Annotated in this window: 56 protein-coding genes and 1 tRNA gene (1 of these 57 cut by a window edge); 30 read left to right on the plus strand and 27 right to left on the minus strand. The window is 70.0% G+C overall.

Going from position 1 to position 54,111, the window contains the following annotated elements:
* Positions 1-14: 14 nt before the first annotated feature.
* Positions 15-818 carry a lysophospholipid acyltransferase family protein gene (locus ACQPYZ_RS10835; protein ID WP_433167326.1) on the minus strand — a complete coding sequence of 268 codons (804 nt, stop codon included), beginning with the start codon at positions 816-818 and terminating at the stop codon, positions 15-17.
* 148 nt (positions 819-966) lie between these two features.
* Here ACQPYZ_RS10835 and ACQPYZ_RS10840 point away from each other — a divergent pair, with 148 nt between their 5' ends.
* The 9 genes from ACQPYZ_RS10840 (at position 967) to proB (ending at position 12,726) form a co-directional block, all read left to right on the plus strand.
* On the plus strand, positions 967-3,288 hold the full coding sequence (locus ACQPYZ_RS10840; RefSeq protein WP_433167327.1) for a M64 family metallopeptidase: 2,322 nt from the start codon (positions 967-969) through the stop codon (positions 3,286-3,288).
* A 99-nt stretch (positions 3,289-3,387) separates the two neighbouring features.
* The gene (locus ACQPYZ_RS10845) at positions 3,388-3,888 is read left to right on the plus strand and encodes a DUF1772 domain-containing protein (protein WP_433167328.1); all 501 of its coding nucleotides are present in this window, start codon (positions 3,388-3,390) and stop codon (positions 3,886-3,888) included.
* 1 nt (position 3,889) lies between these two features.
* Positions 3,890-4,567, plus strand: a complete 678-nt coding sequence (locus ACQPYZ_RS10850; protein WP_433167329.1) for a hypothetical protein — start codon at positions 3,890-3,892, stop codon at positions 4,565-4,567.
* A 12-nt stretch (positions 4,568-4,579) separates the two neighbouring features.
* A complete protein-coding gene (locus tag ACQPYZ_RS10855; RefSeq protein WP_433167330.1) occupies positions 4,580-5,407 on the plus strand; it encodes a TIGR03936 family radical SAM-associated protein in 828 nt (275 codons plus the stop codon).
* 142 nt (positions 5,408-5,549) lie between these two features.
* Positions 5,550-9,077, plus strand: a complete 3,528-nt coding sequence (locus tag ACQPYZ_RS10860; RefSeq protein ID WP_433167331.1) for an Rne/Rng family ribonuclease — start codon at positions 5,550-5,552, stop codon at positions 9,075-9,077.
* A 162-nt stretch (positions 9,078-9,239) separates the two neighbouring features.
* Entirely contained in the window at positions 9,240-9,557 is a 318-nt protein-coding gene (rplU, locus tag ACQPYZ_RS10865) for a 50S ribosomal protein L21 (RefSeq protein ID WP_132317692.1), read from the plus strand.
* A 12-nt stretch (positions 9,558-9,569) separates the two neighbouring features.
* A complete protein-coding gene (gene rpmA / locus ACQPYZ_RS10870; RefSeq protein WP_132152713.1) occupies positions 9,570-9,830 on the plus strand; it encodes a 50S ribosomal protein L27 in 261 nt (86 codons plus the stop codon).
* 198 nt (positions 9,831-10,028) lie between these two features.
* A complete protein-coding gene (gene obgE, locus ACQPYZ_RS10875; RefSeq protein WP_433167332.1) occupies positions 10,029-11,606 on the plus strand; it encodes a GTPase ObgE in 1,578 nt (525 codons plus the stop codon).
* 4 nt (positions 11,607-11,610) lie between these two features.
* Positions 11,611-12,726, plus strand: coding sequence for a glutamate 5-kinase (gene proB / locus ACQPYZ_RS10880; RefSeq protein WP_433167333.1), 1,116 nt, complete (start codon positions 11,611-11,613; stop codon positions 12,724-12,726).
* A gap of 102 nt (positions 12,727-12,828) precedes the next feature.
* On the opposite strand, the gene ACQPYZ_RS10885 is transcribed toward proB, so the two are convergent.
* From ACQPYZ_RS10885 to ACQPYZ_RS10900, 4 genes are read right to left on the minus strand one after another with little or no spacing between them, the layout of a single operon-like run.
* A complete protein-coding gene (locus tag ACQPYZ_RS10885) occupies positions 12,829-13,218 on the minus strand; it encodes a universal stress protein (protein ID WP_433167334.1) in 390 nt (129 codons plus the stop codon).
* Positions 13,219-13,220: 2 nt separating this feature from the next.
* Complete coding sequence (locus ACQPYZ_RS10890; protein WP_433167335.1) at positions 13,221-14,741, minus strand: tripartite tricarboxylate transporter permease; 1,521 nt, start codon at positions 14,739-14,741, stop codon at positions 13,221-13,223.
* The gene (locus tag ACQPYZ_RS10895; protein WP_433167336.1) at positions 14,741-15,247 is read right to left on the minus strand and encodes a tripartite tricarboxylate transporter TctB family protein; all 507 of its coding nucleotides are present in this window, start codon (positions 15,245-15,247) and stop codon (positions 14,741-14,743) included. Before ACQPYZ_RS10895 ends, ACQPYZ_RS10890 begins: the two co-directional genes overlap by 1 nt.
* Positions 15,247-16,251 carry a Bug family tripartite tricarboxylate transporter substrate binding protein gene (locus tag ACQPYZ_RS10900; RefSeq protein WP_433167337.1) on the minus strand — a complete coding sequence of 335 codons (1,005 nt, stop codon included), beginning with the start codon at positions 16,249-16,251 and terminating at the stop codon, positions 15,247-15,249. Before ACQPYZ_RS10900 ends, ACQPYZ_RS10895 begins: the two co-directional genes overlap by 1 nt.
* Before the next feature lie 160 nt (positions 16,252-16,411).
* Between ACQPYZ_RS10900 and ACQPYZ_RS10905 the strand changes: the two genes are divergently transcribed.
* Positions 16,412-18,031, plus strand: coding sequence for an ATP-binding protein (locus tag ACQPYZ_RS10905; RefSeq protein WP_433167338.1), 1,620 nt, complete (start codon positions 16,412-16,414; stop codon positions 18,029-18,031).
* Positions 18,028-18,711, plus strand: coding sequence for a response regulator (locus ACQPYZ_RS10910; protein ID WP_433167339.1), 684 nt, complete (start codon positions 18,028-18,030; stop codon positions 18,709-18,711). The genes ACQPYZ_RS10905 and ACQPYZ_RS10910 overlap by 4 nt, the downstream gene beginning before the upstream one ends.
* 224 nt (positions 18,712-18,935) lie before the next feature.
* Here ACQPYZ_RS10910 and ACQPYZ_RS10915 read toward each other — a convergent pair whose 3' ends face one another.
* On the minus strand, positions 18,936-19,592 hold the full coding sequence (locus tag ACQPYZ_RS10915; protein WP_433167340.1) for a GntR family transcriptional regulator: 657 nt from the start codon (positions 19,590-19,592) through the stop codon (positions 18,936-18,938).
* 79 nt (positions 19,593-19,671) lie between these two features.
* On the opposite strand from ACQPYZ_RS10915, the gene ACQPYZ_RS10920 reads away from it, so the two are divergent.
* The 5 genes from ACQPYZ_RS10920 to ACQPYZ_RS10940 are packed head-to-tail and all read left to right on the plus strand — an operon-like array spanning position 19,672 to position 24,122.
* Positions 19,672-20,739, plus strand: a complete 1,068-nt coding sequence (locus tag ACQPYZ_RS10920) for an Ldh family oxidoreductase (RefSeq protein ID WP_433167341.1) — start codon at positions 19,672-19,674, stop codon at positions 20,737-20,739.
* Positions 20,736-21,050, plus strand: a complete 315-nt coding sequence (locus tag ACQPYZ_RS10925; protein ID WP_433167342.1) for a putative quinol monooxygenase — start codon at positions 20,736-20,738, stop codon at positions 21,048-21,050. The genes ACQPYZ_RS10920 and ACQPYZ_RS10925 overlap by 4 nt, the downstream gene beginning before the upstream one ends.
* Positions 21,047-21,460, plus strand: a complete 414-nt coding sequence (locus ACQPYZ_RS10930; RefSeq protein ID WP_433167343.1) for a cupin domain-containing protein — start codon at positions 21,047-21,049, stop codon at positions 21,458-21,460. Before ACQPYZ_RS10925 ends, ACQPYZ_RS10930 begins: the two co-directional genes overlap by 4 nt.
* Positions 21,457-22,833, plus strand: coding sequence for an aldehyde dehydrogenase family protein (locus ACQPYZ_RS10935; RefSeq protein ID WP_433167344.1), 1,377 nt, complete (start codon positions 21,457-21,459; stop codon positions 22,831-22,833). Before ACQPYZ_RS10930 ends, ACQPYZ_RS10935 begins: the two co-directional genes overlap by 4 nt.
* A gap of 44 nt (positions 22,834-22,877) precedes the next feature.
* Positions 22,878-24,122 carry a glutamate-5-semialdehyde dehydrogenase gene (locus ACQPYZ_RS10940; protein ID WP_433167345.1) on the plus strand — a complete coding sequence of 415 codons (1,245 nt, stop codon included), beginning with the start codon at positions 22,878-22,880 and terminating at the stop codon, positions 24,120-24,122.
* Here the strand turns inward: ACQPYZ_RS10940 and ACQPYZ_RS10945 are convergent.
* Together ACQPYZ_RS10945 and ACQPYZ_RS10950 are read right to left on the minus strand one after the other, a co-directional pair.
* Complete coding sequence (locus tag ACQPYZ_RS10945; RefSeq protein WP_433167346.1) at positions 24,112-24,732, minus strand: 4'-phosphopantetheinyl transferase family protein; 621 nt, start codon at positions 24,730-24,732, stop codon at positions 24,112-24,114. The two genes, ACQPYZ_RS10940 and ACQPYZ_RS10945, sit on opposite strands and share 11 nt — an antisense overlap.
* Positions 24,729-25,589: a winged helix-turn-helix transcriptional regulator gene (locus tag ACQPYZ_RS10950; protein ID WP_433167347.1), complete on the minus strand. Its 861-nt coding sequence runs from the start codon at positions 25,587-25,589 to the stop codon at positions 24,729-24,731. Before ACQPYZ_RS10950 ends, ACQPYZ_RS10945 begins: the two co-directional genes overlap by 4 nt.
* An 89-nt stretch (positions 25,590-25,678) precedes the next feature.
* Between ACQPYZ_RS10950 and ACQPYZ_RS10955 the strand changes: the two genes are divergently transcribed.
* The gene (locus ACQPYZ_RS10955; RefSeq protein ID WP_433167348.1) at positions 25,679-26,920 is read left to right on the plus strand and encodes an MFS transporter; all 1,242 of its coding nucleotides are present in this window, start codon (positions 25,679-25,681) and stop codon (positions 26,918-26,920) included.
* Here ACQPYZ_RS10955 and ACQPYZ_RS10960 read toward each other — a convergent pair.
* On the minus strand, positions 26,822-27,277 hold the full coding sequence (locus tag ACQPYZ_RS10960; RefSeq protein ID WP_433167349.1) for an Lrp/AsnC family transcriptional regulator: 456 nt from the start codon (positions 27,275-27,277) through the stop codon (positions 26,822-26,824). The genes ACQPYZ_RS10955 and ACQPYZ_RS10960 overlap by 99 nt on opposite strands.
* Before the next feature lie 149 nt (positions 27,278-27,426).
* Between ACQPYZ_RS10960 and ACQPYZ_RS10965 the strand changes: the two genes are divergently transcribed.
* The 6 genes from ACQPYZ_RS10965 to ACQPYZ_RS10990 all read left to right on the plus strand — a co-directional run bounded on the left by ACQPYZ_RS10965 (position 27,427) and on the right by ACQPYZ_RS10990 (position 30,371).
* Entirely contained in the window at positions 27,427-27,555 is a 129-nt protein-coding gene (locus tag ACQPYZ_RS10965) for a hypothetical protein (RefSeq protein WP_433167350.1), read from the plus strand.
* Positions 27,556-27,634: 79 nt separating this feature from the next.
* Complete coding sequence (locus tag ACQPYZ_RS10970; protein ID WP_433167351.1) at positions 27,635-27,793, plus strand: hypothetical protein; 159 nt, start codon at positions 27,635-27,637, stop codon at positions 27,791-27,793.
* Between the two features lie 54 nt (positions 27,794-27,847).
* A complete protein-coding gene (nadD, locus tag ACQPYZ_RS10975) occupies positions 27,848-28,423 on the plus strand; it encodes a nicotinate-nucleotide adenylyltransferase (protein ID WP_433169656.1) in 576 nt (191 codons plus the stop codon).
* 7 nt (positions 28,424-28,430) lie between these two features.
* Positions 28,431-28,808 (plus strand): ribosome silencing factor, encoded by a 378-nt coding sequence (gene rsfS / locus ACQPYZ_RS10980; RefSeq protein WP_433167352.1) that lies wholly within the window; start codon positions 28,431-28,433, stop codon positions 28,806-28,808.
* The gene (locus tag ACQPYZ_RS10985) at positions 28,805-29,452 is read left to right on the plus strand and encodes a histidine phosphatase family protein (protein ID WP_433167353.1); all 648 of its coding nucleotides are present in this window, start codon (positions 28,805-28,807) and stop codon (positions 29,450-29,452) included. The genes rsfS and ACQPYZ_RS10985 overlap by 4 nt, the downstream gene beginning before the upstream one ends.
* 846 nt (positions 29,453-30,298) lie before the next feature.
* Positions 30,299-30,371 (plus strand) — tRNA-Ala (locus ACQPYZ_RS10990).
* 204 nt (positions 30,372-30,575) lie between these two features.
* Here the strand turns inward: ACQPYZ_RS10990 and ACQPYZ_RS10995 are convergent.
* Positions 30,576-31,145 carry a hypothetical protein gene (locus tag ACQPYZ_RS10995; protein WP_433167354.1) on the minus strand — a complete coding sequence of 190 codons (570 nt, stop codon included), beginning with the start codon at positions 31,143-31,145 and terminating at the stop codon, positions 30,576-30,578.
* Between the two features lie 66 nt (positions 31,146-31,211).
* A complete protein-coding gene (locus tag ACQPYZ_RS11000) occupies positions 31,212-31,850 on the minus strand; it encodes a chloramphenicol phosphotransferase CPT family protein (protein WP_433167355.1) in 639 nt (212 codons plus the stop codon).
* A 211-nt stretch (positions 31,851-32,061) separates the two neighbouring features.
* On the opposite strand from ACQPYZ_RS11000, the gene ACQPYZ_RS11005 reads away from it, so the two are divergent.
* Both ACQPYZ_RS11005 and ACQPYZ_RS11010 read left to right on the plus strand, forming a co-directional pair.
* A complete protein-coding gene (locus ACQPYZ_RS11005) occupies positions 32,062-32,361 on the plus strand; it encodes a helix-turn-helix domain-containing protein (protein WP_433167356.1) in 300 nt (99 codons plus the stop codon).
* A gap of 62 nt (positions 32,362-32,423) precedes the next feature.
* Complete coding sequence (locus ACQPYZ_RS11010) at positions 32,424-33,704, plus strand: type II toxin-antitoxin system HipA family toxin (RefSeq protein ID WP_433167357.1); 1,281 nt, start codon at positions 32,424-32,426, stop codon at positions 33,702-33,704.
* Positions 33,705-33,780: 76 nt separating this feature from the next.
* On the opposite strand, the gene ACQPYZ_RS11015 is transcribed toward ACQPYZ_RS11010, so the two are convergent.
* Together ACQPYZ_RS11015 and ACQPYZ_RS11020 are read right to left on the minus strand one after the other, a co-directional pair.
* A complete protein-coding gene (locus ACQPYZ_RS11015; protein WP_433167358.1) occupies positions 33,781-34,116 on the minus strand; it encodes a hypothetical protein in 336 nt (111 codons plus the stop codon).
* A gap of 276 nt (positions 34,117-34,392) precedes the next feature.
* Positions 34,393-35,052, minus strand: a complete 660-nt coding sequence (locus tag ACQPYZ_RS11020; RefSeq protein WP_433167359.1) for a DUF4097 family beta strand repeat-containing protein — start codon at positions 35,050-35,052, stop codon at positions 34,393-34,395.
* A gap of 150 nt (positions 35,053-35,202) precedes the next feature.
* On the opposite strand from ACQPYZ_RS11020, the gene ACQPYZ_RS11025 reads away from it, so the two are divergent.
* Together ACQPYZ_RS11025 and ACQPYZ_RS11030 are read left to right on the plus strand one after the other, a co-directional pair.
* Complete coding sequence (locus ACQPYZ_RS11025) at positions 35,203-36,144, plus strand: ATP-binding cassette domain-containing protein (protein WP_433167360.1); 942 nt, start codon at positions 35,203-35,205, stop codon at positions 36,142-36,144.
* Positions 36,141-36,884: an ABC transporter permease gene (locus tag ACQPYZ_RS11030; RefSeq protein ID WP_433167361.1), complete on the plus strand. Its 744-nt coding sequence runs from the start codon at positions 36,141-36,143 to the stop codon at positions 36,882-36,884. The genes ACQPYZ_RS11025 and ACQPYZ_RS11030 overlap by 4 nt, the downstream gene beginning before the upstream one ends.
* Here the strand turns inward: ACQPYZ_RS11030 and ACQPYZ_RS11035 are convergent.
* From ACQPYZ_RS11035 to dapA, 4 genes are read right to left on the minus strand one after another with little or no spacing between them, the layout of a single operon-like run.
* Positions 36,868-40,005 carry a BTAD domain-containing putative transcriptional regulator gene (locus tag ACQPYZ_RS11035; protein ID WP_433167362.1) on the minus strand — a complete coding sequence of 1,046 codons (3,138 nt, stop codon included), beginning with the start codon at positions 40,003-40,005 and terminating at the stop codon, positions 36,868-36,870. The genes ACQPYZ_RS11030 and ACQPYZ_RS11035 overlap by 17 nt on opposite strands.
* Before the next feature lie 46 nt (positions 40,006-40,051).
* The gene (locus ACQPYZ_RS11040; RefSeq protein ID WP_433167363.1) at positions 40,052-40,819 is read right to left on the minus strand and encodes a DinB family protein; all 768 of its coding nucleotides are present in this window, start codon (positions 40,817-40,819) and stop codon (positions 40,052-40,054) included.
* A 55-nt stretch (positions 40,820-40,874) separates the two neighbouring features.
* Positions 40,875-41,324: an iron chaperone gene (locus ACQPYZ_RS11045; RefSeq protein ID WP_433167364.1), complete on the minus strand. Its 450-nt coding sequence runs from the start codon at positions 41,322-41,324 to the stop codon at positions 40,875-40,877.
* 37 nt (positions 41,325-41,361) lie between these two features.
* Entirely contained in the window at positions 41,362-42,276 is a 915-nt protein-coding gene (gene dapA, locus ACQPYZ_RS11050) for a 4-hydroxy-tetrahydrodipicolinate synthase (RefSeq protein WP_433167365.1), read from the minus strand.
* 72 nt (positions 42,277-42,348) lie between these two features.
* On the opposite strand from dapA, the gene ACQPYZ_RS11055 reads away from it, so the two are divergent.
* A complete protein-coding gene (locus tag ACQPYZ_RS11055) occupies positions 42,349-43,452 on the plus strand; it encodes a LysR substrate-binding domain-containing protein (protein WP_433167366.1) in 1,104 nt (367 codons plus the stop codon).
* A 228-nt stretch (positions 43,453-43,680) separates the two neighbouring features.
* On the opposite strand, the gene ACQPYZ_RS11060 is transcribed toward ACQPYZ_RS11055, so the two are convergent.
* The 5 genes from ACQPYZ_RS11060 to ACQPYZ_RS11080 are packed head-to-tail and all read right to left on the minus strand — an operon-like array spanning position 43,681 to position 47,248.
* Positions 43,681-44,073: a VOC family protein gene (locus ACQPYZ_RS11060; RefSeq protein WP_433167367.1), complete on the minus strand. Its 393-nt coding sequence runs from the start codon at positions 44,071-44,073 to the stop codon at positions 43,681-43,683.
* On the minus strand, positions 44,073-44,729 hold the full coding sequence (locus ACQPYZ_RS11065; protein WP_433167368.1) for a metal-dependent transcriptional regulator: 657 nt from the start codon (positions 44,727-44,729) through the stop codon (positions 44,073-44,075). The genes ACQPYZ_RS11060 and ACQPYZ_RS11065 overlap by 1 nt, the downstream gene beginning before the upstream one ends.
* Before the next feature lie 13 nt (positions 44,730-44,742).
* A complete protein-coding gene (locus ACQPYZ_RS11070; protein WP_433167369.1) occupies positions 44,743-45,612 on the minus strand; it encodes a metal ABC transporter permease in 870 nt (289 codons plus the stop codon).
* Positions 45,609-46,346: a metal ABC transporter ATP-binding protein gene (locus ACQPYZ_RS11075; protein WP_433167370.1), complete on the minus strand. Its 738-nt coding sequence runs from the start codon at positions 46,344-46,346 to the stop codon at positions 45,609-45,611. The genes ACQPYZ_RS11070 and ACQPYZ_RS11075 overlap by 4 nt, the downstream gene beginning before the upstream one ends.
* A complete protein-coding gene (locus ACQPYZ_RS11080; protein WP_433167371.1) occupies positions 46,343-47,248 on the minus strand; it encodes a metal ABC transporter substrate-binding protein in 906 nt (301 codons plus the stop codon). Before ACQPYZ_RS11080 ends, ACQPYZ_RS11075 begins: the two co-directional genes overlap by 4 nt.
* Before the next feature lie 79 nt (positions 47,249-47,327).
* On the opposite strand from ACQPYZ_RS11080, the gene ACQPYZ_RS11085 reads away from it, so the two are divergent.
* Positions 47,328-47,849: an NUDIX domain-containing protein gene (locus tag ACQPYZ_RS11085; protein ID WP_433167372.1), complete on the plus strand. Its 522-nt coding sequence runs from the start codon at positions 47,328-47,330 to the stop codon at positions 47,847-47,849.
* A 40-nt stretch (positions 47,850-47,889) separates the two neighbouring features.
* Here ACQPYZ_RS11085 and ACQPYZ_RS11090 read toward each other — a convergent pair whose 3' ends face one another.
* The 4 genes from ACQPYZ_RS11090 to ACQPYZ_RS11105 all read right to left on the minus strand — a co-directional run bounded on the left by ACQPYZ_RS11090 (position 47,890) and on the right by ACQPYZ_RS11105 (position 51,978).
* On the minus strand, positions 47,890-49,935 hold the full coding sequence (locus tag ACQPYZ_RS11090) for a PQQ-dependent sugar dehydrogenase (RefSeq protein ID WP_433167373.1): 2,046 nt from the start codon (positions 49,933-49,935) through the stop codon (positions 47,890-47,892).
* 173 nt (positions 49,936-50,108) lie between these two features.
* A complete protein-coding gene (locus tag ACQPYZ_RS11095; RefSeq protein ID WP_433167374.1) occupies positions 50,109-50,933 on the minus strand; it encodes a MauE/DoxX family redox-associated membrane protein in 825 nt (274 codons plus the stop codon).
* A gap of 13 nt (positions 50,934-50,946) precedes the next feature.
* Positions 50,947-51,549 carry a cell wall protein gene (locus ACQPYZ_RS11100; RefSeq protein ID WP_433167375.1) on the minus strand — a complete coding sequence of 201 codons (603 nt, stop codon included), beginning with the start codon at positions 51,547-51,549 and terminating at the stop codon, positions 50,947-50,949.
* 15 nt (positions 51,550-51,564) lie between these two features.
* Complete coding sequence (locus ACQPYZ_RS11105) at positions 51,565-51,978, minus strand: hypothetical protein (RefSeq protein ID WP_433167376.1); 414 nt, start codon at positions 51,976-51,978, stop codon at positions 51,565-51,567.
* Positions 51,979-52,162: 184 nt separating this feature from the next.
* Here ACQPYZ_RS11105 and ctaD point away from each other — a divergent pair, with 184 nt between their 5' ends.
* Positions 52,163-53,902: an aa3-type cytochrome oxidase subunit I gene (gene ctaD / locus ACQPYZ_RS11110; RefSeq protein ID WP_433167377.1), complete on the plus strand. Its 1,740-nt coding sequence runs from the start codon at positions 52,163-52,165 to the stop codon at positions 53,900-53,902.
* Position 53,903: 1 nt separating this feature from the next.
* Here the strand turns inward: ctaD and ACQPYZ_RS11115 are convergent, their stop codons facing one another.
* On the minus strand, positions 53,904-54,111 hold the 3' portion of the coding sequence (locus ACQPYZ_RS11115; protein ID WP_433167378.1) for a hypothetical protein. Its footprint extends 110 nt past the window's final position; only the last 208 of its 318 coding nucleotides appear in the window; its start codon lies beyond the right edge, outside the window; the stop codon is at positions 53,904-53,906.

Raw genomic sequence — 54,111 nt, forward strand, 5'->3', positions numbered from 1 at the left:
TCTCACGACACGGATCAGGTGTCCGACTTGCGGACCTTCTTCGGGGCGCCGGTGACCGCGCGGCCCTCCAGCTGCTTGGCCTTGGTGGCGTACATGTCGATGTACTCCTGGCCGGACAGCTCCATGATCTTGTACATGATCTCGTCGGTGACGGCCCGCAGGATCAGCCGGTCGCCCTCCATCCCCTCGTACCGGGAGAAGTCCAGCGGCTCGCCGAACTTGATCGTCGGCGAGGCCATCGAGGCGACGATCTTGCCGGGCGGCGCGACCTTGTCGGTGCCGATCACGCCGCACGGGATCACCGGCACCTTCGCCTCCAGCGCGAGCCGGGCGACACCGGTCCGGCCCTTGTACAGCCGGCCGTCGTGCGAGCGGGTGCCCTCGGGGTAGATGCCGAACAGCTCGCCGCGCTCGAGCACCTTCATCCCGGCCCGCATCGCGCCCTCGGACGCCGAGCCGCCGGACCGGTCGATCGGCACCTGGCCGGTGCCCTTGAAGAACCCGCGCTGGAACCGGCCCTTGATCCCCTCGCCGGTGAAGTAGTCCGACTTGGCCACGAACGTGACCCGGCGGCGCAGCACCAGCGGCATGAAGATCCAGTCGGCGTAGGACAGGTGGTTGCTGGCGATGATCGCCGGCCCGTGCTGCGGGACGTTCTCGCCGCCGACCACGTTCGGCCGGAAGACGCGCTTGACCGGCGGACCGATCAGCACATGCTTCAGCACCCAGTAGATGCCCTTGCCATCGCCGTCGCCGGCGTCGTCCACGGGTGGTACCCGGTCCGGGTCGGGCCGCGGCGACTGTGCCGGTTCCGTCATCGATGTCCTTTCCTCACGTTCCCCGAGTGCTCATGATGCCGCACGGCGGCCGCATTTGCCGTGTGGTCCGGCACGCGTGAACTCCTGACACTTCCCGGTTCCCCTCCGTAAGCTGCTGACGCCAGTGTCGCCCGGCTGGGGAGGTCTCGTGAGGACAGCACAACTGACCGCGGTGCTCGGAGTGGTGGCGGCGGTCTTCGCCGGCCTGCCGGTCGCCGCCCAAGCCGGTACGGACGCCGGCACCGGAGCCGGAGGCCGAGCCGGAGCCGGAGCCGGCACCGGAGCCGGTACGGCGGACGCCGCGGCGACCGTGGTCCCGCTCCAGGTGACCGGGCCGGCGGAGTCCCGCTTCAACCTGGTCGTGATGGGCGACGGGTACACCGCGGCCGAGCTGCCGAAGTTCCGCGAGCAGGTGGACAAGCACCTGAACGTGCTCTGGAGCATCGAGCCGTTCAAGTCGTACCGGAACTACCTGAACGTCTACGCGGTCGAGATCCCGTCGCCGGCCAGCGGTGTCGACTGCGACCCCGACCTGACCTCGCCGACGGTCGACACCCCGCTGCAGATGGGGTTCTGGGGCGGCTGCAACCCGAACAGCGTCCAGCGCCTGCTGACGGTCAGCTCGACCGCGGCCACGCAGTACGCCGACCTGGTGGCCGGCACCACCGCCGCGAACCGCCAGATCCTTGCTATCGGCAACAGCGACACGTACGGCGGTGCCGGCGGGACGTACGCGACCGCCTCCGGTGGCAACGCGCTGTCCGCGCTGATCACCCCGCACGAGCTCGGCCACTCGCTCGGCGGCCTGCAGGACGAGTACGATTACTACGCCCGCGGCGACCGCGGAGCGCCGTACGAAGGACCCGAACCGTCCTCGATCCACCACACGTTGCTGACCGAGCAGCAGATGCTGGCGCAGCAGCGGAAGTGGTTCCGCTGGCTCGGCGAGCCGTCCGAGTCGGGCGGCACGATCGGCCGCTACGAGGGCGGCATGTACGCCGGCTCCGGGGTGTGGCGGCCGAGCCGGCACTCGATGATGAAGACCCTCGGCTACTACTTCGACCAGGTCTCCCGGGAGCGGATGACCCAGCGGATCTCGTCCCGGGCCTCGCTGTTCCAGGGGAGTACGCCGGCCGGCCCGGTGGCTCCCGACCAGGTCGTCTGGCTGCAGACCCTCCACCCGGTCAGCCATGAGCTGGACGTCACTTGGACGCTCGACGGGACGACGCTGCCGACCGCGGACGGCCGGGCCGTCGACCTGTCCACACTCGATCTCGCACCCGGTCCGCACACGTTGACGGCGACGATCGTCGACCCGACGCCGTTCATCCGCGATCCCGCCGTACGCCCGACCGCGTCCCGCTCGTGGACCGTCGACAGCACCCTCACGGCGACGCCGTCGGACGAGCCGGTCGAGTTCACCGGCTCGACGTCGACCGAGCACCCGGTCAGCGCCGACGAGGTGGTGTACGCCGAGACGACGCAGTCCGATACCGCGCAGCCGCCGATCACCTGGCAGCTGGACGGCAAGCCGGTCGCGAACCCGGGCAACGACCGGGACCTCGACCTCGAGCCGTTGAAGCTGACCGGACGGCACACGCTGACGGCGACCACGGGCAGCGAGACCCTCACCTGGTCGGTCGACGGGGTGGAGCCGGTGGTCACGTCGACGCTGTCGAAGCCCCTGCTGCGGATCGAGAAGCCGACCGGGCCGGAGTACATCTACAACGACGCGTTCACGATGGGCCTGGCCGCGACCGACGACAGCGCCGGGTACGTCGTCCCGGAGTTCCGGGTGAACGGCGACGGTTGGTTCAACTACTTCGGCTGGCCGACGGACGCGTCCGCGCCGTACCGGTTCACCGCCGAGGGGACCGAGATCGACCACCTCGTCTACGGCAAGCTCGGCGTCCCGCGGGTGGTGCCCTGGGACGACGTACCGCCCGGCTACGGCCGCCACCTGGTCGAGTACCGCGCCATCGATGCCTCCGGCAACCTCGGTACGCCGCGCCGGTTCGCGGTCACGTTGTTGCGGCCGGCCCCGGCTTGCACGACGACGATCACCGGAGTCCGGAACGGCCCGGTCTTCGTCCGAGCCGGGGTGACCTGCCTGGTCGGCGCGACGATCAAGGGTCCGGTCCTGGTCGGCGCGGGTGCGTCGGTGGTGGCGACGGACAGCCGGGTGACGGGTCCGGTCCGGGCGGAGGGTGCGGCCGAGCTGCACCTGCTACGGAGCCGCGTCGACGGGCCTGTCAGCGCCGACGGGGTGACCCGGAGCCTGGTCGCGGTCGGGACCACCGTCCACGGACCGGTCTCTGTGACCAGGTCGCGTACGGCGGATGCCGCCGTACTGGCCGGGAACACGGTCGGTGGCCCGCTGAGCTGCTCAGGGAACGCGCCGGCGCCGGTCAACCTGCAGGCGCCGAACCAGGTGTCCGGGCCCCGAACCGGTCAGTGCTCGCGGTTGTGAGTTTCGCGGACATGGTTGTGAGCCTCGGCGACATGTCCGTGCACTCCCCAGTGCCATAGCTTTTCCGTGCGGGACGGTCCCGCCGACTGGAGGGGTGAGATGAACGGACTGCGGGTGGCCTCGTTGCTGGCGGCCACGATGACGACGGGCCTGATGGCGGGGATCTACGCGATCTTCTCGAACGCCATCATGCCCGGGCTGGCCACCGTCGACGACAAGACCTTCGTGGGTGCGTTCCAGTCGATCGACCGGGCGATCCTGAACCCGTTGTTCACCGGCCTCGGGTTCCTCGGCGCGCTGGTGTTCACGCTGCTGGCCGGTCTGCTCAGCCTGAAGGAGAAGGCGCTGCCCTGGATCGCGGTGGCGTTCGTGCTGTACCTGATCACGGTGATCGTGACGATCGCGGTCAACGTCCCCCTGAACGACGCGCTCAAGGCGGCCGGCGACCCGGACACGATCGACGTCGCCGCCGCCCGGGCCGCGTTCGACGAGGCGCGGTGGCGGTCGTTCAACCTGGTCCGGACCGTGCTCAGCACGGTCGCCTTCGGCCTCCTCGCCTGGGCCCTCTACCTGACCGGCAAGTCGGCCACCCAGCCCTGACATGACCACCCGGGACGCCAGCGGTGCCGACGACTACCGGATGTTGCTCACGGTGATCGCCGGCATCGCGCTGGGCGTCGCCGCGACCGCGCTGCCGGCGCTGATCGAGGGCCCGTTCCTCGACTGGACGTACGCCGCCAAGGTGGTGCTGTGGTTCACCGGGATCGGCGCCAACGTGCTCGAGTACCTGGCGGTCTCGTTCGGCTCCCGGCTCTACCTGACCCGGGTCGAGGTGTTCGCGACCGCCAGCCTGGCCCTGGTGTTCCTGGCCCAGGCCGGGCTGTTCGTCGTCCTTAGCCGCGGTCGCGACGACCTGCTGGCGAGCCGGTGGTTCAGCGTGTTCGCGATCTTCTGCGTGCTCGCCGCGATCGAAGCGAACCACGGCCGCCGGATTGGACTCCGGTACGGCGGCAACCGCTTCCCGGCGGAGGTGGTCGACGTGTACACCCAGTCGCTGCGGCAGGTCGTCGTACTGCTGCTGTCGGCGGCCGCGGTGTCGGTGGGGTTCGCCGTACTCGGGCAGTGGGCGCCCGGCTGGCTGACGTTCCTGTTCGCGCTCGCCGCCCTGGCCGTGATCGTCGGCGCGAACGTCCACCAGGAGCGCACGCGGAACGCGCTCGCCGCGTACGGCGTACTGCCGGGCCGGTACCTGAGCGGCGAAGCGCCCGCCGGCGACTGAGACAATGACCTCGTGGCACCTGTTCAAGCACCGCCTTCCCAGCAACTGCCCGCCGTCCAGAAACTGCGGGTCCGGTTCGCCAAGCGGGGGCGGCTGCGATTCACCTCACACCGGGACTTCCAGCGGGCGTTCGAGCGCGCCGTCCGCCGGGCCGGCCTGCCGGTCGCGTTCTCGCACGGCTTCAGCCCGCACCCGAAGATCTCGTACGCCGGGGCCGCGCCGACCGGAGCCGCCTCGGAGGCGGAGTACCTGGAGATTTCGCTCACACACGAGCGGGACGCCGAGCAGGTCCGGGCCGCCCTGGACGAGGCCCTGCCGCCCGGCCTGGACGTGCTCGAGGTGGTCGTCGCCGGGCCCGGCTCGCTGGCCGACCGGCTGGAGGCGAGCGAGTGGCTGATCGCGCTGCCAGGCGTCGATCCGGAGGCGGCGGCCACGGCGGTGGAGGCGTTCCTGGCCCGGGAGGAAATCCTGGTCGAGCGCATGACCAAACGGGGACTTCGCTCGTTCGACTGTCGGGACGCCGTTCTGCGACTCACCGTCGCGCACGAACCGGCGCCGGTTGCGACGTGTGCGATACTGCAAGTGGTGTTACGGCACGGAACCCCGGCCGTGAGACCCGACGACGTTCTCGCCGGCGTGCTCGAAGTAGCGACGCTCCCGGTGACGGGCCCGGCTCTGCTGACCAGGCTCGCCCAGGGCCCGCTCATCGCGGCCTCCGGCACGGTGGACGACCCGCTCGCTCGTGACCGCGACGCCACCCAGGCGACCGCGACCGGCCAGGCGGACGACCACCAGACGCATCCAGCGGAGGGCGACGCCGCCGCTCCCTCCGAGCCCTGAGCACGGGCGGAGCGGATCCAGCAGGCTTCCGCCGCGCCGGCACCGACGCCGGGCGAGGCGAACCGTGACCGCCAGGTGGCAGCGTCCGGACCCGTGACAGGGGTCGCAGGATGCGCCGCAGGGCTTGAGGAGACCGCACCACATGCTCGACAACGAGCCGACCACCGAAGCAGCCGAATCGGCCGCACCCGCCCAGGAGCAGCCCGCCGCCCGCAGGACCGCGAAGAAGGCTGCCACCGCGAAGAAGACGACCACCACGCGCAAGCGGACCGCCAAGAAGGCCGTCCCCGCCGAGGAGGTCCCCACCCAGTCCGACGGCGAGACCGCCGACCCGGCCCCGGTGAAGAAGGCCGCCGCGAAGAAGGCGGCCGCCACGAAGACCGCGGCCAAGAAGACGGCCGCGACGAAGAAGAGCGCCGCGAAGAAGTCCGCGACCAAGCGGACCGCGAAGAAGGCCGCCGGCCAGGACACGTTCCCGGAGCTGACCGAAGCCGGCCCGGCGCCGGAAACCACTACTGCGGACGCCGGTCCGGTCGTCGAGAGCGCCCCGGCGCCGGCGAAGAAGACCACCCGCAAGCGCACCACCAAGAAGACCGCCGGCCAAGGCCTGGTCACCACCGACAGCCCGGTCTCCGACGGCCCGGTCACCGACGCCGAAACCCCGCAGACTCCGGTCGGCTCGCGCACGGCGTCCGGCTCGGACACCGCGAGCGGCACCGCTGGCGACTCCGGTTCCGCTGCTGTGGCCGCCGGAAGCGCCGAGGCTGACTCCGCTGAGTCCAACTCCGGCCCGCGCTCCCGGACCCGGCGGTCCCGTGGACGCGGTCGGGGTGGGGCGACCGAGGAGTCGGCGGCGTCGGCCGACCGCGCCGACGGCGTCATCCAGGCAGGCGAGGGCGCCGCACCGACCGCCGACGCAAGCACGCGATCCGGCGACGCGAGTGCGCGGGGCGGCGACTCGGCCGGGCGGCCCGGCGACTCGGCCGGGCAGACCGGTGAGGGGCAGGCCGACGAGGCTCCGCAGCGGCGGTCGCGGCGGCGGGCTCCGGCTGCGGCGGCGGTGCTGTTCCAGGCGCCGACCGACGTACCGGCGCAGGCGCCCGCGCAGGCCGCGGCGACCAGCCCGGTCGAGGCGACCCCGCAGGCCGACGAGGCGACCCCGTCGGCTGACGAGGTGACCGCCGAGCCGGGTGCCGACGAGCAGCCGACCACGACCCGTCGCCGGCGCAACCGCCGTACCAAGGACGCCGAGGCCAAGGACGCCGAGGAGGTCGCCGCCGAGCGCGCCGAGCCGGTCGTCGAGGCCGCCGAGGCGGTGACCGAAGCGACCGAGGAGGCCGCCGACACCGAGGACGGCGAGGAAGGTGGCGACGGGACCCGTCGCCGTCGCCGTCGCCGCGGTGGACGTCGCCGCCGCAAGTCCGGGGACGCCGAGGGTGCCGAGGACGGCGCCGACGAGCACGAGGACGACGACGAGCAGGACGGCGAGAGCGCCGCCGACGACGAGCAGGAGTCCGCCGGCGACACCGACGAGGACGGCGAGGGCTCGGGCAGCTCGTCCCGGCGCCGCCGCCGTCGCCGTCGCCGCAAGGGCGAGGATGGCGCCGCGTCGCCGGACGACCCGGACGAGACCGTCGTCCGCGTCCGCGAGCCGCGTAGCAAGAACACCGCCAGCGAGATCACCGCGGTCGAGGGCTCGACCCGGCTGGAGGCGAAGAAGCAGCGCCGCCGCGAGGGCCGCGCGGCCGGCCGCCGGCGCGCGCCGATCGTGACCGAGGCCGAGTTCCTGGCCCGCCGCGAGTCGGTCGAGCGGACCATGGTGATCCGGGCCCGCGAGGACCTGACCCAGATCGCGGTCTCCGAGGACAACGTCCTGGTCGAGCACTACGTCGCCCAGGCCGAGCAGACCTCGCTGATCGGCAACGTGTACCTCGGCCGCGTGCAGAACGTGCTGCCCAGCATGGAGGCCGCGTTCATCGACATCGGCAAGGGCCGCAACGCCGTGCTGTACGCCGGTGAGGTCGACTGGGCCACGCTCGGCGGGGCCAACGGCCCGCGCAAGATCGAGCAGGTGCTGAAGTCCGGCCAGTCCGTGCTGGTCCAGGTCACCAAGGACCCGATCGGCCACAAGGGCGCCCGGCTGACCAACCAGATCAGCCTGCCCGGCCGGTACGTCGTCTACGTCCCGCGCGGCGGGAACGGCGGCATCAGCCGCAAGCTCCCGGACACCGAGCGGAACCGGCTCAAGGGCATCCTCAAGGACATCGTCCCGGACGAGGCCGGCGTGATCGTCCGGACCGCCGCCGAGGGCGCGTCCGAGGAGGAGCTGACCGCCGACGTCAGCCGCCTGCAGAAGTACTGGACCGAGATCGACCGGAAGTCGAAGAACGGTCAGGCCCCGCAGCTGCTGCACGGCGAGCCGGACCTGCTCATCCGCGTGGTCCGCGACCTGTTCACCGAGGACTTCAGCAAGCTGGTGATCTCCGGTGACGACGCCTACGACCAGGTCCGCGAGTACGTCGCCGGCGTCGCGCCGCACCTGGCCGACCGGGTGGAGCAGTGGTCGAGCGACGGTGACGTGTTCGCGAACTACCGGATCGACGAGCAGATCAAGAAGGCGCTGGACCGCAAGGTCTGGCTGCCGTCGGGCGGTTCGCTGATCATCGACCGGACCGAGGCGATGACGGTCGTCGACGTGAACACCGGCAAGTTCACCGGCTCCGGCGGCAACCTCGAGGAGACCGTCACCAAGAACAACCTGGAGGCGGCCGAGGAGATCGTCCGGCAGCTCCGGCTCCGCGACATCGGCGGCATCATCGTGATCGACTTCATCGACATGGTGCTGGAGTCGAACCGCGACCTCGTGCTCCGCCGCCTGGTCGAGTGCCTGGGCCGGGACCGGACCAAGCACCAGGTCGCCGAGGTCACCTCGCTCGGCCTGGTCCAGATGACCCGGAAGCGGATCGGCACCGGCCTGCTCGAGGCGTTCAGCGAGAACTGCGACCACTGCGGTGGCCGCGGCCTGATCCTGCACGACGAGCCGAAGGAGTCCCGCCGGCGCGACAGCCGTGGCGGTGGCAACAGCGGCGGCAACGGTGGCGGTGGCGGGCAGGACCACAAGCACGCCGCGCAGGACGGCGAAGGCGGTCGCAAGAGCTCCCGGCGCCGGGGCCGTGGCAAGGGCCGCTCCGAGGAGGAACAGCCCGAGCCGGAGGCGCCGCAACACAACGGCGATGCCGCCCAGCGCCTGGCCCAGATCGCCGCGGCCACCGCGAAGAAGTCCGACGACGACGCGACCACCGACACCCCCGGCGAGACGGTGACCAGCGAGGCAGCCGGAACCGCGGAGCAGCCCGCAGCCGCGGGTCAGCCCGCGGGCGCAGGTCGCGCGGGGGCCGAGGAGTCCCGTACGCCGGAGCCGACCGGCTACCCGGTGTCGGCCGAGGCCGAGGAGCACGTCAGCCCGGAGGCGACCGGTTTCCCGGCGCCCGTTGACAGCGCCGACGGCGCCGACGGCGCACCCGCGGACACCGGAGAGGCGGCGCAGAACGGCTCCACCAAGAGCACCCGGCGGCGGCGCAGCAGCCGTGGCCGCGGCAAGACGGCGTCCGAACCGGACGCGGGTGACAAGGCGGCCGAGGCCGCTGAGCTCGTGTCCACCGGCAGGTGACGGCGTCCCCGAGCAGGCGGCCGACCCGGTTTGACCCGTCTGTGAGGGGACCCGTAAACTTGAGCGTCGGCGCGCGTTCCGCGTGCCATGTTTGTGTGGGCCGCTAGCAGGTCTGTGCAGGCCCCCGTAAGTTTTCCGAACCAGCAGAGAGTGAGATCCACGGTGTACGCGATCGTGCGCAGTGGCGGCACCCAGCAGAAGGTCGCCGTCGGCGATGTCATCGAGATCGACAGCCTGACGGATCAGGTCGGCGACACGGTTTCGCTGCCCGCAGTCCTCGTCGTCGATGGCGACACCGTGACGTCCGACGCGGCCGCGCTGGCGAAGGTGGCCGTCTCGGCCGAGGTCCTGGGCCGCACCAAGGGCCCGAAGATCAACATCCTCAAGTACAAGAACAAGACCGGTTACCGCAAGCGCCAGGGGCACCGTCAGCACTACACCCAGGTCAAGGTCACCGCGATCGACGCGAAGAAGAAGTGAGCTGATCCACAGATGGCACACAAAAAGGGAGCGGCGTCGACCCGTAACGGTCGCGACTCCAACGCGCAGCGGCTCGGCGTGAAGCGGTACGGCGGCCAGCTGGTCAACGCCGGCGAGATCATCGTCCGCCAGCGGGGCACGCACTTCCACCCGGGCAACCTGGTCGGCCGCGGCGGGGACGACACCCTGTTCGCGCTGGCCGAGGGCACGGTGGAGTTCGGCACCCGGCGCGGTCGCCGCGTCGTCAACATCGTTCCGGCCCCGGCGGAGTAGTCCCGCCACCCGGACGTTTCAAGCTCTGTCGAAGGGCGGGTCGCGGAATACCGCGCACCCGCCCTTTGCTTTGCCCAGAGACGCGGACGTCCAGGCCATCACAACGGTCCCAGCGGGCGGTGTCTGAGCGCAGCCGCCGCCGAGCGGGATGATTGTGAGGGCCTGGCGGTCCACCACCAACAGAAAGCAGAACCACCGATGGCGATTCCCAGTTTTGTCGATCGGGTCACGGTGCAGGTCACCGCGGGCCGCGGCGGAAACGGCTGTGCCTCGGTGCACCGGGAGAAGTTCAAGCCGCTCGGCGGCCCGGACGGCGGCAACGGTGGTGACGGCGGCAGCGTGATCCTCCGCGTCGACCCCGACACCACCACCTTGGTCGACTACCACCGGTCCAGTCACCGCTCCGCCACGAACGGTGCCCAGGGCAAGGGTGACCACCAGGCCGGCAGCAACGGCGCCGACGTCGTGCTGCCCGTCCCCGACGGCACGGTCGTCAGTACGCCGGCCGGCGAGGTGCTCGCGGATCTCGTCGGCACCGGCGCCGAGTTCGTCGCGGCCCAGGGCGGCAAGGGCGGCCTCGGCAACGCCGCGCTGGCGAGCAACTCGCGCAAGGCCCCCGGGTTCGCACTGCTCGGTGAGGACGGCGAGGAGCGCACCCTCGTCCTCGAGCTCAAAGTGGTTGCCGACGTCGGTCTGGTCGGGTTCCCGAGCGCCGGCAAGTCCTCGCTGGTCGCGTCGATCAGCCGGGCCCGGCCGAAGATCGCCGACTACCCGTTCACCACGCTGATCCCGAACCTCGGGGTGGTCGTCGCCGGGGACACCACGTTCACGGTGGCCGACGTGCCGGGGCTGATCGAGGGGGCGAGCGAAGGGCGCGGGCTCGGGCACGACTTCCTGCGGCACGTCGAGCGGTGCGCGGCGCTGGTGCACGTGATCGACTGCGCGACGTACGAGCCGGGGCGGGATCCGCTCAGTGACCTCGACACGATCGAGGCCGAGTTGCAGGCGCACGGTGGGCTGGAGGACCGGCCGCGGCTCGTTGCCCTGAACAAGATCGACGTACCGGACGCGCGAGAGATCGCCGGGATGGTGCAGGCCGAGCTCGAGGAGCGCGGGTTGCGGGTGTTCCCGATCTCGACCGCGAGCCACGAGGGCCTGGAGGCGCTGAAGTTCGCGATGGCCGAGATCGTCGGCCGGCGCCGGGCGGAGGCGGAGAAGCCGGACACCACGCGGATCGTGATCCGGCCGCAGGTGCAGGGCGGGCCTGAGTTCAAGGTGAAGAAGCTGCCGGACGACGGCGGCTGGCTGGTGCAGGGTGACAAGCCCGAGCGCTGGGTGAAGCAGACCGACTTCGCGAACGCGGAGGCGACCGGCTACCTGGCCGACCGGCTGAACCGGCTCGGGGTGGAGAAGGAGTTGCTGGAGCGGGGTGCGGTCGAGGGCGACGCGGTCGTCATCGGCGACGGGCCGAACGCGATCGTGTTCGACTTCGCCCCCGAGGTCCAGGCCGGGGCGGAGATCCTGGCCCGGCGCGGTGAGGACCACCGGCTGGAGGAGGTCCGGCCGGCGGCCGAGCGGCGCCGGCAGAAGGACACCGAGTACCACGCCCGCCGGTCCGGCGAGCTGGTGACCGACCGGTCGGAGTACGGGCAGGGCTGGGTCGAGGACGAGGTCGACCTGTCCCCGGCCGAGGCCAGGCGAGCGGCGGAGAAGGCGGAGAAGCTGGCGCGCAAGGAGGCGCGTGAGCTCGATGCCGAGGGCACAGAAAACGGTTGACCTGATGAAACAGCGCGCGGAGGCCGTCGAGGCCACGCGGATCGTCGTGAAGGTCGGCTCGTCGTCGCTGACCCAGCGCGGCAAGATCGACCTGGAACGGCTCCGGTTGCTCGTCGACGCCATCGCGGCGCGCCGGGTCGAGGGCACCGAGGTCGTGCTCGTCTCCTCCGGCGCGATCGCGGCCGGCCTGGCCCCGATGGGCCTGCGGTCCCGGCCGCGTGACCTGGCCACGCAGCAGGCGGCCGCGTCGGTCGGGCAGGGCCTGTTGATGGCGCGGTACAGCGACGCGTTCGCCGCGCACGGCCTGCGCGTCGGCCAGGTGCTGCTGACGGTCGACGACGTGACCCGGCGCAGCCACTACCGCAACGCGTACCGGACGTTCGCGCGGTTGCTCGAGCTCGGCGTCGTACCGATCGTGAACGAGAACGACACCGTCGCGACCACCGAGATCCGCTTCGGTGACAACGACCGGCTCGCCGCGCTGACCAGCCACCTGGTGCACGCGGACCTGCTCCTGCTGCTGTCCGACGTCGACGGCCTGTACGACGGGGATCCGCGCAAACCGGGTACGTCGATGGTCGCGGACGTCCGTGGCCCGAAGGATCTCGAGCCGCTGCGGATCGGCCGGACGGGATCGTCGGGGGTCGGGACCGGCGGGATGCAGACGAAGGTCGAGGCGGCCGCGATCGCCACCGAGGCAGGGATCCCGGTGGTGCTGACGTCGGCCGCGCGCGTCGGTGAGGCGCTGAAGGGCTTGCCGGTCGGCACGCTGTTCCACCCGACCGGCCGTCGGCGCAAGACCCGCCTGCTCTGGCTCGCGCATGCCACCATGGGCCAAGGCCGCCTCCGGCTCGATGAGGGTGCGGTCCGTGCGGTGACCGAACGCCGTACGTCGCTCCTGCCGGCCGGGATCTCCGGTGTCGAAGGGACCTTCTCCGCCGGTGATCCGGTCGACCTGGTGTCGCCGTCCGGAGTCGTCATCGCCCGCGGTCTGGTCAACTACGACGCCACCGAACTGCCCGACCTGCTGGGCCGCTCGACCCGCGAACTGGCCAAGGAACTCGGGTCCGCCTACGAACGCGAGGTCGTCCACCGCGACGACCTGGTCCTCCTCCTCTAGCCGCGTTCATTCGTCGCCTTTTGACAGCAAACGGGGCGATCGCCGGCCAAGCGGGCTCGGCAGGGCTGTCAAAAGGCGACGAATGAACGCCTGTGGGTGGGGCTAGGGCTTGACGGCCAGGACCGGGCACTCGGCCTGGAGGAGGATGGTTTGGGCCTGGCTGCCCATCAGGAGCTTGCCGACGGGGGAGCGGCGGCGGAGGCCGATGACGATCAGCTCAGCGTTGATCTCGTGCGCCAGGGTCAGGATCTGGTCGGCCGCATCCTTGCCTTCGACAAGCTGTTTGAGCTCGTGCTCGACGCCGGAGTCGGCCAGCCGGTGCTCGACCGAGTCCCACTGGTCGTGGCTGGCGAACCGCTTGTCGACCAGCGCCTCGCCGCGGCTGGAGTTCACCACCACCAGCCGCTGGTCCCGGAGCTTGGCCTCCTCGATCGCGCCCTCGAGAGCAGCCATGCCCTCCGAGGTCGGCACGTATCCGACGATGATCGCCACGGCTACTCTCCCTTCTCGGCGTGCTGGGGTTCCTCGGCCTGCTTCGGGGTGCGCAGCCGGCCGACGATCGGCGGGACCACGATCACCAGCAGGATGACGACGTACACGGCCTTGGAGAACCAGGTGTTGTAGAGGCCGCTGAGCTCGCCGTCGCTGATCTGCAGAGCGCGCCGGAGCTGCTCCTCGGCGGTCGGGCCAAGGATGATGCCGATGATCGCCGGCACCACCGGCAGTCCGTACCGGCGCATGCCGAAGCCGAGTGCGCCGAGGACGAGCAGGAGCCATAGGTCGAACGTCGACAGGTTCGCGGCGTACGCGCCGATGCTGGCGAAGAACAGGATGCCGGCGTACAGGTACGGCCGGGGGATCCGCAGCAGCTTCGCCCACATCGGCGCCAGCGGCAGGTTCAGCGCGAGCAGGATCGCGTTGCCGATGAACAGGCTGGCGACCAGGCCCCAGACCAGCTCGGGCTGCGTCTCCAGCAGCCGCGGACCGGGCTGGATGCCGTAGCCCTGGAAGGCGCCGAGCATCACCGCGGCGGTCGCGGTGGTCGGGATTCCCAGCGTGAGCAGGGGAACCAGACCGCCCGCGGCCGACGCGTTGTTCGTCGCCTCGGGACCGGCGACGCCCTCGATCGCACCCTTGCCGAACTCCTCGGGGTGCTTGCTCAGCCGCTTCTCGGTGACGTACGACAGGAACGTCGGGATCTCCGCGCCACCGGCCGGTACGGCGCCGAACGGGAAACCGATCGCGGTCCCGCGCAGCCACGGCTTCCACGACCGCCGCCAGTCGTTGCGGTCCATCCGGGCGGCGCCGACCGGAATGATCTCGGCCGGCGTACGGCGCAGGTGCGCGGCGATCCACAGCGCCTCGCCGACCGCGAACAGGCCGACCGCGACCACGACCACGTCGATGCCGTCGGCAAGCTCCGGCAGGCCGAGGGTGAGCCGCTGCTGACCGGACGTCGGGTCGATCCCGATCAGGCCGATCAGCAGGCCGATCGCGAGGGCGGCCAGGCCGCGGACCTTCGACGAGCCGAGCACCGTGGTGACCGCGACGAACGCCAGCACGATGACGGCGAGGTAGTCGGGCGCGCCCATCTTGATGGCCAGTTGCACGACCGCGGGCGCGAGCAGAGCCAGACAGAGCGTGCCGATCGTGCCGGCCACGAAGGACCCGATCGCCGCGGTCGCCAGTGCGGCGGCCGCCCGGCCTCGCCGGGCCATCTTGTTGCCTTCGATCGCGGTGATGACCGACGCGCTCTCACCGGGCGTGTTCAGCAGGATCGACGTGGTCGAGCCGCCGTACATGCCGCCGTAGTAGATGCCGGCGAACATGATGAAGGCCTGCGTGGGCTCGAGCGAGTACGTCAGCGGCAGCAGCAGCGCGATCGTCATCGCCGGCCCGATCCCGGGCAGCACGCCGATCGCCGTACCCAGGAGGACGCCGAGGAAGGCGTACAGCAGGTTGGTCGGCTGGGCCGCGGTGGCGAACCCGTTCAGCAGTTCGGAGAACGCGTCCATCAGAGGATTCCCTTGAGGATGCCGACCGGCAGGGCGATGCCCAGCGCCAGGTTGAACAGGTACCAGGTGCCGACCGACAGCACGATCGAGATGACCGCGTTCCGGATCAGGTGCCGGCTGCCGAGCGCGTACGTCGTACCGAAGAACAGCACCGCCCCGGACACCGGCCAGCCGAGCCGGTCGATCAGCAGGATGTTCGCCACGAACGCGGCCGCCAGCAGGCCGAGGGTCTTCCAGTCGCTGCCGTGACCGAGGTCCACGTCCTCGCCCGCCTCCTGCTCGCCGCGGCCGCCGCGCAGGACGTCGACGGCGAGCAGTACGGCGGTCAGGATGAGCAGCGCGCCGACGACCAGCGGGATCGTCTTCGCGTCGACCGGCCCGCGGGTCTGGAGGTCGGGCAGCCGTAGCGCGTCGACCACGGCCCAGCCGCCGAGGACCAGGAGCAGGAGGGCCACTCCGAGCTCGGAGCGGCCCTGCGTCGTGTTGGTGGTGGCCGGGGTGCTCATCAGGCCACGAGACCCAGTTCCCGCAGTACGCCTGCGACCCGGTCGTTCTCGCTGGTCAGGAAGGTCTTGAACTCGTCACCGGTCTGGAACGCGTCCGCCCAGCCCTGGTCGGCCAGGGTCTGCTTCCACTGCGGTGAGTCGTGCATCTTGGTCAGCAGGTCGACGAACTCCTGCTTCTTCTCGTCCGACAGCTCCGGCGGCGCGACGATCCCGCGCCAGTTGGTGAAGACCAGGTCGACGCCGAGGCTCTTCAGCGTCGGCGCGTCGATACCCTCGACCGGCTTCTCGGTGGTGACCGCGAGGATCTTCACGTCCCCGGTCTTGGCCTGCTCGGCGACCTCGCCGATCCCGGTCGCGGCGAACGCGACCTTCTTGCCGAGCACCGCGGTGAGCAGCTCGCCGCCGCCGTCGTACGGCACGTAGTTGACGCTCTTCGGGTCCACCCCGACCGCCTTCGCCAGCAGCATCGGGGTCAGGTGGTCCGGGCCGCCCGCGTTCGACGCGCCGCCGACCGGCACCTTGCCCGGGTCCGCCTTCCAGGCCGCGACCAGCTGCTCCAGGCTGGTGTACGGCGATCCCTTCGGTACGACGATCGCCTCGGCCTCCTCGATCAGCTTGGCGATCGGGACGGTGTCCTGGAGGGTGGCCTTCGACTTGTTCGTGTAGACGGCCCCGACGACGCCGAGCCCCATCTGCATGAGGATGTCTTCCTTGCCCTTCTCGTTCACCAGCCGCTGCAGGCCGACCGTGCCGCCGGCACCCGCGGTGTTGAACACCTCGACGGTGTCGGTGAGCTTGGCGTCCTGCATCGACTTCGCCGCGGCCCGGGCGGTGGTGTCGTAGCCGCTGCCGGGGGAGTTGGGCACGAGGATGCGCAGGCCCTTCACCGGGCCGCTGTCGGTGCCGCCGGCGGCGTTGTCGTCGGCGCTCACGCCACAGCTGGTGGCGGCGAGGGCGACCGCCAGGACGGCGGTGATGCTGGTGAACCACGTCCGTGCTTTCACGGCGGTCTCCTAGGGCTGCGATGGTTCGGTGGTACTGCGGTCGCCGTCAGCGTGCCGTGGACGCGGTGGGGGTGTCACCGTTGTGAACGCAATGTGCGTTGTGTTCATTGTGCTCACGCCAAAGATGGCGCGATCCGGCCGTCGGCAGCACAATCGAGCCGTGACGGCGAGGTGGCAAGCGCTTCTGGGCCGGCGTCGGTGGACGCTGGCCGGGCGGATGCTGGCCATGCAGCTGCTGATCGTTCTCGTCGTCCTGGTCGGCGTCGCCGCGGTCTCGCTGGCCCAGTCGAACGCGCGCTTCCGCGACACCGAGGGCCGGCGGGCGCTGGCGATCGCCGAACAGCTGGCCGTGACGTCGGGCGTCCGTGAGGCGGCCGCGTCGAACGGCGCGCCGGCCTTTCTCAGCCAGGTGCAGTCGACCGTGACGTCCGGCGCGACGTTCTCGGGGTCGACGTACGTGCTGGTCGCGGTCCGGGACCGGCGCATCGTCGCCTCGTCCGATCCGTTGCCCAAGACCTCGGTCGCGCGGGTGCAGGCGACCGACGCGTTCCTCGGCCGGTCCTGGATCGGGCAGGACGAGAACACCGGTGCCGCGCTGGCGATGGCGCCGATCATCAACGTGGAGACCCGCGAGACCGACGGGGTCGTCGCGGTCGGCCGGCAGTACCCGTCCCTGGTGGCCAACCTGCGGGAGGCGCTGCCCAACCTGCTCACCTACCTCGGGATCGCCAGTCTGCTCGGGGTCCTCGGGTCGTTGCTGCTGGCAAGAACGGTCAAGCGCCAGACGCTCGGGCTGGAGCCGCGGGAGATCACCGGGTTGGTGGAGCAGCGTGAGGCCCTGCTGCACGGCATCAAGGAAGGCGTGCTGGCGGTCGACCTGCAGCGGCGGATCACGATGGTCAACGACCAGGCCGCGCACCTGCTCGGTATCCCGCTGGCCTCGGCGGGGCAGGCGTTGGACGAGGTGGACGACACCGGCCGGCTGCTGGAAATCTTCGACGGTCCCGAGCGAGCGACGGACCAGGTCCTGCCGCTGCACGGCCGCGTGCTCACGCTGAGCCGGATGCCGGTCCGCAGCCACGGCCGCCAGATCGGCTGGGTCGCCACCTTCCGCGACCGCACCGAGCTGCTCGAGCTCCAGCGGGAGCTCGACCTGACGCGCAACACCACCGACACGCTGCGCGCGCAGGCGCACGAGTTCAGCAACCGCATGCACATCGTCAGCGGGCTGGTCGAGCTCGGCGAGTACGAGGAGGTCCTGCGCTACATCCAGCAGGTCGCCGCCGACCAGACCGAGCTGACCGCCGGCGTGACCGCGCGGGTGGCGGATCCGGCGGTGGCCGCCCTGCTGATCGCGAAGTCGTCGCAGGCGGTCGAGCGTGGCGTCACCTTCGAGATCGAGCCGGGGAGCCTGCTGCCGCGGCTGGACGAGCGGCTCGCGACCGACGTCTCCACGGTGCTCGGCAACCTGGTCGACAACGCGCTGGAGGCGGCCGCGGGTGGGCCCGATCCCTTCGTGGGCGTCCAGGTGCTCGAGTGCGACGGCGCCGTACGGATCCAGGTCCGGGACTCCGGGCCGGGGGTGGACAGCGCGATGCAGCATCGGGTGTTCGCGCACGGGTTCAGCACGAAGAGCAGCGAGTCCGGCGAGCACGGGATCGGGCTGGCGCTGGTCCGGGTGATCTGCCGCAAGCGCGGCGGCGACGTGACCGTGCACAACGACGCGGGCGCCGTGTTCGTGGCGACCCTGCCGATGCTCGCGCCGGCGGTGCGGACATGATCCAGGTGCTGGTCGTCGACGACGACTTCATGGTGGCTCGGCTGCACTCCAGCGTGGTGTCCCGGCACCCCGGTTTCGAGGTGGTCGGTGCTGCGCGCAACGGTTCCGAGGCGCTGGCCGCCGTACGCTCGCTGCGGCCGGATCTCGTCCTGCTCGACATCCATCTGCCGGACATGAGCGGTCTGGAGGTACTGCGACGGTTCCGCGAGTCGTCGGCGGACTATCCGGTCGACGTGATCGTGATCAGCGCGGCGCGGGACCTGGACAGTCTGCGGACGGCGTTGCGCGGTGGCGTGTTCCAGTACCTGGTGAAGCCGTTCGAGATCGAGTCGCTCCGGAGCAAGCTGACGGAGTACGCCGAGCATCGGGCCGAGCTCCAGCGGTTGACGGACATCGACCAGGCGGAGGTCGACCGGGTGTTCCGGGCCCAGGGGAGCCGGGGCCCGTCGACCGCGCCGAAGGGGATCAGCCCGGAGACGACCGACCTCGTGGTCCAGGCGCTCGGCGATGCGCCGGCGGACGGGATGTCGGCGAGCGACTGTGCGGCGGTGACCGGGCTGTCGCGCAGCAGCACCCGCCGCTACCTCGAACACCTGGTCACCATCGGCCGCGCGGAAATGCGCCCCCGCTACGGCGTAGCCGGCCGCCCCGAACGCCGCTACCACCTCCTCCGCCGCTGAACCCCGCCGCCGGGCCCGCGCTCTACCCGGCCCGCCGCCGGGGGCCTTGAACAGGAAATGGGGGCCTGCCACCCGGAATAACCTGTTCAAGGTCCCCACGGGATGTCCACACCCCCGGGAGCTGCCGGGTACGGCGTGCGGACTGAGGCGGGGCGGACTGGGCGGACTGGGCGGGAGCGGTGGGTGGGTGGGATGGGTCCGGAGTGTGGGCTGGGCGGGGCTTGCTAGGGGAGGCGTTCGGTGATGGCTTGTAGGGCGGTGTTGCGGGCCGTCAGGACGTGCTCTTCGGCGAGCTCGCGGGCTCGGGCGGCGTCTCGGGTGAGCAGGGCGTCGAGGATGGCTCGGTGTTCTTCCAGGGCGGCGGTCCGGCGTAGTTGTGACTGGTTCGTGAAGGCTCGGTAGCGCGCCATCTGACCGTCCACCTGCTGGTGGAGCCGCGCCGCCCACCCGTGCGCGGCGATGTCGGCGATCGCGAGATGGAAGTCGTGCCCGGCGTTCATCGCGTCCTCGGCGAACTCGACCAGCCGCTCGTTCCGCGCCACCAGCCGCGTGAGCACCTCCGCCCCCGCATCGGTCATCCGCTCGGCCGCCTCCGCCGCCATCAACCCCTCCAGCGAGGCCCGGACGGTGTACAGCTCGTCGATCTCCTGCGCCGACAGCGACCGCACCACCATCCCGCCGGTCGGCAGCTGGTCGACCAGGTCCTCGGCGAGCAGCAGGCGCAGCGCCTCCCGCAGCGGCGTCCGGCTGACCTGCAGCTGCTGGGAGAGCTCGGGCTCGAACAGCCGCCGGCCCGGGGGCAGCTCGAGCGACAGGATCTGCCGTTTCAGCTCGGCGTACACGACCTGACCGCCGGAGGCGCGCCGCAGTTTGTCCGTCATCCGGTCTCTCCTTTGCACACTTGTATACAAGTATGCTTCCGTAGGTCCTGTCATCGTAACCGCCGGATCGGAGCATCGGATGGCCTCAGCCCAGCGGATCCGCCCGGACGCGCTGCTGTCGTTCACCGCGGCCGTCCTGCGCGCCGAAGGCGTCCCCGGTCCGGACGCGCAGCTCCTCGCCGACACCCTGGTCACCGCCGAGCTCTGGGGTCACGCCTCCCACGGCCTACTCCGCCTGCCCTGGTACGTCGCCCGCCTCCGCACCGGCGCGATGGCGCGGATCACCAGGAGCGAGCGCGTCCGCGACACCGGTGCGCTGGTGGTCCTCGACGGCGGCGACGGCATCGGACAGGTGATCGCCGACCACGCGATCACGCTCGGCGTCGAGCGGGCCCGCGAGTACGGCGTGAGCGCGATCGGCGTCCGGAATTCCGGGCACTTCGGTACCGCGGCGTACTTCACCCGCAAGGCCGCGGCCCAGGGCTGCGTCGCCTTCCTGTGTACGAACGCCAGCCCGGCCATGGCGCCGTGGGGCGGCAAGCAGAAGAGCATCGGCACCAACCCGTGGTCGATCGCGGCGCCGGCCGGCCGGCACGGGACCGTGGTGATGGACCTGGCCAACACGGCCGTTGCCCGCGGCAAGGTCTACCTGGCCGCCGAACGCGGGACCGAGATCCCGGCGGGCTGGGCGGCCGATGCCGACGGCAACCCGACGACCGATCCACGGCGTGCGATCGAGGGCCTGATCCTGCCGATGGCCGGGCCGAAGGGGTACGTGATGTCGTTCATGTTCGACGTCCTCGCCGGCGTCCTGACCGGCAGCGCGTTCGGTGCCGACGTCGCCGGTCCCTACCAGCCGGATGCGCCCAGCGGGGTCGGCCACCTGCTCCTCACCGTCGACGTCGCCGCGATGGACGACCCGGCGGCGTACGCCGAACGCGTCGAAGCCCTCGTGGACGTCACCCACGCGGCCGAGACCGCTCCCTGGGCGGACCGCATCCTCGTGCCAGGCGAGCTGGAGGACCGCAACCTCGCCGCGAACACCACGACCGGCATCACCCTGACGGCCACGACCTGGACCAGCCTGCTCACCCTCGCCGCCGAGACCAAGGTCAACCCACCACCCACGGAGGAAGTTGCCGCATGATCAGCCTCACCGTCTCCCTCCAGGTGGTCCCTGGGCATCTCGACCGCTTCGTCGAGGCGATCCGGACGCAGGCCGAGCGATCGTTCACCGACGAGCCCGGCTGCCTGTACTTCGACGTCAGCCAGGACACCGCCGACGACCACCACTTCACCCTGTACGAGCTGTACGCCGACGAGGCCGCGGTCGAAGCCCATCGCCAGGCACCGCACTTCAAGGTCTGGCGTGAAGCCGTCGCCGAACACGTCGTACCGGGCAGCCAGGCCAACACCCTGGCCCACCGCCTGATCCACCACGCTGAGGAAACCCGATGAACCTACTCATCCGTCCGGGCGAGATCGAGCCGTTCGACCGCGGCAACGGGGTCGTCACCCTGCCGTACGTCGGCCGCTGGAACTCCGAGACCAACCGCATCACCACCGGCCAGACCGTGTTCGCGCCGGGCACCGGCCTCCCGCTCCACAGTCACAACGTGGAGGAGTCGGTGCTGATCCTCGAGGGCGACGCGATCGCGGAGATCGACGGCGAGCAGTTCGACCTGGTCGCGGGCGACGCGACCTGGGTGCCGGCCGGCGTACCGCACCGGTTCCTCAACCGCGGCAGCACGCCGATGCGCATCTACTGGGTGTACGGCGGCCGCGACGTCACCCGGACGATGACCGCGACCGGTGAGACGTTCGAGCACCTCTCGGAGAACGACCGTGGCGGGTTGAGCGCCCGATGATCACCACGATCGATCCGGCCAGCGGGAAGACGCTGGCGACGTACGGCGCGATGACGCCGGCCGAGTTGGAGCAGGTCGTCGTACAAGCCGCCGACGCGGCCGGGGCGTGGGGCCGCGTGGCGGTGAGCGACCGGCTGGCGGCGCTGACCCGGCTCGCTGCGGAGCTTCGCGGCTCGAAGGATGCACTCGCCGCAATGATGACGGCCGAGATGGGTAAGCCGATCGGTGAGGCCGAGGGCGAGGTGGAGAAGTCCGCGGTCACGGCCGAGTACTACGCGACCAACGGCGGCGCGATCCTGGCCGACGAGCCGGTGACGGTCGACGGTGTCCGGGCCTGGGTCTCGTACGAGCCGATCGGCCTGGTGCTCGCGGTGATGCCGTGGAACTTCCCGCTCTGGCAGGTGATGCGGTTCGCCGTACCGACGCTTGCTGCGGGCAACGGGGTGCTGCTGAAGCACTCGCCGAACGTGACCGGGTCGGCGCTGGCGATCGAGCGGTTGTTCCGGGCGGCCGGGTTCCCGCACCACCTCGTCCGCACGCTGGTGGTGGACGAGCCGGACGTACCGGCGACCATCGAGCAGCTGATCGCGGACGACCGGATTGCGGCGGTCACGCTGACCGGCAGCAACCGGGCCGGATCCGCGGTCGGCGCGGCCGCCGGGCGGGTGTCGAAGCGCTCCGTGCTCGAGTTGGGCGGCTCGGACGCGTTCGTGGTGCTCGCCGACGCGGACGTCGAGGCAGCGGCCGCGGCGGCGGTCCGGGCACGGTTCACGAACTCCGGTCAGAGCTGTGTGTGCGCGAAGCGGTTCATCGTGGAGGAGGCGATCGCGGACGAGTTCGTCGACCGGTTCGTTCAAGGGGTGAAAGAGCTGACGGTAGGGGATCCCACCGATCGCGGGACCGCCGTCGGGCCGCTGGCGCGCGACGACCTGCGGGCCGCGCTGCAGCGGCAGGTTGCCGAGTCGGTCGCGGCCGGAGCGGTCCTGGTGACCGGTGGCGCGAGCATCGACGGGCCGGGGTTCTTCTTCGAGCCGACCGTGCTGACCGGGACCGCTCCGGGGATGCCGGCGTTCGACGAGGAGACGTTCGGCCCGGTCGCCGCGGTGGCGGTGGCGCGGGATTCCGACCATGCGGCTGAGCTGGCCGGGGCGACGCAGTACGGGCTCGGGTTGAGCATCTGGACCGGGGATCCGGCGCGTGGCGTCGAGTTGGCACGGCGGATCACTTCGGGAGCTGCCTTCGTCAACGCGGTCGTGGCCTCCGACCCGCGGGTGCCGTTCGGCGGGACGAAGCGGAGCGGCTACGGCCGTGAGCTGGCCGGACACGGGCTGCGCGAGTTCACGAACATCCGCACGTACTGGGTTGCCGGCTGAGACGTCCGGGTGGCCCGGCGGGGGAGCGCCCTACGATAGGAAGGGTGAGCGAGATCATCGAGCTGGCCCGCCGGGCGCGCGAGGCGTCGTACGCGCTGGCGGAGGCCTCCCGGGCGACCAAGGACGCGGCGCTGCACGCGATGGCGGCGGCGCTGCGGGCGAACACGGACACCATCGTCGCGGCGAACGCGAAGGACGTCGCGGCCGCGCGCGAAGCCGGTACGCCGGAGTCGACGGTGGACCGGCTGGCGCTGAACCCGGACCGCGTGGACGCGATGGCCGCCGGTCTCGAGCAGCTCGCCGGGCTGACCGACCCGGTCGGTGAGGTCGTCCGCGGCTACACGCTCCCGAACGGGCTGGAGCTCCGGCAGGTCCGTGTGCCGTTCGGCGTGGTCGGGATCATCTACGAGGCCCGGCCGAACGTGACCGCCGACGCGGCCGGCATCTGCCTGAAATCCGGCAACGCGGTGCTCCTGCGCGGGTCGTCCTCGGCGGCCGCGTCCAACGAGGCGATCGTCGCCGTACTGCGGGACGCTGCCTCGGAAGCCGGTCTGCCGGCCGATGTGGTCCAGGGCGTGCCGACGGATCGGGCCGCGGTGAAGGAGCTCATGCAGGCGCGCGGGCTGGTCGACGTACTGATCCCGCGGGGTGGTGCCGGGCTGATCCAGACCGTGGTGTCCGAGTCGACCGTGCCGGTGATCGAGACCGGGGTCGGCAACTGTCACGTCTACGTGGACGCGGACGCGGATCTCGACCTCGCGCTGACGATCCTGCTGAACGCCAAGACCCAGCGGCCGAGCGTGTGCAACGCGGCCGAGTCGTTGCTGGTGCACTCGTCGGTGGCCGAGGAGTTCCTCGCGCGGGCGCTGCCGGCTCTCACCGAGGCGGGCGTGACCGTCCACGGCGATCCGGCAGTGGTTGCCGCTGGCAAGGACGTGGTGGCGGCGACCGAGGAGGACTTCGGGGCCGAGTACAACTCGCTGGATCTGTCGGCGGCAGTGGTCGACTCGCTGGAGGCCGCGGTGCGGCACATCCGCCGCTACAGCTCGGGTCACACCGACGCGATCATCACGCGCTCACAGGCCGCGGCCCGCCGGTTCGTGGCCGCGGTCGACTCGGCCGCGGTGGTGGTGAACGCGAGCACACGGTTCACCGACGGCGGCGAGTTCGGGTTCGGCGCGGAGATCGGCATCTCGACCCAGAAGTTGCACGCCCGCGGTCCGATGGGGCTGCCGGAGATGACCTCGACCAAGTACGTCGTCACCGGCGAGGGCCAGATCAGAACCTGAACGTCCGCAGGACGGGAGGCTCCACCGACTGGATCGCGAGCGCGCCCACGTAACCGGGATCGGTGGTCAGGTCCAGCAGTTGAAACCCGGCCGGCGGACCCGTGATCGTCCGCAGGTCGGTCCGGAGTCCGTCGCCGGTCGCCTTCACGACGGCCTCCTTGCGCGTCCAGGCCGTGGTGAACGCCAGGGCCCTGCTGCCGTCCCGGGGCAGTGACGCGGTCTCGGCGGCCGACAGGCTGATGCGCGCCAGCCCGTCGACATCGAGATCCGGATCGACCTTCTCCACATCGAGCCCGACCGGACGATCGCTCACCGCGACCCCGACGAGGTCGCCGGAGTGCGTCACGGACAGTTCGACACCCTCCGCTCGCACCTTCCCGTGCGGTTTCCCGCACTCCGGGCACGTCCGGTCCAGCCGGATACTTGCCGCGGGCAACGAGAAGCGGGCGGCGAGAACCCGCCGTACGATCGTGCAGCCCAGCAGGAAGCGCGCCTTGTCGGCGGCCCGCACGTAGGCGGTCAGCCGACCGAGCTCGACCGGGTCCAGGTCGGGGGCGAACTCGTCCCGCACCTGCCCGATCCGCCCCCACCACAGCTCGACCTCGGTCATCCTGCGAGGGCCCACTCGACGGCCTCGGAGATGTCGGTCACCGGGTAGCGCACCGCCTGGACTACGCGATCCGGGCCGACCACGAGTACGACTCGCTTCAATCGCTCGTACCCGCCGGCCCGGAACGTCGGCAGGCGGAGGGCGGCGGCGAGTTCGAGGTCGAGGTCGGACAGCAGGAGGTGCGGAATCTCCTCGGTGGTCGCGAACGCTCGCTGTTCGTCCGGGCGCTGGGTGCTGACGCCGCGGACCGCGAGTCGCTTCGCGGTGAAGTCGTCGTACCGGGCGGCGAAGAGGCGGTTCTCCAGCGTGCAGCCGCTGGCTCCGGCGATCTCGCTCCAGCCGTCCGGGAGCGGGGTGGGCCGTCCGGTCGCCGGGTAGCCGAAGAGTACGGTTGCGCGGGCGTCGGTGTCGACCACGTCGAGCGTCGTACCGGCGGTGGACGGGAGAGCGACCTCAGGGATGCGCTGCCCGGTGAGCTGGTGGATCCGATGGGCGGGCGGCTCGGCGTCGGTGTTGGTGCCGGTGAGTGAGCCGTCGCCGAGGAGCCAACGGTCGCCCCAGTCCTGGAGCGCGACCAGCACGGGCAGCAGGGCCCGGCCGCGCGGCGTGAGGTGGTAGGCGTAGCGGGTCGGCCGGTCCTGGTACGCCGACCGCTCGACGATCCCGCTGTCGAGCAGGCCGGCCAGCCGCTCGGTCAGCACCTTGCGGGAGATGTGCAGCGAGTCGGCCAACTGGTCGAACCGGTCGAGGCCGCGGGCCAGGTCGCGGACGATCAGCAGTTCCCAGCCGTCGCCGATCACGCCCAGGGACTGCGCGATCGCACAGTCCGGCTCGGGCTCGAAGCTGCTCCGCCGCACGTTGCCCCCAATCCGGTTGCCACCACGCTAGCCCGACGAGTAAGTTCCTATCAGGAACTCACTCTAGCCGTGCTCTCTGTGGGGGTGCCATGTACTGGCGACGGATCGCGGAACTGCCGGGATGGCTGAAGGCGGTGATGGCCGGGCAGCTGGTGAATTCGGCGGGGGCGCTGGCGTGGATCTACCTCACGCTCTACCTGGTCGAGGACCGCGGGATGTCGGCCGGGGAGGCCGGCTTCGCGGCGGCGGCGTACGGCGTCGGTCTGCTCGGCGGCAACCTCGGCGGCGGGTGGTTCGGCGACCGCTTCGGGCTGCGGTCGGCCGCGGTCGCGAGTCAACTCCTGTGGGCGGTGTCGTGTGCGGCGATGCCGTTCGTGCCGACCGCCGGTCTCGGGGTGCTCGCCGCGGTGGCCGGGCTGTTCGGGGGAGCCAGTCGGCCCAACCTGAGTGCCTTGGTGGCGACCGCGCTGCCGGACTCGCGTCGGCGGGAAGGCATCGCGCTCTCGCGGACGGCGAGCAACGCCGGGTTCACCATCGGACCACCGCTCGGCGGACTGCTGGCTGCATTCGACTTCTCGTTGGTCTTCGTGCTGGACGCGGTGTCGAGTCTCGTCCTGGCGGTAATCGTCTGGCGGTTCGTGCCGGCCGGCCGTCGTACTGTCGCGCGGGTTTCCGCCGGGTTGTGGCGGGCGTTGTTGCGGGATCGGTCCGTGGTGGTGCTGCTGGCGACGATCGTCGTGGTGGACACCGTGTATCGGCAGGTGTTCGCGACCATGCCGTTGTTGCTGCGGGACGCCGGTTCGCCTGCGGTGGCTTATGGGGTGCTGATCGGGCTGAGCTCGGTGGTGATCGTGTGCTGCGAGGCGCCGCTCGCCGTCCGGCTCCGCGGTCACCGCGCCTTTCGGGTGATCGCTGTCGGCTTCGCGCTGGTGGGATCGGGGTTGGCGGTGCTGGGGGTGCTGCCGGCGCTCGGGGTCTTACAGGTGCTGGCCGGGGCGACGCTCGCGATCGTGGTGATCACGGCGGGGGAGATGCTCTACAAACCGACCGCCACGGCCTACGTCGCCGACGCCGCGCCGGAGGGGATGGTCGGCCGGTACTCGAGCCTGTACGCCGCCGCGTCGATCAGCGGGATGTTCCTCGCGCCAGCGCTCGGCGGATCGGCGTACGAACACGCTCCGGGGCTGCTCTTCCCGGTCGCGGCGGGGCTGGCGCTCGCGGCGGGCGTCGTACTAGCCCTGGTCGGGGAGCGGGGCCGGGCGGCCCTCCCAGCGGGTCGACAGGACGACGGTCGTGCGCGTGCGGACCACGCCGTTGACGCGGCGCAGTGAGCCGACCACCGCTTCGAGCTGGGTGACGTCGGGGACCCGGACCTTCACCACAAGCTCCTGGTCGCCGGCGACGAACCAGCAGTCCTCGACCGCGACGATCTCCCGGACCTGCTCGACGATGTCGTCGGTCTCCACGTCGTCGCGCTGGAACAGCCCGATCAGCGCGCTCGTCCCGAGGCCGACCCGCTCCGGCGCGACCACGGCGCGGTACCCGAGCAGCACTCCACGTTCCTCCAGCCGCCGTACCCGCTCCTGGACGCTCGGACCCGACAGCCCGACCACGCGGCCGAGCTCGGCCCAGCTGGACCGGCCGTTCGCCCGGAGTGCCTCGATCAGCTGCCGGTCGATCACGTCCATCGGCGTACATCCTCCCGTTTGCCACAGATTCTTAGGCCTGTGGTCCAATCTACCTTCAATTCGTTTGTGTATGCTGCGGGCGCGGCGTAGAATGTGTGGTGTCGGGATCGTCCGTCCCGATACCGTCGTTGCTACCCAGTGAAGGAATCATGATCACCCCCGAAGTCGCCCGTGCACATATCGACGAGCTGCACCGCGCCGCCGCCCGGTACAACCGCGCCGCCGCCGTTCCGTCCGTCTGGCGCCGGCTGCTGACCCGCCACATCCGCCACAGCTGACCCGACTCCCGCGCGACCGGTGAGCCCGCTGGGCGCCCGGTCGCGCTCCTGTCGGTGGACACGAGATAGGCTCTGAGGCATGCAAACGCACCTGCTGCCGCTGTTCGCGGCTGTCGAAGAGGCCGGCGCCGAGGCTGCGCACATCTCGCCGTGGTGGTACGGCGGGTTCTCGCTGTTCGTGCTCGTCCTGCTGCTCGCGATCACGGTCATCATGGGCAAGGGGCGGCCGCACAGCTGAGCGGCCTGACGAGCTGACGTGGCACTTGTGGAGCGGGTCCGGCGCCTCGGCGTGATGGGCGGCACGTTCGACCCGATCCACCACGGTCACCTGGTCGCCGCCAGCGAGGTGCAGTCGTACTTCGACCTGGACGAGGTCATCTTCGTCCCGACCGGCCACCCGTGGCAGAAGTCGGAGCGGAAGGTCTCGCCGGCCGAGGACCGCTACCTGATGACGGTCATCGCGACGGCGTCGAACCCGCGGTTCTCGGTCAGCCGGGTCGACATCGACCGGCCGGGGCCGACGTACACGATCGACACCTTGCGCGACCTGTCCAAGCTGTACCCGGACGCCGAGCTCTTCTTCATCACCGGTGCCGACGCGCTCGCCCAGATCCTCACCTGGCGCGACGTCGACGAGATGTTCAAACTGGCCCAGTTCGTCGGGTGTACCCGGCCGGGCACCGAGGGTCTCGAGCTCCCGCTCGACAAGCTGCCGATGGACCGGATCACCCTGCTCGAGGTGCCCGCGCTGGCGATCTCGTCCACCGAGTGCCGCGAGCGGGTCGCCAAGGGCAACCCGACGTGGTACCTCGTGCCCGACGGCATCGTCCAGTACATCGCCAAGCGTGAGCTCTACACCAACCGTTAGGAACCAGATGCCAGCCACCGAACGCGCCATCGAGCTGCTCACCGCGGCGGCCGAGGCGGCCCACGACAAGAAGGCCGAGAACGTCCTCGCGTTCGACGTCTCCGAGCAACTCGCCATCACCGACGCCTTCCTGGTCGCGTCCGCCTCCAACGACCGCCAGGTCCGCGCCATCGTCGACGCCGTCGAGGAGAAGCTCCGGGTCGACTTCGACGCCAAGCCGGTCCGCCGCGAAGGCGCCCGCGAAGGCCGCTGGGTGCTGCTCGACTACCTCGAGGTCGTCATCCACGTGCAGCACTCCGAGGAGCGCAGCTTCTACGCCCTCGAGCGGCTCTGGCGCGACTGCCCGGTGATCCCGCTGCCCTCGCCGATCCCTTCCGCAGAATGACGGCAGGCCGCCTGATCGTCTGGCGTCACGGCCGGACGGAGTGGAACCTGCAGGACAAGATCCAGGGCCAGGCCGACATCCCCCTCGACGACGTCGGCATCTCCCAGGCCCGCGCCGCCGCCGCTCGGCTGGCCTCGCTCGCCCCGACCCGCCTGTTCGCCAGCGACCTCCAGCGCGCCGCCGCCACCGCCGCCGAGCTCGCCGCCCTCACCGGCCTCAAGGTCGAGTACGACGAAGCCCTCCGCGAGATCGACGTCGACGACTGGGCCGGCATGACCATGGCCGAGCTCGCCGCCATCCACCCCGAGGCCGCCGCCCGCATCCGCGCCGGCGAACCCCAACGCCGCGGCACCGCCGGCGAAACCGTCGAAGAGGTCGCGCTGCGGTTCTCGGCCGCACTCGAGCGGATCGCCGACCAGGGCGGCTCCGCGGACACAGTCGTCGTGGCCACCCACGGGCTCGCCGCCCGGGTCGGCATCTGCGTGTTCCTCGGCATCCCCCAAGACCACTGGCCCGCGTTCGGCGGCCTCTCCAACTGCAACTGGGTCTCCCTCCTCCCGAGCCGCAACCACCGCTGGCGAATCGAAGAATGGAACGCCGGCTCCCTCCCCGAACCAGTAATGAGCGACGACCCCCAACGCTGAGGACCGCCAAAGGACGCCGCTCCGCGGCGGCGGAGCTTCCGGCGCCTTCGGCGCGCCGCGAACCGCAGTCCGGCGCACTGCGCTCGGCGTACAACCGCGAACCCGTAGAAGGACGCCGCTCCGCGACGGCAGACCTTCCGGCGCCTTCGGCGCTCCGCGAGCCGTGGTGGACGTACAAGGTGGTCGGCGGACCACCGTGGACGGGTGTACGAGACGCGCCGGACGACGGTGGACGGGTGGGATGGACGCCGCTCCGCGGCGGCTGACCTTCCGGCGCCTTCGGCGCGCCGCCAGCTGTGGCTGGGCTCACCGCGCTCGGCGGACGACTGAGCCGCGTGCAGGACACGGCTCAGTGGCGGCAACGCGGTCGCCCGGGCGTTCGTCTGTCACCCTTCGGTCTCCGGCACCCGTCGACACGGCGCGCGCCCGGGGTCCGGCGTCCTGCGCTCGGCGGTGCCCCGGAGTCGCAGCACACGTAGGCGGTGACCGAGGGTGCTACGTACGCCCGCTGGCTGCCCGCGCCTCGGGGGCCGGGAGCGGACGTGCGGGCCATCACAATTCTCGACTGCCTCGCGTTCCAGGCGTGCCGCCGGCGGCGGCCTTCGCGTTGTGATGGCCTGGCGGTCCGTCGGCGCGATCGATCTGCGACGGTCGGCGGCCGTAAGCCCCGTCGCGACCGGGCCGCCGTACGTGCTCTGGTTCGATGCGGGATCGTCGGTGACGCAAGGCAACAACCGCGGTGCCTATGTGCGTTCTCCGGAGCTACCGGGGAGGGGTGTATCCGATTTTTCTTTGGAGCCACTCATCCGCTAAACTTCCGGAGTCGCAAGACACCGCAACACCTTCGGGGCTTTGGCGCAGTTGGTAGCGCGCTTCCATGGCATGGAAGAGGTCAGGGGTTCGAATCCCCTAAGCTCCACCGCAAGATCCAGCAGGTCAGGAGGCATTTCCGCCCCCTGACCTGTTCTCGTTGAGGGGTCTGTGGGAGAAGTTTGGGAGGACCGCTCGCCTCCCGCAGCCAACGCCTCGCCTCTCGCTCACAGCCTCCTCGATGGTGTCGCTGTCAGGCGAGAGGCGCCGACGAGCGCGCACCGCCCAGGTCGCGGTCGAGATGTCTGGGGCGCTAGCGCGCCCGGACTCGCACGCTCTTAGGATCGGTGGCCCGTAGCCTGGCCGGCCACGGGAAGTCCAGGGGCTCGGGACTTGCGCTCCACTGTTCGCCGAGTTCCCGCAGCACAGTCGTGGCACGGTCGATGTCCTCGTCCGGATACGGATAAGGATCCTGAGAGATGACTCCCCAACTCTCGCGCACTTGGGCGTACGGCGTCGGTCGCCGCTTCTCGACGGCTTCATGGATGACCGCCGCAATCGCCTCACTGACTCCGATACCCTTCGCGGCCTTCACGATGCGGTCGCTACGGACCTTGGCGTCGTAGCGTGCCTTGCCCTCGATCTGAGTCATGGTCGAGAAGACCGCGCCTGCCGCGATCACGCCGAAGATCCCGTCGGCGATGCCGAGCTCCCGTTCGGTCACCGCATGCGAGAGGTCATGCGGTACGCGCCACTTGCGTGTGTACGACGAGAGCGTGAAAACTGCGCCGTCCGCCCGCCGAATCAACGTCAGGCTCTCGCCGCGCGGATCGTGCAGGAAGGTGAGACGCATGTCATCCAGGGTGGCGTCGCGCTCGGACATGCACCAATGGTTTCCGCTCCGACTGCGCAGATTCCGGGCACGAGTCAGCCCTCCGATCTGTGCTTGTCACCGTCGTCCATGACGGTTGTCGATGTTGCCGACATCACCGCTCATCTGCCACAGATCGAGTGTGCTTGATGCGATTTGGTTGGCGCAGGCTTCTGTTGGTTGGGTGGTTGTGTCTACCCGGAGGTCGTACGGCATGCCTTCGTGGATTCGGGTTTCGGACCAGCGGGCGAGGCCTGTGCGTCCGTTGCGTGCGGTCTCTCGGCGTTCCAGTTCATCGAGGTTGCAGTGAACGCCTACCGAGAAGACGTCGAGGTCAGCGAGAGTTGCTAACCAGTGGTCTCTTACCTCGGGTCCTAGGATCAACTCGTCGACGATGACGCGGTTCCCGGCCTGGACGAATTCGCGTACGGCTCGGTGAAAGCCCTTCAGCATGCGCAGGCCGACCGGGCCGTACGAGATGGCGGTGACGGGCTTGCCGTTCTCCTCCGGTAGGTCTACGTACTGGAATCCCTGGTCCCGGGGAGCGCCCATCGGACCGCCGGCCCACTGGGGCGGGACCATTGCGAAGCACGTGTCCAAACCCATCAGCAGATAAGGCTGGTCCAAGGTGTCCTGCAGCGCATTGCCCAACGTCGTCTTGCCGGAGGACGAGGCGCCGTTGAGAAAGATGACCGAAGGCGTGGAGGTCCGCGTCACCGCACGAGCGTAACGGCGCCCGGGTCAGTGGAGTGCCTCGCTGGATGGCGTTCGCGTTGCACTGAGACCGAGTTCCCTTCGGCTGGCGTCGACGAAGGCTTACTGGCGATACGCCGAGGGGGCCTACAAGCGCTGAGGAAGCCACAACGGCCGCCAGAGTGCGCGTTATCCGGTATAGTGGTCAGTCTGGTGGTCACTAAGGAGGTGGCTGATGTTTAGGCCAGTACCCGCGCGGACTCGGTTGGGGGCGGAACGGATCGGGGCGTATCTGACGGCGTGGCGGAAGCTTCAGGGGCTGACCACCGCGCAAGTGGCCGAACGGGCCGGGATCTCTCGAGGGACACTGCGGAAGTTGGAGCATGGCGAGACGACCGTCGGCCTTGACGTACTTCTCAATGTGACTCGTGTGCTGGGCGCACTTGACCGGGTGGTCGCTTCGTTCGATCCGTACGAGACCGACCTAGGGCGGGCGCGTGCGGACGAGGCGCTCCCGAAGCGAGTGCGGACGTGACGTCTTCGCTCCTGGTCAGCGTCGAGATCGACGGCGAGCCGGTCGACGTCGGCACGGCGTACTTGACTCAGCGTCGAGGTTCATCCACCTCCTTTCAGTACGCTCCCAGCTACCTCGGTCGTAAGGGCGCGTACGCCGTCGACCCCGCCGTCGAGCTGTTCGCCGGCCCTCAACGGATCGAGGGGCTCCCAGGCGCATTCGCGGACTGTTCGCCAGACCGTTGGGGCAGAAACCTCATCACCAAACGCCACCAAGCACTGGCGCTCAGAGAGGGCCTGAGCCCACGGTCGCTGGGTGATGTGGACTACCTCATCGGTGTGAGCGACCTGACGCGGCAAGGCGCACTTCGATTCAGGCTCGATGCCGATGGCCCCTTTCTCGACCCTGACCTGCAAGTGCCGAAGTTGGTCGAGTTACCGCGACTGCTCCACGCAGCCGATCAGGTCGCCGAGGGCAGGGACGACCTCGCCGCGATCAAGGTGCTACTGGACGCGGGCTCGGGGTCACTTGGCGGTGCGCGACCGAAGGCATCGGTCCGGGACGAGGGACGATTGCTGATCGCAAAGTTCCCGCACCGTGGTGACGACTGGGATGTCATGGCCTGGGAGAAGACAGCGCTCGACCTGGCTGAGCGGGCTGGGATCGAGGTCCCGGGAAGTGAGCTGCTACAGATCGACGGCCGCCATGTACTGGTGCTCGAGCGGTTCGATCGTGACGACGTACGACGCCGTGGGTACATCAGCGCGATGACTTTGATCGAGGGACGCGACGGGGATGTCCGCGACTACGTCGAGCTTGCGGAGACGCTGACCGAGCACGGCGCGCGAGTGAGGACGGACCTCCACGAGCTCTGGCGGCGAATCGCCTTCTCGGTGGCGATCCACAACACCGACGACCATCTGCGGAACCACGGTTTCCTGCGCGATGCAGGTGGATGGAGGCTGTCGCCGGTCTTCGACATCAACCCGAATCCGAACATCTCCGAGGAGCGGGTGACCGGGATCGGTGGTGCACGCAGCCGAACGGACGAGCTGACCGGGTTGATGATGTACTCCGAAACGTTCGACCTGAGTTCACGCGAAGCCCAGCAGATCCTGCGGGAGGTCGACGATGCGACCGCGGACTGGCGCAGAGTCGCCGCATCGCACGGGATCGGCGAGGCCGAGCGGCGCCGTTTCGAACCTGCCTTCGAAGGACTGCGAGAGCAGATCGGGTCGATCATTGGCGGAGCGTCGGTCGATGTGCGCGTGCGGTCTGGCGACGGTCGGCAGTCACGGGTGCCGAAGGGCGCCAAGGGGGCCGGCCGGTTCGCCGCCCGGCCTGGCCGTGGACGCCCGTCGTGATGCTTTGCGCTCGGCTTGGTGTTGCCGACACGTCGCCGTACGTCACTGCCGGACCCTAAGCTGCGCGGTCGTGCGGTTAGCAGGGGGTTGCTGTTAGGCGGATGTAGTAGACGGGGGTCCAGTTGTAGAGGTCTCGGACTGGGGGTGGTTCGCAGCCCAGTTGGTTGCCGTTGGCGCCCAGGATTCTCATGGCGGCGCCGAAGCCTTGGGTGTTGTTGGCTACGCCTACGCCGAACCAGTTGTGGAGGGTGTAGGTGCCGTACTTGTAGAACTTGAACCAGTAGTAGCCGTTGCCGTAGGGGACGGAGGCGCAGGCGTAGCCGACGTCGCAGTTGACGCTGGGGCTGCCCGGCGGGAGGTACACCCGGGACGCCGCGGCCGGCGAGGTCGTCGGCGCCGCCGCAGCCGCCAAAGGCGCCGCCGCTGCCGAAGTCGCCGCTGCCAAAGGCGCGGCCGCCGGAGGGGCGGGTGACTGGTCTGGGAATGGTGGGGGCGCTGCGTGGGTGGGGGTTGTGGTGAGCGCCAGGAGGGTGGTGAGCAGGGTCAGGGCTGCGGTGGCCGTTCGCGTTCGGGGTCCCATGAGTCCTCCCAGGGGATTGTCGACGGTTGATTCAGTCGACCACCGCGGGGTGTCACGGGGCGGACCTTTCCAACAGGCTCGAAAAGGTCCGCCCCGTCGGTGACTCGCTCAGAGGGCGTGGGCGGTGATGTCTCCTTGGGTGGTGGTGGCGTGGATGGTGACGTCGGGGGTGTCGGCGGCGTTCTTGAGGGTGTTGTCGATGCGGCCGAGGGTGGTGCCGGCGTCGAGGGTGGCGGCGGCAGACGAGCCGACGGTGATGTTGCCGGCCTGGGTGCGCAGTACGACGTTGCCGCGGACGGCGTCGGTGATCCGGATGTCGCCCTTCGACGCGGAGATCTCGGCGGAGCCGTCGAGGCGGGTGATGGTGACGTCGCCGGCCGCGATGGTCAGCCGGGCGTTCGCGACCTCGTCGAGCTCGATCGCGCCGTGGGCGCCCTCGTACGCGAAGTCGCCGTACTGTCCGGTCGCCCGGAGCTCGGCGCTGGCCGCCTTGGCCTCGACCTGGGAGCCTGCCGGCAGGTTGACGGTGACGTCGACGGAGCCGGAGCTGCCGAGGATCTGGTTCTTCACCAGGCCCTGGATCCGGAGTACGCCGTCCGCGTAGTCGACCGTGGTGTCCTCGGCCGCCTGCACGTCCCGCTTCTTCGCGGCGTTCGCGGGCTGGACGTCGACGGTGGTGTCGGTCCGGTCGGTCGCGACGAACTGGATCCGGCCGGCCGGGATGTCGAGGACGACGGAGACCGGGGCGGTGGTGGCGAAGGTGTGCATTGTGTGCTCCTCAGGAATGTGTCGAAACGTGGTGACAGGAGCAACTCTGACGGGGTGCGCTGACACCGCCCCGCCACCGCACTGACGCGGCTGTCAGCCGTGTCAGGACAGTGTCAGGGCGGTGTCCGGGCGCCCACGCACTGTTGTCGCATGACGACTTCAGCGATCACGGCCTCCGGCCTCCGGAAGGCCTACCAAGACAAAGTGGTGCTCGACGGCATCGACCTGGAGGTCCCCGCGGGGACGATCTTCTCCCTGCTCGGTCCGAACGGCGCCGGCAAGACGACCACGGTCAACGTGCTCACCACGCTGATCAAGGCCGACGGCGGCACGGTCCGGGTGGCCGGGTACGACGTCGCGACCGAGGCCAAGGCGGTCCGGGCGGCGATCGGGGTGACCGGCCAGTTCGCCGCGGTCGACGAGCTGCTGACCGGGCAGGAGAACCTGCAGCTGATGGTGGACCTGCACCGGATCCCGGCCGGGGACGGCAAGAAGCTGGTCGCCGACCTGCTGGACCGCTTCGAGCTGACGGAGTCGGCGCAGAAGCCGGCCACGACGTACTCCGGCGGGATGCGCCGCAAGCTCGACCTGGCGATGACGCTGGTCGGCGATCCGCGGATCATCTTCCTGGACGAGCCGACGACCGGGCTGGACCCGCGCAGCCGGCGGACGATGTGGTCGATCATCCGTGAGCTGGTGGCCGACGGCGTGACCATCTTCCTCACCACGCAGTACCTCGAGGAGGCCGACCAGCTGGCCGACCGGGTCGCGGTCCTCGACCAGGGCCGGCTGGTTGCCCAGGGCACCCCCGACGAGCTCAAGCGGCAGATCCCCGGGACGCACGTCCGGTTCCGGTTCGGCACGGCCGAGGAGCTCGACGCGGCCGCCCGGATCATGCCGGACTCCACCCGGGACGACGAGACCCTGACCCTGCAGGTCCCCAGCGACGGCGGCACCAAGTCGGTCCGCGGCCTGCTGGACCGGCTCGACGAGTACTCGCTGAGCGCCGAAGAGTTCTCGGTCCGCACCCCGGACCTCGATGACGTTTTCCTCGCCCTCACGGGCCACACCACGGAGGTAGTCGCGAAATGAAGTCCCCGTCGATCGTGATGTTGCGCCGCAACTTCAAGCACATCGCCCGGAACCCGATGACGGTGTTCAACGCGGTCCTGATGCCGGTCGTGGTGATGCTGATGTTCGTGTACGTGTTCGGAGACGCGTTCAGCGTCGGTGTCGACTACGTCGACTACGCGACCCCGGGCCTGCTCCTGCTGGCCGTCTGCTACGGCCTGGGCTCGGTGGCGGTGTCGGTCAACTCCGACGCCACCAAGGGCATCATCAACCGGTTCAAGGTGATGGACGTGCCGCGCAGCGCGGTGCTGACCGGGCACGTCGTCGCCAGTCTGCTGACCAACCTGCTCGCCATCGCGGCGATCCTCGGTGTCGCGTTCCTGCTCGGCTTCAGCCCGTCGGCGAGCTTCGTCGACTGGCTCGGCGTGATCGGCGTCGTCGTACTGCTCGGCTTCGCGGCCGGCTGGCTGACGATCGCTCTGGGGCTGGCGGCGAAGTCGCCGGAGACCGCGGGCCTGGCGTCGGTGCCGCTGGTGATGCTGCCGTTCTTCAGCAGCGCGATCGCACCGACCGACAAGATGGGCCCCGGCGTCCGGCAGTTCGCGGAGTACCAGCCCTTCACACCGATCATCGAGACGCTGCGCGGGCTGCTCAACGGTACGCCGGCCGCCGGCGACGTCATCCCGGCCGTGGCCTGGTGCGTCGGGATCGCCCTGGTCGGCTACCTGTGGGCGTCCAACACGTTCACGAAGCGAGCGTGACCTCGGCCAACGCCCTCCAGTCCGCCTTCGCACCCTCTTGCGTCGCCTCGGTGAACCCCGTGTCGCCGAGGCGACGCCGTATGTCCTGCTCGATCCGGTCGATGTCCGGGTTGGAGCGATCACGCAGGCCGGCCACAGCTGTGCTTGCCCCGAGCAACTGGGCCGCCAGCTCGTACCGCTCCTGACGCAGCGCGAGGTCGGCGAGACCCACGAGCGCGTTCGCGAGCATGAGCGCGGACCCGACCTGACGGATGACCTCGACGACGACCGTGAAGTCCGCACGGGCTTGGGCGAGGTCCGGCGCGAGGTAGCCGCTCAACTCGGCGATCACCCCGCGGACACCGGGCCGGTCGGCGGTGCTCGCCAGCCTGGCCGATGCGATCTCGAGCTGCCGGCTCGCCTCCTCGACGTCGCCGGTCCAGCGAGCGAGCCGGGATTTCGACAGGGCGAGCTCGGCCAGCGCCTCCGGCCAGGCCACCTGGCGAGCCAACCGCTCCGCCTCCGCCATGGCCGACGCACCGGCTTCCTCGTCGTCCGCCAGCCAGTACAGCTCAGCCAGCCGCGCCTGCAGCCGTACGGCGTCCTCGGTCGCGCCGACCTCTTCGACCACGACGGTCGCCTGCAGGTAGTAGTCGCATGCACTGCCGAACTCACCGCGTACGGCGACGCGGTCAGCCAGCTCGGTCAACGCGAACGAGGTCAACCACCGCTCGCCGATCGCGCGGGCCTCGGTGAGTGCCTCCTGGAGGTACCGGTCCGCGTCAGTCCCGCCGTCGCCCTGATGGATGCGCAGCTTGCCGAGCTGCAGCCGGGCCAGCGCTCGGACCCAGGGATTGTCGTCAGTGAGCAGCTCCTCGAACGCCGGCACGTGCTCCTCCGGCGCCTCCAGCAGTCGCTCCATCGCGCCGGCGAATCGCACGGCCGGATGCGCGCTCTCGACCTCACGGCTGACCCGGTACGCCTCGTGGATCCACTCCGCCGCGTCGTACTGATCACTCCGCCCGGAGACCCCGAACCCGACGACGAACGAGTAGACGACCGCCTTCACGTCGTTCGGCACGTCGCCCGGCAGCGCCGTGGCCGCCATCAGCAGCTCGTTGGCCTCGGTCTTGTGACCACTGAGCCACCAGTACCAGCAGGCGGCGCCGGCCAGCCGCATAGCACCCTCGGCCTCGCCCGCTGCCAGCGCGCCGCGCATGGCCGCGGTGATGTTGTCGTGCTCGGCCCCGAGTACGGCGAGCCACTCGAGCTGCTCGGTACGCCGCAGATGCGGGTCCGCGGTCTCGGCGAGCTCGGTGAAGTACGCCAGATGCAGATGCCGGGCCAGCTCCGACTCGCCCGCCTCCTCGAGTCGCTGGACGGCGTACTCCCGGACCATGCCGAGCATCCGGTAGCGCGGAGCCTCGTAGCCCTCGGCAACTACCAGCGACTTCTCGGTGAGCGCGGTCAACAGCTCCAGTACGTCGCGCGCGTCGACGGACTCACCCGAGCAGACGTGCTCGGCCGCTTCCAGGCTCGCGCCGCCCGCGAAGACCGACAACCTGCGCAACACCACTCGCTCGGCCTCGCTGAGCAGCTCCCAGCTCCAGTCGATCACCGCGCGCAGGGTCCGGTGCCGCGGCAGGGCGGTCCGGCTGCCGCCGGTCAGCAGGCGGAACACGTCGTCGAGCCGGTTCGCGAGCTGGTCCAGGGTCATCGTGCGCAACCGGGCCGCGGCGAGCTCGATCGCCAGCGGCATCCCGTCCAGTGCCCGGCAGACCCGGGCCATGGTCCTCAGCGTGGCGGCGTCGTGCCCGAGATCCGTGCGGACGGCGCCGGCCCGGTCGCGGAGCAGCTGGATCGCCGGCGACGACTCGATGTCGCGGAGGTCGGCGTTCTCGTCGGGCAGGATCAGCGGTACGACGTGCCACAACGCCTCGCCGGTGATGCCGAGGGGTTCGCGACTCGTCGCCAGGATCCGCAGCCGACGGCACTCGCCGAGCACCCGGTGGGCGAACGTCGCCGCCGACTCGATCACGTGCTCGCAGTTGTCCAGGATCAGCAGCAGCTCCCGGTCGCCGATCGCGGTGATGACCCGGTCCGTCGGCTCGGCATCCGGTGGCCCGCCGAGCAGCGCGTCGCGGTGACCGAGCGCCGCGAGCGCGGCCTGGGCCACGTCGTCGTCGGCTCCGATGGCCGCGAGCTCGACCATCCTGGCCCCGTCCGGCAGGTCGCCGAGCAGCGAACGCGCGGTCTCCGACGCCAGCCGGGTCTTCCCCGAGCCGCCCGGTCCGATCAAGGTGGTGAGCCGGTGGCCGGTGACCAGGTCGGTGACCGCGGCGACGTCGGCGGCCTTGCCGACGTAGCTGGTCAGCTCGGCGCGCAGGTTGGACGGCGGGCTCTCGGTCTTCCGTCCGAGCTCGCCTCGCAGCAACGCCAGGTGCAGCTCGGCGAGCTCCGGCGAGGGGTCGACGCCGAGCTCGTCGGCCAGCGTCTTCCGCGTCCGTTCGTACACGAGCAGGGCCTCGGAGTCGCGGCCCGACGCGACCAGGGCGCGGATCAGCGCGCCGACCAGGCGCTCCCGCACCGGGTGGGCGGCGACCAGGTCGGTCAGTTCGGAGACCAGGTCGGCGCCGTGGCCGAGGGTGATCTCGGCGTCGTACCGATCCTCCATCGCGGTCAGCCGGAGCCGCTCGAGCCGGGTGGCGGCCGCGTCGAACGCCGTACTGTCCTGGAGACCGATGTCCTGCATGGCCGGGCCGCGCCAGAGGGCGAGCGCCTCGCGCAGTCGGCGTACTCGCTGGGGCTCCTCGCCGTCGCGGGCGGGAGCGAGCAGGCGCTCGAACCGGACGGCGTCGACCGCGTCCGGATCGATCTTCAGCCGGTAGCCGTCGGTCTGGCCCTCGACCGAGCCGTCGGGCAGCACCTTCCGCAGCCGGGAGACCAACCGCTGCAGGGCGTTGGCCGCCTCCGCGGGCGGGTGCTCACCCCAGATCCAGTCGACCAGCGTCGCCTTCGGAACCACCTGGTTCGGCTCGAGCGCGAGCGCGATCAGCAGCGCACGCAACCGGGCGCCCGGTACGTCGGCGAGGACGCCGTCGTCCGTGCGTACCTCGAAGGAACCGAGCATCCCGATCTGCACCCGGCCGATTGTGCCACGGGGCTGTGCAGGCTCCGCGCAGCCCGGGTCAGGCGCTCGGCGGTCGCTCCCGGGCCGCGATCGTGTCGAGGTCGCGGACGGCGTACCGGTGGTGCTCCCACTCCTCCTCGAGGATCACGTGCAGGCAGGACAGGGTGGTCTCCGGGTGGTCCGGGGACCACGGGTTCTTCCTCGCCACGGCCAGCTCTTCGGGGGTGACGGTGGCGATGAAGTCCCGCACCATCGCGACCCGGCCGGCGCGGGCCTCGAGCACCTCGTCGTACGACGGGGTCTCCGTGGTGAACACCGACACGTCAAGGCCATCCTCCTCGGCCTCGGGGTTGGCGATGCCGAGGGGATGGTACGGCTGCTCCAGCTCGAGGATCGCCCTGCGCAGCCAGACGTCGGTGGCCAGGACGAGGTGCCGCAGGGTCTGCGCGAACGACCACTCGCCGTCGACCGACTCGTCGACCGCGCCGGCCGGCATCGCCGTGGCGCGCTCGAGCGTGGCCGCCCAGGTCCCCTCGACGGCGGCCCAGGCCGCGCGCAGGCTGGCCGGATCCGGGGCACGCCGGTCCTCGCGGCCGGGGAAGCGGCGATCGAGCTCAGCCTCGACCAAGGGGACCACGTCGACGCCGTTGACCAGCACGACGTTCTCCTCGTCGGCGAGCCAGGGCGAGTCGATCTCCGTCCGCCGTACCTCGACGCCGCGCATGACGACATCGGTCAGGTCGGCCCCCAGGAACCGCGCGCCCGTCAGGTTCGTGTCGTGGAACGTCGCTCCCCGCAGGTCGTCCGACCGGCTGAATCGCGTCATCGCCCCTCCTCGGCTCAGCTACTGGACCTCACCCTAGGGACGGGCGCCGACACTGTCAGCTGACGGCCTTCTTGACGAGGGCGGTGAGCTTCTTCTCGACGGCGGGGGTCAGCTTGGTGAGGGCGAACGCGGTCGGCCAGAAGTCGCCGTCGTCGAGGTTGGCCGGGTCGTTGAAGCCGAACGTGGAGTAGCGGGACTTGAACTTGCCGGCGCCCTGGAAGAAGCAGACGTTCTTGCCGTCCTTGTAGTAGGCGGGCATGCCGTACCAGAGCTTCGGCTTCAGCTCGGGGGCGTGCTCCTTGATCAGCTCGTGGATCCGCTGGGCCATCGCGGCCTCGTCGTCCGGCAGTTCGGCGATCTTCTCGAGGACGGCGGTCTCGTCGTCCGCCTTGCCGCGGGAGGACTTGAGCTCGCGGGCGCGCTCCTTCATCGCGCCGCGTTCCTCCTCGGTGAATCCGTCGTACGACTTGTCCTTGGCGGTGGTGGTCTTCTTCGCAGTGGCCATCGGAGTGTCCTTGTCTGGCGATCCGTTCTGGTGCTTCTCACCCTAAGGAGCCGGCCGCCGCCGGAGCTTCTCGAATCCTGATCGATTCCGCGGCGGAGAGGGCGGCGGTTGTCGACGCGGCGCCGGCGGGGAGGAGCGGGAGTCGGACGTGCGGGCTCGGGATCCGGCCCTGAGCTGTCAGGACGGCCTTGATGACGGTCGGGTTGGGCTCGGCGAAGAGAGCGCGGGACAGCGGGAGCAGGAGATTGTTCAGGCGACGCCCGTCGTCGGTGGGGCCTGCGAGCCAGTTGGCCACGAGGTCGGCGTACGCGTGGGTGGCGACGTTGGCGCTGGCCAGGATCGCCCCGGTCGCACCGAGTGCGAGCAGTGGCGCCGTGTAGAGGTCGTCACCCGCGAGTACGGCGCAGTCGGCCGGTCGCGTGCTCAGGAACTCCATCGTGGCGTCGTCGATCCCGCCGACGGAATGCTTGAATCCGGCAACGTTCGGGATACGTGCGAGCCGCGCGCAGGTGTCGGCTCCGAGGGTACGGCCGGTGCGGTAGGGGACGTTGTAGACGATCAACGGCACGCGGCTGGCCGCCGCGAGCCGGCGGAAGTGCTCGACGACGCCGTCCTCGGACGGGCGGGTGTAGTACGGAACGACGGTCAGCGCCGCGTCGACCCGCGGGTCGAGGCCGGCGAGTGCCTCGATCGAGCCGGCGGTCGAGTTGGATCCCGCGCCGACGATCAACGTCGCACCACGCTGCTCGCACACGCCGGCGCAGATGTCGACAACCCTACGACGCTCCGCGGCCGTCAGCGTGGCCGGTTCAGCAGTGGTGCCCAAGGCAACGATGCCGACCGCACCGTCGTCGAGGACGGCGTGCGCGAGCGCCTCCAGTACGTCGTCGGCCAGCCGGTCGTCGGCGGTGAACGGGGTGATCAGCGGAACGAAGAGCCCATGGAATGCCATGCCGTCGACTCTCGCTGAGTCGCCTTCATCAGGTCCAGTTCACGTTTCTGCCGATGAGCGTAAGCTCACCTTATGCTCGACGTCCGGAGGCTCCGCCTACTCCGTGAACTGGCCCGCCGCGGCACGATCGCCGCCGTGGCCGAGGCGCTCGCATACACGCCGTCGGCGGTGTCCCAACAACTCACGGCTCTCGAGCGGGAGACCGGCGTACGACTGCTGGAACGCACGGGTCGTCGGGTGACGCTGACTCCGGCGGCTCTCGGACTGGTCGAGCGCACCGAGGAGGTTCTCGCGACCCTGCAGGAGGCCGCGGCCGAGTTGGCCGCTTCCGCGACAGCGCTCAGCGGGACCCTGCGGATCGGAGTGTTTCCGACGGCGGTGTCGACAATCCTCACGCCTGCGCTGGTGGCGCTCAGCACGGACCACCCGGGCCTGGATCTCACGGTGACCGAACTGGACCCAGCTGCGGTCCCGGACGCGCTCCGCGACGAGAGCCTCGACATCGCCCTCATCCAGGAGTACGACTACGTGCCGCTCGTTTCCGACCAGGGTCTGCAGACCGAGCCGCTGCTGGAAGAGACCGTCCATCTGGCCGCGCTGACCGACGAGCCGCTGCCCGCACGCCACGACGCGACCTGGATCGCCGGTACGCCGGGAACGCTGTGTCACGCGATGACGATCAGGGCCTGCGAGGCGGCCGGCTTCACGCCGCGGATTCGCCACCACGCCGACGACTTCGGCGCCGTACTCGCGCTGGTCGCGGCCGGTCAGGGTGTCGCCTTCGTCCCTGACCTGGGCGCGGTCGCGGCTCCCGGCGGCGTCGTACTCAATCCGCTGGAGATCCGGCGCCGTACTCACCTTGCCTACCGCCGAGGCACCGCCAACCACCCGTCTGTCGCCGCCGCCCGCACCGCCCTCCACACGGCGGCCACCAACCCGGGGCTGCGTCGTAGGATCGTGCGCGTGGCGGAGGATGTGGTGGAGCCGACGGAGTTCCCGCGGCGGATGGGCAAGGTCGCGCCGCGCGAGCTCGCGGCCAACGGCTACACGCGCTACGAGCACCTGACCGCCGTCACTCCCGCCGAGCTCCTCAAGATCCACGGCGTCGGCCCCAAAGCCATCCGCATCCTCGAAGAAGAACTCCGTGCTCGAGGCTTAGCCTTCGCCGACGATTAGTGGCCGCCCAGGCGCCGGTTCTCGAGCGCACGCGGGGCTCGGTGGACGTGCATACAGGCCGTCCGGTCTGCAGTTCGACAGGAGGTGTCCCGCGCTGCCCGGTATGGATGAGCGCGGACTGCCGTATTTCCCGAGGTCGCGGCGGCACATGTCCTGTCGAGCTGCAGGCCGGAGTGTGGTGGGTGGCTGTCGGCGGTGTGGTGGAGGTACGGCGAGACTTTGGCTGGGTCAGGCGACATACAGGCAGAACGGATGTCCGGCTGGGTCCAGGAGGACGCGGACGTTGTCCTGGGGCTGGAAGTCAGCGAGCGTCGCGCCCAGCTCGAGGGCGTGGGCGACCGCAACCTCCAGGTCACCGACCTCGATGTCCAGGTGCATCATCATCTGCTGCCGGCCTTCGACCGCCGGCCAGGTCGGCCGGGTCCACGGCGCGGAGGTTTGCGGCTGGAAGGCTAGGTACGTCTCGGAGTCGCCCGGCACTGCCAGGACGAACTCGTTGGGCTCGTTCTTGTGGATCCGCCAGCCGAGCACCTGGTGGTAGAACATCCCGAGCGCCTGCGGGTCCGGGGCGTCGATGACCGTGCCGAGCCAGTGGCCCTTGTGCGAGCGTCCTCGTAGCATCACGGGTCCCTGGGGGTGACGCGGATGGCGTAGGCGGTGGTGAGGCCCAGGGCTACGGAGGTGCCGTCGTGCTCTACGTCGATCGTGGCGTCGTCGCGGCGGTTGACGGTGAGTGTGGTGCCGATGGTGATGCCGAGTTGGTCGAGTTGACGGAGGAGCTCGGGGTCGCTGTCGGAGACCCGCGCGACCCGGGCCCGGACGCCCTCGCCGACGGTGTCCAGCCGGAACTGGTCGTCGGGCGGCATGGTCCCGTCCGCGCGCGGGATGGGGTCGCCGTGCGGGTCGTGGTCGGGTTCGCCGAGGCGGACGGCCAGCCGCTCGACGAAGGTGTCGGAGACGGCGTGCTCGAGGATCTCGGCCTCGTCGTGCACCTCGTCCCAGCCGTACCCGAGGTAGTGGACCAGGAACGTCTCGATCAGCCGGTGCTTGCGGACCATCGCGAGCGCGATCCGCTGTCCCTCGGCGGTCAGCTCGATGGCGCCGTACCGCGCGTGCGCGAGCAGCCCGCGTTCGGTGAGTTTGCGGACCGACTCGGACACCGACGAGGGGGACAGGCCGAGCCGGGTCGCGAGTCCGCCGACGGTCACCGCTTCGTCGGACCACTCCCGGGCGTTGAAGACGGCCTTGAGGTAGTTCTCGACGACTCTGGCTTCCATCGCGTCCTCCCGCTCATCCGATCGCGGCTGCGCGCCGGCGACTGGCCGTCAGATGCTTGCCGAGCACCCCGTGGCGCGGACCGAACAGGTAGACCAGGGCGAACACGACTCCCTGGACCACGACGACGAGCCCGCCCGAGGCGGCGTCCAGCCAGTAGCTGAGGTAGATGCCCAGCACCGAGCATACGGCCGAGATGACCGGCGCGATCACCAGCATGCGACCGGACCGATCGGTCAGCAGGTACGCCGTCGCGCCCGGGATGATCAGCATCGCGACCACGAGAATCACCCCGACCACCTGCAGCGCGACCACCGCGGTCAACGCGAGCATGCCGAGCAGCAGCGCACCCAGCCGGCGCGGGGACAGCCCGATCGCGTGCGCGTGGATCGGGTCGAACGCGTACAACGTCAGGTCCCGCCGCTTGAGCACCAGCACGACCAGAGCCACCGCGGCGAGGACGCCGATCTGGACCAGGTCCGTGGTCGAGACCCCGAGGATGTTGCCGAAGATGATGTGGTTCAGGTCGGTCTGGCTCGGGGTGACGGACACGAGCACCAGCCCGAAGGCGAACAGTGTGGTGAACACGATCCCGATCGCCGCGTCCTCCTTGACCCGGCTGGTGTCGCGCACCACCCCGATCAGCGCGACCGCGAGGAACCCGAACACGACCGCGCCGAGCGCGAACGGCGCACCGATGATGTAAGCGATCACCACGCCGGGCAGTACGGCGTGCGACACCGCGTCACCCATCAACGACCACCCGAGCAGCACGAGCCAGCACGACAGCACCGCACACACGACGGCCGCGAACACCGTGGTGATCAGCGCACGGACCATGAAGTCGTACTGCAACGGCTCGAGCAGGTAGTCGAGCGGCGTCATGCCGCACCCTCCTGCTCGAGTACGTCGAGACCGAAAGCCCGCGCCAAGTTCGCCGGCTGCAACGCCTCGGCGACCGACCCGTGGAACAGCACCCGCTGCAGGAGGAGGACCGCCTCGTCGGCCAGCTGAGGCAGCGCGTGCAGGTCGTGCGTCGACACCAGGATCGCCCGACCGTCTCCGGCCAACTCGCGCAGCAGTCCGACGATCGTCGCCTCGGACCGCTTGTCCACGCCGGCGAACGGCTCGTCCAGCAAGAGGATCCGGGCGTCCTGAGCGATGCCACGGGCAACGAACGCACGCTTCTTCTGCCCGCCCGACAGCCGGCCGATCTGCCGGTCCGCGTACTCGGTCAGCTCGACCCGCTCCAACGCCTCGGCCACCGCGGCGTGGTCGGCGGCCCGCGGGCGGCGGGTGAAACCCTGGTGCCCGTACCGGCCCATCATCACCACGTCGTGCACCGACACCGGGAACGTCCAGTCGACGTCCTCGTTCTGCGGGACGTACCCGACCCGGCCGCGCTTCCGGGCCGCCGCCGGGTCGATCCCGTCCAGCCGGACCGTGCCCTGGTCGGGCCGGATCATGCCCATGATCGCCTTGAACAGCGTGGTCTTCCCGGAGCCGTTCATGCCGATCAGCCCGGTCACCTTGCCCGGCTCGACGGTCAGCGACACCCGGTCGAGCGCGAGCACGTCGCCGTACCGGGCGACGACGTTCTCGACCTCGATCGCGCTCATGACGTGCGTCCCGTGAGTCCGCGGACGATCGTGTCGGCGTCGTACCGGATCAGGTCCAGGTACGTCGGGACCGGGCCGTCCGCCTCGGACAGCGAGTCGACGTACAGCGTGCCGCCGAAGTCCGCGCCGGTCCCCTCGGCGACCTGCCGCATGGACTTGTCCGAGACGGTCGACTCGCAGAACACCGCGGGTACGGCGTTGGTCTGGACGAACTCGGTCGCGGACGCGATCTGCTGCGGTGTCGCCTGCTGCTCGGCGTTGACCGGCCAGATGTACTTCTCGGTCAGCCCGGCGTCGCGGGCGAGGTAGGAGAACGCGCCCTCGCAGGTGACCAGTGCGCGCTGCGTCTTCGGCACCGCCGCCAGCCCCTTGACGAGCTCGTCCTGCACCTTCTGCAGCTCGGCCTTGTACGTCTTCCCGTTCGCCGCGAAGTCGGCCGCGTGCGAGGCGTCGAGCTCGGAGAACGCGTCGACCATGTTGTCGACGTACACCTGCACGTTCTTCGGGCTCATCCACGCATGCGGATTCGGCTTGCCGGCGTACGAGTCCTCGGTGATGTCCATCGGCGCGACCCCGTCGGACACGACTGTGTGCGGTACGTCGACCGACTCGACGAACTGCTGGAACCACAGCTCCAGGTTGAGCCCGTTGTCCAGGATCAGGTCGGCGTCCGACGCCTTCCGGATGTCGCCCGGGGTCGGCTCGTAGCCGTGGATCTCGGCACCCGCCTTGGTGATCGACTCGACCTGCAGGTGGTCGCCGGCGACGTTCCGCGCGATGTCGGCGAGCACGGTGAACGTGGTCAGCACGACCGGCTTGTCGTGGCCCGACGCCTGGCTCGTCGAGCACCCGGGCAGGAACCCGAGCGCGAGGACCAGCAAGGCAGCGAGAGTTTTCGGCACACCGAAAACATAGAAGTTCGGTAGACCGAAAACAAGACCGGATTGCGGATCGGCGGCCCGGCTGGGAGGGTGCTGAACCGTGGACGACGACATCCGCCGCGGCGATCTGCTCGCCGAGGGCGAGCCGGAGCGGGAGTTCCATGCCGGGATCGCGGGCCGGCTGCCACGCAAGACCGTGGCCGGCGGCGCGCTGATCCGCGACCGGGCCGGCCGGATCCTGTTCCTCGAGCCGACCTACAAGCCGACCCTGGACATCCCGGGCGGCATCGCCGAGTACGACGAGTCGCCGTACCAGGCCTGTGTCCGCGAGGTCGAGGAGGAGCTCGGCCTGGCGCTCGCGATCGGCCCGCTGCTGGTCGTCGACTGGGTTCCGGCGCTCGGGATCTGGTCCGACGCGCTGGCGTTCGTCTTCGACGGCGGCGTCCTCGACCAGGCGACGATCGACCGGCTGGCGATCGACCAGGTGGAGGCACGCGGCCACGAGTTCCTGACCCTCGCGGAGGCGACCCCGCGACTCCGGCCGTCGATGGTGCGCCGGCTGGCGCTGGCTCAGCGGGTCCTCGACACCGGCAGGCCGGTGAACACCGACTTCGGCCGCTGACCTCCCACGCACATGGCGTCGGAGGTCAGCGGCCGGGTCGTCACGAGAAGCGCAGGCGGACGATCACGTTGTCGATGACGGTGGGTGTGCCGCCGTTCCGGTCGTTGTTCGTGGAGGTCAGCCAGAGACCGCCGTCGGGCGTCCGGGTGATGCTGCGGAGGCGACCCCAGCGGCCCGAGAAGACCGCCTGCGGGGTGCCGACGCCAGTGCCCGACGAGTTGATCTGGGTGACCCACAACTGCTGGCCGGTCACGCCGGCGATGTAGATCCAGTCGTTGACGATCTCCACGCCGCTCGGCCCGGCCTGGGCGGTGGACCAGGTGCGCTCCGGCGCGATGTACCCGCCGCAGTCGCCGATGGTTCCCTCGCAGGCCGGCCAGCCGTAGTTGCCGCCCTTCTGGATCAGGTTCAGCTCGTCCTGGCTGTTCTCGCCGAACTCGGCCGCCCAGAGCTGACCGCGGGAGTCCCACGCGAGCCCCTGCGGATTGCGGTGGCCGAGGCTCCAGACGTACCTGGCGTTGCCGCCGGTGCTGACGAACGGGTTGTCGCTCGGCGCGGTACCGTCCGGGTTGATCCGCAGGATCTTGCCGTTCAGCGAGCCGCGGTTCTGCGCGTTGCCGGAGACCTTCGCGTCGCCGACGGTCGCGTACAGCTTGCCGTCCGGGCCGAACCGGATCCGGCCGCCGTTGTGGTAGCGGTTCTTCGCCAGCCCGGTCAGCACCGGTTCCGAGGTCGTGCCGAGCACGCCGTTCTCGTACTTCATCCGGACGATCCGGTTGTCGTTCGCGGCCGTGTGGAAGAAGTACACCCAGTGGTCGGTCGCGAAGTCCGGCGACAGTGCCAGGCCGAGCAGGCCGCCCTCACCGGTCGTGGTCACCGCGCCTGGCACCGTGCCGAGCGTGGTCTTCTGCCCGGTCGACGTCACCCGCAGCACCTCGAACCGGTCCCGCTCCGTCACCAGCGCCGATCCGTCCGGCAGGAACGCGACGCTCCAGCCGAGGTCCACCTTGGCGATGTCCCGGTCGTACGCCGGGATGCCGCCGGCGCCTCCGGTCGACGTACGGACCGTCACCGCGTTGCTCGCGGCGGACGCGTTGCCGTCGGGATCACGCGCCTTGACGGTGAAGGTGTACTGCGTGTTCGGCGTGAGGTTGGTGATCGTCGCGGTCAGCGAGTTCGTAGTCGACACCTTGGTCGAGCCCTGGTAGACGTCGTACCCGGCGATGCTGCCGCTGTTGTCCGTCGACGCGTTCCAGGCCAGCGAGACGCTGTTCGCGGTGACGCCGGTCGAGCGCAGGTTGCCCGGGGCGGTCGGTGGCTGGGTGTCGCCGCTCGGGGGAGTGGTGAACGTGACCACGTTGCTCTGCTGCGAGGCGTTGCCTGCGGCATCGAACGCGCCGACGGAGACATCGTACGTCGTGTTGGCGGTCAACGTGTCCACGGTCGCGGTCAATGTGTTGCCGTCGACAACCCTCAAGATGTTGCCACCGCGGTTGACCTCGTACCGGACCACGTCGACGTCGTCGGTCGCGGCGGACCAGGTGAAGGTGGCCGCGTTCGACTTGATGTTGCTGACGGCAAGGTTGCCCGGTGGTGACGGCGGCTGGGTGTCGTCGGTGGTCGGGGCAACGGTCAGCCTGTCCGCGTTCGGTCCACCGTCGGCGGTGGTGGCGCGAGCTCGGATCACGTTGGTCCCGGCGTTCAGTTGGAGACGGACCGTCTTGGTCTGCCAGGTGGTCCAGGCGCCGGTGCCGGGGAAGGTGATGCCGACCGCGCCGGCGACGCCGTTGACGGTGAAGTCCATCGGGCGGGCGGCCGTCGTACCGTTCGCGTAGCGGAGCGTCACGTCGGCCGGGCCCGCGGGTGCGGAGACGGTCCACTCGACGTAGCTGCCGACGACATTGTCGTAGTTGACGAATCCGCTGCCGGTGAACCCGGCGTGGTTGGACTCGACCGCTCCTTGGGAGATGGTCGCGTCCTCGGCCTGGTAGTCGGTCGGTGCCGCACCGGCGGGTGGTGCGGGGAGGGTCAGAGCGAGCGCGGCCGCAGCGGACACGGCCGCACGCCAGAGGGTCCGAGGTGTCATTCGAGGTCTCCTGGTGTCCGGGGCGGAGGAGCTGCAGGGGAACCACACAATCATTAGGAAACCTTCCTAACGATGTTCGGCATCACACCATCAGCGCGGACCAGGTGTCAACAGCGTGCAGCCCTCGCGGAACCGGCTTCCGGCTCCGCGAGGGCGGCTGGGTCGTGCGTCGGTCAGCCGGCGGTCGCCAGCACGGTCGGGCGGTAGAGGGTCTGGCCCGACGTCTCGTCGACGAGGGCGACCCGGACGGACTCCGGCGTGGAGTCGTGATGCGGTACGGCGAAGACGGCGGTCGCCTGGCGGCCGTCGTACCTGGCGGTGTAGCTCACGAACCGCCAGTCCTCGTCGTCCCAGTAGTCGCGGATGTCGGACCGCAGCAGCCCGTCGACCGCGCGGTACGCCGGGCTGAGCAGGAGCCGGCGTTGGGTCGCGACCAGCGGGATGCCGTCGGTCGCGGTGCCGGTGAGCGGGTGCGTGATCCGCAACCGCAGCCGGCGCAGGGGGAGGAGCCAGTACCTGTCGAGCTCGGCCGACAGCAGGACGAAGAGGACGGCCTCGGGAATGAGGACGAGTGCTCCTGCTCCCGCCGACCACCATCCGGCGGTCGCGGTCACTGCTGTTCCTGCTGTTGCCAGGAGCAACAGTGCGCGACCGATCGCCCGATAGCCGACCGGTTTCGCCGAGGAACCGACGCAACCGCAAGAGGCCTCCGGCACCACGAGCTTGGCATAAACCAGGTAGCCGGTGAACCCGACCGCCAGCGCCACGGCCGCGATCGCCTCGACGATCCACACCGGCGGTGCGAGCAGCGCCAGCGCGATCACGGCTTCGACCATCCCGACCGCGCGATACGCCGGCGCGGCCCGGTCCTCGCCGACCAACCGTGGCAACGCCGTACGCTCCGCGCTGTCCTGCCGGACGAGCTTGCCGTACGCCGACCAGAGCAAGAGCACCCCGATGAGCAGCGGCTGCGCGGCCGCCACCTGTTGTGCGAACATCGCGGCCTCCCGCTCAGTTCGACGCGTAGATCGTCGCGATGTCGATCTCGTTGGTCCCCGGCCGCCAGGCACCGATCACCTGGGCGTGCCGGCCGACCTTGAGCATCGACAGGTCCGACACCGCCGGCGTGCCGTTGTAGACGGCCGCGGTGAGGCCGGGCTGCACGTGCCCGACGACCTTCTGGCCGTGGTGGTCGAGGTTCAGCGCCGAGCGCCCGATCGACGTGACGCTGATCGTCAGGTTGACGATGTTCACCCACACCGACTCGGCGGCGAGGATCCCGTCCGGCATGAGGACGCCGCGCGCGTACATGCCGTCGCCGATCCGGACCTGGTCCAGCGTGGTCGGCCGCAGCTTCCACACACTGGTGACGCCGGTCAGTTGGATCCGGTGCATTCTGCCGTCGGAGCCCTGCACCTGCAGGAGATTCTCGTTCCGGCCGATGATCAGGCCCTCGGCGAAGTTCGGGTCCGGCTGCCCGGCGTCCGGGTACTGCGTCGCCGCGGCGAACGCGGTCTCCGGGGCGAGTGAACCCATAGCGGTGGCCGCGACCAGGCCGGTGGCGCCGAGCGCGGCGCGGGTGAGCAGGGACCGGCGGTCCATCGTGGTGGTCATCTCGACTCTCTCCTCTCAGCCGACGTCGACGGTGCAGGGGATCAGGCCGGCGCTCAGGCTGCCGATCGCGGAGAACGCGGCCGGCGTGAGGTCGATGATCCGGTTGGAGGCGCACGTCCCGCCGCAGCAGGCACGCTCACCGCAGAACAGGTCGGTCTGCGGACCGCAGTCCGCGATCGACGTGACCACCCGCGCGCCGTTGCACAGGTTGGTCGTCGAGTGCCGGAAGCCGCAGGTACGCCGGGACATCCCGGTGATCCCGCAGCGGTCCGGCCGGGTGATGTCCAGGCAGGCGGCCGACGTGTTCGGCCAGGCGTGCTGGAAGTTGCCCGAATGACAGGTTCCGCAAGCACCACGTCCGGTGCTCGCACACGGTCCCCACGCGTTGCCGCAGCAGAACCATGAGACTTCGCCGTTGACTCCGGCCATGACAATTCCTCCAGGTCTAGGGGCGGACAGACCTACAGAAATCTTTGTACCGCGAACGTGCGGAAAGTCACAGAGCTCACACGAGAAACGGAAACTTTTTGACCACCGTTCAAATGCCCGTCGGGTGGCGCATGGCCGGGGTGGGGGTGGGTACTGCGCGCGGGACTTCGAGTGAGGGGTGTTCATGGTCACGCTTGAGCGGCGGGCGGGGGAGACACGTGGGTTGAGTGTTCGGCAGCCGTTGGGCCGGGTGGCGGTGCGGATTCTGACCACCACGGATCACAAGCTGATCGGCCATCTGTACCTGGTCACCTCGTTCATGTTCTTCCTGATCGCCGGCGTCATGGCTCTGGTCATCCGGGCCGAGCTGGCCGCTCCTGGGCTGCAGATCGTGAACGAAGAGGTCTACAACCAGATGTTCACCATGCACGGCACGATCATGCTGCTGCTGTTCGCGACGCCATTGTTCGTCGGGTTCGCGAACGTGATCATGCCGGTCCAGATCGGCGCCCCGGACGTCGCGTTCCCGCGGCTCAACATGTTCAGTTACTGGCTGTTCCTGTTCGGCGGCCTGATCGCGTCCGCGGGATTCCTCACCCCGGCAGGAGCACCCGACTTCGGCTGGACGGCGTACACGCCGCTGTCCGACGACACCAGGTCGCCCGGTGTCGGAGCCGACCTGTGGATCATGGGTCTGTGGATGGCCGGTCTGGGCACGATCCTGGGTGCGGTCAACTTCGTCACCACGATCATCACGATGCGGGCGCCGGGGATGACGATGTTCCGGATGCCGATCTTCACCTGGAACATCCTGGTGACGTCGATCCTGGTGCTGATCGCATTCCCGATCCTGGCCGGCGCGCTGCTGATGCTGGAGGCGGATCGAGCCCTAGGGGCTCACGTCTTCGACGCCGCCAACGGCGGACCACTGCTGTGGCAGCACCTGTTCTGGTTCTTCGGGCATCCCGAGGTCTACATCATCGCGTTGCCGTTCTTCGGCATCATCACCGAAGTCCTGCCGGTCTTCAGCCGCAAACCGGTCTTCGGGTACGTCGGCCTCGTCGGCGCGACCCTCACGATCGCGCTTTACTCGATCGCTGTCTGGGCGCATCACATGTTCGTCACCGGAGCAGTGAGCGGGTCGTTCTTCTCGCTGATGACCTTCATCATCGCGGTGCCGACCGGGGTGAAGTTCTTCAACTGGATCGGGACGATGTGGGGCGGCTCGGTGTCGTTCGACACCCCGATGCTGTGGAGCATCGGCTTCCTGGTGACCTTCCTGCTCGGTGGGCTGACCGGCGTGATCCTGGCGTCGCCGAGCCTCGACTACCAGCTGTCCGACACGTACTTCGTGGTGGCACATTTCCACTACGTCGTCTTCGGCACGGTCGTGTTCGCGATGTTCGCCGGGTTCTATTTCTGGTGGCCGAAGATGACCGGCCGAATGCTCGACGAGCGGCTCGGGAAGGTTCATTTCTGGTTGCTGTTCGTCGGGTTCCACACCACGTTCCTGGTGCAGCACTGGCTCGGTGTCGAGGGCATGCCGCGGCGCTATGCGACGTACGGCGAGGAGGAGGGCTTCACGTTCTTGCACCAGGTGTCGTCGATCGGCGCGTTCGTGCTCGGGATCTCGACCTTGCCGTTCCTGTACAACGTCTGGAAGTCGCGCAAGGCGCCGCTGGTCGGCGTGGACGATCCGTGGGGCTGGGGACGTTCGCTGGAGTGGGCGACCAGTTCGCCGCCGCCGCGGCACAACTTCGAGCGGTTGCCGCGGATCCGCTCCGAGAGCCCGGCGTTCGACGTACACCATCCGAAGGTCGCGCTGTCGGAGTACCGCGACACCCGCGCGCCCGCCGACAACCTGCTCGACGCGGGCGAGGACCAGGGACGCGTCGACCACCTCAACGATCAGGCCGAGGACTGAACTAGCCGGTCCGTTCTTCCTTCGACTGGCGGTTGCGGCGCCAGAGGTAGAAGACCAGCGACCCGCCGACGAGCAGGGCGAGGAAGACGAACGAACCGACCGCCAGCGGAACCTGGTCGAAGTCGCTGGCATCGGCGTCGGCGTCACCGGGTGGGTTCGCGCCCGGATTCGCTGTCGAGCCCAGGGTCGGCGACGGTGAGTCCGCGGCC

The sequence above is a fragment of the Kribbella sp. CA-247076 genome (assembly GCF_050942445.1).
In the GTDB taxonomy this organism is placed as follows: domain Bacteria; phylum Actinomycetota; class Actinomycetes; order Propionibacteriales; family Kribbellaceae; genus Kribbella.

What these genes read in the sequence shown, in the direction of transcription:
- ACQPYZ_RS11030 (WP_433167361.1), top strand. Translation starts at nt 36,141, where the DNA reads ATGAAGTCCCCGTCGATCGTGATGTTGCGCCGCAACTTCAAGCACATC.
- ACQPYZ_RS11070 (WP_433167369.1), bottom strand. Translation starts at nt 45,612, where the DNA reads ATGACGCCGCTCGACTACCTGCTCGAGCCGTTGCAGTACGACTTCATG.
- ACQPYZ_RS10915 (WP_433167340.1), bottom strand. Translation starts at nt 19,592, where the DNA reads ATGACGGACAAACTGCGGCGCGCCTCCGGCGGTCAGGTCGTGTACGCC.
- ACQPYZ_RS10835 (WP_433167326.1), bottom strand. Translation starts at nt 818, where the DNA reads ATGACGGAACCGGCACAGTCGCCGCGGCCCGACCCGGACCGGGTACCA.
- ACQPYZ_RS10895 (WP_433167336.1), bottom strand. Translation starts at nt 15,247, where the DNA reads ATGAGCACCCCGGCCACCACCAACACGACGCAGGGCCGCTCCGAGCTC.
- ACQPYZ_RS11020 (WP_433167359.1), bottom strand. Translation starts at nt 35,052, where the DNA reads ATGCACACCTTCGCCACCACCGCCCCGGTCTCCGTCGTCCTCGACATC.
- rpmA (WP_132152713.1), top strand. Translation starts at nt 9,570, where the DNA reads ATGGCACACAAAAAGGGAGCGGCGTCGACCCGTAACGGTCGCGACTCC.
- ACQPYZ_RS10970 (WP_433167351.1), top strand. Translation starts at nt 27,635, where the DNA reads ATGCAAACGCACCTGCTGCCGCTGTTCGCGGCTGTCGAAGAGGCCGGC.
- ACQPYZ_RS10845 (WP_433167328.1), top strand. Translation starts at nt 3,388, where the DNA reads ATGAACGGACTGCGGGTGGCCTCGTTGCTGGCGGCCACGATGACGACG.
- proB (WP_433167333.1), top strand. Translation starts at nt 11,611, where the DNA reads ATGAAACAGCGCGCGGAGGCCGTCGAGGCCACGCGGATCGTCGTGAAG.
- rsfS (WP_433167352.1), top strand. Translation starts at nt 28,431, where the DNA reads ATGCCAGCCACCGAACGCGCCATCGAGCTGCTCACCGCGGCGGCCGAG.
- ACQPYZ_RS10850 (WP_433167329.1), top strand. Translation starts at nt 3,890, where the DNA reads ATGACCACCCGGGACGCCAGCGGTGCCGACGACTACCGGATGTTGCTC.
- ACQPYZ_RS11095 (WP_433167374.1), bottom strand. Translation starts at nt 50,933, where the DNA reads ATGTTCGCACAACAGGTGGCGGCCGCGCAGCCGCTGCTCATCGGGGTG.
- ACQPYZ_RS10945 (WP_433167346.1), bottom strand. Translation starts at nt 24,732, where the DNA reads ATGACCGAGGTCGAGCTGTGGTGGGGGCGGATCGGGCAGGTGCGGGAC.
- obgE (WP_433167332.1), top strand. Translation starts at nt 10,029, where the DNA reads ATGGCGATTCCCAGTTTTGTCGATCGGGTCACGGTGCAGGTCACCGCG.
- ACQPYZ_RS11055 (WP_433167366.1), top strand. Translation starts at nt 42,349, where the DNA reads ATGCTCGACGTCCGGAGGCTCCGCCTACTCCGTGAACTGGCCCGCCGC.
- ACQPYZ_RS11105 (WP_433167376.1), bottom strand. Translation starts at nt 51,978, where the DNA reads ATGGCCGGAGTCAACGGCGAAGTCTCATGGTTCTGCTGCGGCAACGCG.
- ACQPYZ_RS10995 (WP_433167354.1), bottom strand. Translation starts at nt 31,145, where the DNA reads ATGTCCGAGCGCGACGCCACCCTGGATGACATGCGTCTCACCTTCCTG.
- nadD (WP_433169656.1), top strand. Translation starts at nt 27,848, where the DNA reads ATGGGCGGCACGTTCGACCCGATCCACCACGGTCACCTGGTCGCCGCC.
- ACQPYZ_RS11060 (WP_433167367.1), bottom strand. Translation starts at nt 44,073, where the DNA reads ATGCTACGAGGACGCTCGCACAAGGGCCACTGGCTCGGCACGGTCATC.
- ACQPYZ_RS11045 (WP_433167364.1), bottom strand. Translation starts at nt 41,324, where the DNA reads ATGGCCACTGCGAAGAAGACCACCACCGCCAAGGACAAGTCGTACGAC.
- ACQPYZ_RS10860 (WP_433167331.1), top strand. Translation starts at nt 5,550, where the DNA reads ATGCTCGACAACGAGCCGACCACCGAAGCAGCCGAATCGGCCGCACCC.
- ACQPYZ_RS11065 (WP_433167368.1), bottom strand. Translation starts at nt 44,729, where the DNA reads ATGGAAGCCAGAGTCGTCGAGAACTACCTCAAGGCCGTCTTCAACGCC.
- ACQPYZ_RS10960 (WP_433167349.1), bottom strand. Translation starts at nt 27,277, where the DNA reads ATGGACGTGATCGACCGGCAGCTGATCGAGGCACTCCGGGCGAACGGC.
- ACQPYZ_RS10935 (WP_433167344.1), top strand. Translation starts at nt 21,457, where the DNA reads ATGATCACCACGATCGATCCGGCCAGCGGGAAGACGCTGGCGACGTAC.
- ACQPYZ_RS10925 (WP_433167342.1), top strand. Translation starts at nt 20,736, where the DNA reads ATGATCAGCCTCACCGTCTCCCTCCAGGTGGTCCCTGGGCATCTCGAC.
- ACQPYZ_RS10910 (WP_433167339.1), top strand. Translation starts at nt 18,028, where the DNA reads ATGATCCAGGTGCTGGTCGTCGACGACGACTTCATGGTGGCTCGGCTG.
- ACQPYZ_RS10955 (WP_433167348.1), top strand. Translation starts at nt 25,679, where the DNA reads ATGTACTGGCGACGGATCGCGGAACTGCCGGGATGGCTGAAGGCGGTG.
- ACQPYZ_RS10930 (WP_433167343.1), top strand. Translation starts at nt 21,047, where the DNA reads ATGAACCTACTCATCCGTCCGGGCGAGATCGAGCCGTTCGACCGCGGC.
- ACQPYZ_RS10965 (WP_433167350.1), top strand. Translation starts at nt 27,427, where the DNA reads ATGATCACCCCCGAAGTCGCCCGTGCACATATCGACGAGCTGCACCGC.
- ACQPYZ_RS10920 (WP_433167341.1), top strand. Translation starts at nt 19,672, where the DNA reads ATGGCCTCAGCCCAGCGGATCCGCCCGGACGCGCTGCTGTCGTTCACC.
- ACQPYZ_RS11100 (WP_433167375.1), bottom strand. Translation starts at nt 51,549, where the DNA reads ATGACCACCACGATGGACCGCCGGTCCCTGCTCACCCGCGCCGCGCTC.
- ACQPYZ_RS11040 (WP_433167363.1), bottom strand. Translation starts at nt 40,819, where the DNA reads ATGACGCGATTCAGCCGGTCGGACGACCTGCGGGGAGCGACGTTCCAC.
- ACQPYZ_RS11025 (WP_433167360.1), top strand. Translation starts at nt 35,203, where the DNA reads ATGACGACTTCAGCGATCACGGCCTCCGGCCTCCGGAAGGCCTACCAA.
- ACQPYZ_RS11075 (WP_433167370.1), bottom strand. Translation starts at nt 46,346, where the DNA reads ATGAGCGCGATCGAGGTCGAGAACGTCGTCGCCCGGTACGGCGACGTG.
- ACQPYZ_RS10985 (WP_433167353.1), top strand. Translation starts at nt 28,805, where the DNA reads ATGACGGCAGGCCGCCTGATCGTCTGGCGTCACGGCCGGACGGAGTGG.
- ACQPYZ_RS11005 (WP_433167356.1), top strand. Translation starts at nt 32,062, where the DNA reads ATGTTTAGGCCAGTACCCGCGCGGACTCGGTTGGGGGCGGAACGGATC.
- ctaD (WP_433167377.1), top strand. Translation starts at nt 52,163, where the DNA reads ATGGTCACGCTTGAGCGGCGGGCGGGGGAGACACGTGGGTTGAGTGTT.
- dapA (WP_433167365.1), bottom strand. Translation starts at nt 42,276, where the DNA reads ATGGCATTCCATGGGCTCTTCGTTCCGCTGATCACCCCGTTCACCGCC.
- ACQPYZ_RS10890 (WP_433167335.1), bottom strand. Translation starts at nt 14,741, where the DNA reads ATGGACGCGTTCTCCGAACTGCTGAACGGGTTCGCCACCGCGGCCCAG.
- ACQPYZ_RS11090 (WP_433167373.1), bottom strand. Translation starts at nt 49,935, where the DNA reads ATGACACCTCGGACCCTCTGGCGTGCGGCCGTGTCCGCTGCGGCCGCG.